The sequence below is a fragment of the Mycobacterium sp. AT1 genome (assembly GCF_002043095.1).
GTDB lineage: Bacteria > Actinomycetota > Actinomycetes > Mycobacteriales > Mycobacteriaceae > Mycobacterium.
Genome location: NZ_MVOC01000027.1, coordinates 1 through 56,672, shown reverse-complemented (window position 1 = coordinate 56,672; position 56,672 = coordinate 1). Strand labels below are relative to the sequence as shown.

The 56,672-nt window shown below is 68.6% G+C and carries 54 protein-coding genes and 1 tRNA gene; 29 read left to right on the top strand and 26 right to left on the bottom strand.

The window, feature by feature from the left end:
* The first annotated feature begins 67 nt into the window (after positions 1 to 67).
* Positions 68 to 1,204, top strand: coding sequence for a ferredoxin reductase (locus B1790_RS12640; protein ID WP_079923554.1), 1,137 nt, complete (start codon positions 68 to 70; stop codon positions 1,202 to 1,204).
* A gap of 69 nt (positions 1,205 to 1,273) precedes the next feature.
* The gene (locus tag B1790_RS12635) at positions 1,274 to 2,500 is read left to right on the top strand and encodes a fatty acid desaturase (protein ID WP_079923553.1); all 1,227 of its coding nucleotides are present in this window, start codon (positions 1,274 to 1,276) and stop codon (positions 2,498 to 2,500) included.
* Positions 2,501 to 2,565: 65 nt separating this feature from the next.
* Here the strand turns inward: B1790_RS12635 and B1790_RS12630 are convergent, their stop codons facing one another.
* The 5 genes from B1790_RS12630 to aroA form a co-directional block, all read right to left on the bottom strand.
* Positions 2,566 to 3,414, bottom strand: a complete 849-nt coding sequence (locus B1790_RS12630; protein WP_079923552.1) for an aldo/keto reductase — start codon at positions 3,412 to 3,414, stop codon at positions 2,566 to 2,568.
* Positions 3,415 to 3,556: 142 nt separating this feature from the next.
* The gene (locus B1790_RS12625; protein ID WP_079923551.1) at positions 3,557 to 4,405 is read right to left on the bottom strand and encodes an aldo/keto reductase; all 849 of its coding nucleotides are present in this window, start codon (positions 4,403 to 4,405) and stop codon (positions 3,557 to 3,559) included.
* Positions 4,406 to 4,417: 12 nt separating this feature from the next.
* Complete coding sequence (locus B1790_RS12620; RefSeq protein WP_079923550.1) at positions 4,418 to 5,068, bottom strand: class I SAM-dependent methyltransferase; 651 nt, start codon at positions 5,066 to 5,068, stop codon at positions 4,418 to 4,420.
* Positions 5,069 to 5,070: 2 nt separating this feature from the next.
* Entirely contained in the window at positions 5,071 to 6,051 is a 981-nt protein-coding gene (rsgA, locus tag B1790_RS12615; RefSeq protein WP_079923549.1) for a ribosome small subunit-dependent GTPase A, read from the bottom strand.
* A gap of 16 nt (positions 6,052 to 6,067) precedes the next feature.
* Positions 6,068 to 7,372 carry a 3-phosphoshikimate 1-carboxyvinyltransferase gene (gene aroA / locus B1790_RS12610; RefSeq protein ID WP_142271273.1) on the bottom strand — a complete coding sequence of 435 codons (1,305 nt, stop codon included), beginning with the start codon at positions 7,370 to 7,372 and terminating at the stop codon, positions 6,068 to 6,070.
* A 45-nt stretch (positions 7,373 to 7,417) separates the two neighbouring features.
* Here aroA and B1790_RS12605 point away from each other — a divergent pair, with 45 nt between their 5' ends.
* A complete protein-coding gene (locus B1790_RS12605) occupies positions 7,418 to 8,188 on the top strand; it encodes an SOS response-associated peptidase (protein ID WP_079923730.1) in 771 nt (256 codons plus the stop codon).
* Here B1790_RS12605 and B1790_RS12600 read toward each other — a convergent pair.
* The 3 genes from B1790_RS12600 to B1790_RS12590 are packed head-to-tail and all read right to left on the bottom strand — an operon-like array spanning position 8,185 to position 10,309.
* Positions 8,185 to 8,952 carry a class I SAM-dependent methyltransferase gene (locus B1790_RS12600; RefSeq protein WP_079923729.1) on the bottom strand — a complete coding sequence of 256 codons (768 nt, stop codon included), beginning with the start codon at positions 8,950 to 8,952 and terminating at the stop codon, positions 8,185 to 8,187. The two genes, B1790_RS12605 and B1790_RS12600, sit on opposite strands and share 4 nt — an antisense overlap.
* Complete coding sequence (locus tag B1790_RS12595; RefSeq protein WP_079923547.1) at positions 8,952 to 9,797, bottom strand: NAD(P)-dependent oxidoreductase; 846 nt, start codon at positions 9,795 to 9,797, stop codon at positions 8,952 to 8,954. Before B1790_RS12595 ends, B1790_RS12600 begins: the two co-directional genes overlap by 1 nt.
* A gap of 17 nt (positions 9,798 to 9,814) precedes the next feature.
* Positions 9,815 to 10,309: an aminoacyl-tRNA deacylase gene (locus B1790_RS12590; RefSeq protein WP_142271272.1), complete on the bottom strand. Its 495-nt coding sequence runs from the start codon at positions 10,307 to 10,309 to the stop codon at positions 9,815 to 9,817.
* A gap of 213 nt (positions 10,310 to 10,522) precedes the next feature.
* Between B1790_RS12590 and B1790_RS12585 the strand changes: the two genes are divergently transcribed.
* Together B1790_RS12585 and rsrA are read left to right on the top strand one after the other, a co-directional pair.
* A complete protein-coding gene (locus tag B1790_RS12585; RefSeq protein ID WP_142551193.1) occupies positions 10,523 to 11,170 on the top strand; it encodes a sigma-70 family RNA polymerase sigma factor in 648 nt (215 codons plus the stop codon).
* A 44-nt stretch (positions 11,171 to 11,214) separates the two neighbouring features.
* On the top strand, positions 11,215 to 11,478 hold the full coding sequence (rsrA, locus tag B1790_RS12580; RefSeq protein WP_198951995.1) for a mycothiol system anti-sigma-R factor: 264 nt from the start codon (positions 11,215 to 11,217) through the stop codon (positions 11,476 to 11,478).
* Here rsrA and B1790_RS35855 read toward each other — a convergent pair.
* On the bottom strand, positions 11,475 to 11,567 hold the full coding sequence (locus B1790_RS35855; RefSeq protein WP_142271271.1) for a 50S ribosomal protein bL37: 93 nt from the start codon (positions 11,565 to 11,567) through the stop codon (positions 11,475 to 11,477). The genes rsrA and B1790_RS35855 overlap by 4 nt on opposite strands.
* Before the next feature lie 123 nt (positions 11,568 to 11,690).
* Here B1790_RS35855 and B1790_RS12575 point away from each other — a divergent pair, with 123 nt between their 5' ends.
* Both B1790_RS12575 and B1790_RS12570 read left to right on the top strand, forming a co-directional pair.
* Positions 11,691 to 11,906 (top strand): biotin/lipoyl-binding carrier protein, encoded by a 216-nt coding sequence (locus tag B1790_RS12575; protein WP_079923728.1) that lies wholly within the window; start codon positions 11,691 to 11,693, stop codon positions 11,904 to 11,906.
* A 26-nt stretch (positions 11,907 to 11,932) separates the two neighbouring features.
* Complete coding sequence (locus B1790_RS12570; protein WP_079923543.1) at positions 11,933 to 13,432, top strand: sensor histidine kinase; 1,500 nt, start codon at positions 11,933 to 11,935, stop codon at positions 13,430 to 13,432.
* Between the two features lie 102 nt (positions 13,433 to 13,534).
* Here B1790_RS12570 and whiB1 read toward each other — a convergent pair whose 3' ends face one another.
* Together whiB1 and B1790_RS12560 are read right to left on the bottom strand one after the other, a co-directional pair.
* Positions 13,535 to 13,789: a transcriptional regulator WhiB1 gene (whiB1, locus tag B1790_RS12565; protein WP_079923542.1), complete on the bottom strand. Its 255-nt coding sequence runs from the start codon at positions 13,787 to 13,789 to the stop codon at positions 13,535 to 13,537.
* A gap of 257 nt (positions 13,790 to 14,046) precedes the next feature.
* Positions 14,047 to 15,006 (bottom strand): diacylglycerol kinase family protein, encoded by a 960-nt coding sequence (locus B1790_RS12560; RefSeq protein ID WP_079923727.1) that lies wholly within the window; start codon positions 15,004 to 15,006, stop codon positions 14,047 to 14,049.
* Between the two features lie 51 nt (positions 15,007 to 15,057).
* Between B1790_RS12560 and B1790_RS12555 the strand changes: the two genes are divergently transcribed.
* Complete coding sequence (locus tag B1790_RS12555) at positions 15,058 to 15,450, top strand: hypothetical protein (RefSeq protein ID WP_079923541.1); 393 nt, start codon at positions 15,058 to 15,060, stop codon at positions 15,448 to 15,450.
* Here the strand turns inward: B1790_RS12555 and B1790_RS12550 are convergent.
* Genes B1790_RS12550 through B1790_RS12540 form a run of 3 tightly spaced genes read right to left on the bottom strand, consistent with a single transcriptional unit; the run spans position 15,432 to position 17,646 of the window.
* A complete protein-coding gene (locus B1790_RS12550) occupies positions 15,432 to 15,944 on the bottom strand; it encodes a GNAT family N-acetyltransferase (protein ID WP_079923540.1) in 513 nt (170 codons plus the stop codon). The genes B1790_RS12555 and B1790_RS12550 overlap by 19 nt on opposite strands.
* Complete coding sequence (locus B1790_RS12545; RefSeq protein ID WP_079923726.1) at positions 15,941 to 17,035, bottom strand: isochorismate synthase MenF; 1,095 nt, start codon at positions 17,033 to 17,035, stop codon at positions 15,941 to 15,943. Before B1790_RS12545 ends, B1790_RS12550 begins: the two co-directional genes overlap by 4 nt.
* Positions 17,032 to 17,646: an acid phosphatase gene (locus B1790_RS12540; protein ID WP_079923539.1), complete on the bottom strand. Its 615-nt coding sequence runs from the start codon at positions 17,644 to 17,646 to the stop codon at positions 17,032 to 17,034. Before B1790_RS12540 ends, B1790_RS12545 begins: the two co-directional genes overlap by 4 nt.
* Before the next feature lie 87 nt (positions 17,647 to 17,733).
* Between B1790_RS12540 and B1790_RS12535 the strand changes: the two genes are divergently transcribed.
* Positions 17,734 to 18,537 (top strand): ParA family protein, encoded by an 804-nt coding sequence (locus B1790_RS12535; RefSeq protein WP_079923538.1) that lies wholly within the window; start codon positions 17,734 to 17,736, stop codon positions 18,535 to 18,537.
* On the opposite strand, the gene B1790_RS12530 is transcribed toward B1790_RS12535, so the two are convergent.
* Complete coding sequence (locus tag B1790_RS12530) at positions 18,538 to 19,749, bottom strand: PQQ-binding-like beta-propeller repeat protein (protein WP_079923537.1); 1,212 nt, start codon at positions 19,747 to 19,749, stop codon at positions 18,538 to 18,540.
* A gap of 19 nt (positions 19,750 to 19,768) precedes the next feature.
* Positions 19,769 to 21,370 carry a DEAD/DEAH box helicase gene (locus tag B1790_RS12525; RefSeq protein WP_079923536.1) on the bottom strand — a complete coding sequence of 534 codons (1,602 nt, stop codon included), beginning with the start codon at positions 21,368 to 21,370 and terminating at the stop codon, positions 19,769 to 19,771.
* A gap of 237 nt (positions 21,371 to 21,607) precedes the next feature.
* On the opposite strand from B1790_RS12525, the gene B1790_RS12520 reads away from it, so the two are divergent.
* Complete coding sequence (locus B1790_RS12520) at positions 21,608 to 22,300, top strand: ferritin-like fold-containing protein (protein ID WP_079923535.1); 693 nt, start codon at positions 21,608 to 21,610, stop codon at positions 22,298 to 22,300.
* A gap of 18 nt (positions 22,301 to 22,318) precedes the next feature.
* On the opposite strand, the gene B1790_RS12515 is transcribed toward B1790_RS12520, so the two are convergent.
* Entirely contained in the window at positions 22,319 to 23,236 is a 918-nt protein-coding gene (locus B1790_RS12515) for a hypothetical protein (protein ID WP_079923534.1), read from the bottom strand.
* 243 nt (positions 23,237 to 23,479) lie between these two features.
* Between B1790_RS12515 and B1790_RS12510 the strand changes: the two genes are divergently transcribed.
* Positions 23,480 to 23,740, top strand: a complete 261-nt coding sequence (locus tag B1790_RS12510; RefSeq protein ID WP_079923533.1) for a DUF3107 domain-containing protein — start codon at positions 23,480 to 23,482, stop codon at positions 23,738 to 23,740.
* Here B1790_RS12510 and B1790_RS12505 read toward each other — a convergent pair.
* Positions 23,737 to 24,414, bottom strand: coding sequence for a TetR/AcrR family transcriptional regulator (locus B1790_RS12505; RefSeq protein WP_079923532.1), 678 nt, complete (start codon positions 24,412 to 24,414; stop codon positions 23,737 to 23,739). The genes B1790_RS12510 and B1790_RS12505 overlap by 4 nt on opposite strands.
* Before the next feature lie 179 nt (positions 24,415 to 24,593).
* On the opposite strand from B1790_RS12505, the gene B1790_RS12500 reads away from it, so the two are divergent.
* The 3 genes from B1790_RS12500 (at position 24,594) to B1790_RS12490 (ending at position 27,886) form a co-directional block, all read left to right on the top strand.
* Complete coding sequence (locus B1790_RS12500; protein WP_079923531.1) at positions 24,594 to 25,655, top strand: DUF3152 domain-containing protein; 1,062 nt, start codon at positions 24,594 to 24,596, stop codon at positions 25,653 to 25,655.
* Between the two features lie 161 nt (positions 25,656 to 25,816).
* Complete coding sequence (gene moeZ, locus B1790_RS12495) at positions 25,817 to 26,995, top strand: adenylyltransferase/sulfurtransferase MoeZ (RefSeq protein WP_079923725.1); 1,179 nt, start codon at positions 25,817 to 25,819, stop codon at positions 26,993 to 26,995.
* A gap of 36 nt (positions 26,996 to 27,031) precedes the next feature.
* The gene (locus B1790_RS12490) at positions 27,032 to 27,886 is read left to right on the top strand and encodes a TIGR02569 family protein (protein WP_079923530.1); all 855 of its coding nucleotides are present in this window, start codon (positions 27,032 to 27,034) and stop codon (positions 27,884 to 27,886) included.
* 10 nt (positions 27,887 to 27,896) lie between these two features.
* On the opposite strand, the gene B1790_RS12485 is transcribed toward B1790_RS12490, so the two are convergent.
* Together B1790_RS12485 and B1790_RS12480 are read right to left on the bottom strand one after the other, a co-directional pair.
* The gene (locus B1790_RS12485; protein WP_056555920.1) at positions 27,897 to 28,193 is read right to left on the bottom strand and encodes an MGMT family protein; all 297 of its coding nucleotides are present in this window, start codon (positions 28,191 to 28,193) and stop codon (positions 27,897 to 27,899) included.
* A gap of 3 nt (positions 28,194 to 28,196) precedes the next feature.
* A complete protein-coding gene (locus B1790_RS12480) occupies positions 28,197 to 28,979 on the bottom strand; it encodes an alpha/beta fold hydrolase (RefSeq protein WP_079923529.1) in 783 nt (260 codons plus the stop codon).
* A 63-nt stretch (positions 28,980 to 29,042) separates the two neighbouring features.
* On the opposite strand from B1790_RS12480, the gene B1790_RS12475 reads away from it, so the two are divergent.
* Positions 29,043 to 32,153, top strand: coding sequence for an ATP-dependent DNA helicase (locus B1790_RS12475; RefSeq protein WP_079923528.1), 3,111 nt, complete (start codon positions 29,043 to 29,045; stop codon positions 32,151 to 32,153).
* Positions 32,150 to 35,437: an ATP-dependent helicase gene (locus B1790_RS12470; RefSeq protein ID WP_079923724.1), complete on the top strand. Its 3,288-nt coding sequence runs from the start codon at positions 32,150 to 32,152 to the stop codon at positions 35,435 to 35,437. Before B1790_RS12475 ends, B1790_RS12470 begins: the two co-directional genes overlap by 4 nt.
* Here the strand turns inward: B1790_RS12470 and B1790_RS12465 are convergent.
* Positions 35,409 to 35,810 carry a hypothetical protein gene (locus tag B1790_RS12465; RefSeq protein ID WP_079923527.1) on the bottom strand — a complete coding sequence of 134 codons (402 nt, stop codon included), beginning with the start codon at positions 35,808 to 35,810 and terminating at the stop codon, positions 35,409 to 35,411. The genes B1790_RS12470 and B1790_RS12465 overlap by 29 nt on opposite strands.
* A gap of 45 nt (positions 35,811 to 35,855) precedes the next feature.
* Here B1790_RS12465 and B1790_RS12460 point away from each other — a divergent pair, with 45 nt between their 5' ends.
* Together B1790_RS12460 and nudC are read left to right on the top strand one after the other, a co-directional pair.
* Complete coding sequence (locus B1790_RS12460; protein ID WP_079923526.1) at positions 35,856 to 36,935, top strand: TrkA family potassium uptake protein; 1,080 nt, start codon at positions 35,856 to 35,858, stop codon at positions 36,933 to 36,935.
* Positions 36,932 to 37,876, top strand: a complete 945-nt coding sequence (nudC, locus tag B1790_RS12455) for an NAD(+) diphosphatase (RefSeq protein WP_079923525.1) — start codon at positions 36,932 to 36,934, stop codon at positions 37,874 to 37,876. The genes B1790_RS12460 and nudC overlap by 4 nt, the downstream gene beginning before the upstream one ends.
* Before the next feature lie 31 nt (positions 37,877 to 37,907).
* Here the strand turns inward: nudC and B1790_RS12450 are convergent, their stop codons facing one another.
* Entirely contained in the window at positions 37,908 to 38,159 is a 252-nt protein-coding gene (locus B1790_RS12450) for a mycoredoxin (protein ID WP_079923524.1), read from the bottom strand.
* A 123-nt stretch (positions 38,160 to 38,282) separates the two neighbouring features.
* Between B1790_RS12450 and B1790_RS12445 the strand changes: the two genes are divergently transcribed.
* From B1790_RS12445 to B1790_RS12435, 3 genes are all read left to right on the top strand, one after another.
* The gene (locus B1790_RS12445; protein WP_198951994.1) at positions 38,283 to 40,415 is read left to right on the top strand and encodes an ATP-dependent DNA helicase UvrD2; all 2,133 of its coding nucleotides are present in this window, start codon (positions 38,283 to 38,285) and stop codon (positions 40,413 to 40,415) included.
* 101 nt (positions 40,416 to 40,516) lie between these two features.
* Positions 40,517 to 40,705 (top strand): hypothetical protein, encoded by a 189-nt coding sequence (locus tag B1790_RS12440; RefSeq protein ID WP_079923522.1) that lies wholly within the window; start codon positions 40,517 to 40,519, stop codon positions 40,703 to 40,705.
* Between the two features lie 142 nt (positions 40,706 to 40,847).
* On the top strand, positions 40,848 to 41,138 hold the full coding sequence (locus tag B1790_RS12435) for a WhiB family transcriptional regulator (RefSeq protein ID WP_079923521.1): 291 nt from the start codon (positions 40,848 to 40,850) through the stop codon (positions 41,136 to 41,138).
* A gap of 37 nt (positions 41,139 to 41,175) precedes the next feature.
* Here the strand turns inward: B1790_RS12435 and B1790_RS12430 are convergent, their stop codons facing one another.
* Positions 41,176 to 42,516 (bottom strand): AarF/ABC1/UbiB kinase family protein, encoded by a 1,341-nt coding sequence (locus B1790_RS12430; RefSeq protein WP_079923520.1) that lies wholly within the window; start codon positions 42,514 to 42,516, stop codon positions 41,176 to 41,178.
* 39 nt (positions 42,517 to 42,555) lie between these two features.
* Positions 42,556 to 43,752: a ribosome hibernation factor-recruiting GTPase MRF gene (gene mrf, locus B1790_RS12425; RefSeq protein ID WP_079923723.1), complete on the bottom strand. Its 1,197-nt coding sequence runs from the start codon at positions 43,750 to 43,752 to the stop codon at positions 42,556 to 42,558.
* A gap of 116 nt (positions 43,753 to 43,868) precedes the next feature.
* Between mrf and rpmB the strand changes: the two genes are divergently transcribed.
* From rpmB to B1790_RS12410, 3 genes are read left to right on the top strand one after another with little or no spacing between them, the layout of a single operon-like run.
* A complete protein-coding gene (rpmB, locus tag B1790_RS12420) occupies positions 43,869 to 44,105 on the top strand; it encodes a 50S ribosomal protein L28 (RefSeq protein ID WP_079923722.1) in 237 nt (78 codons plus the stop codon).
* Between the two features lie 26 nt (positions 44,106 to 44,131).
* The gene (locus tag B1790_RS12415; RefSeq protein ID WP_142271270.1) at positions 44,132 to 44,491 is read left to right on the top strand and encodes a hypothetical protein; all 360 of its coding nucleotides are present in this window, start codon (positions 44,132 to 44,134) and stop codon (positions 44,489 to 44,491) included.
* A complete protein-coding gene (locus B1790_RS12410; protein ID WP_142271269.1) occupies positions 44,472 to 44,879 on the top strand; it encodes a hypothetical protein in 408 nt (135 codons plus the stop codon). Before B1790_RS12415 ends, B1790_RS12410 begins: the two co-directional genes overlap by 20 nt.
* On the opposite strand, the gene B1790_RS12405 is transcribed toward B1790_RS12410, so the two are convergent.
* Entirely contained in the window at positions 44,858 to 45,700 is an 843-nt protein-coding gene (locus B1790_RS12405) for a cyclodehydratase (RefSeq protein ID WP_079923518.1), read from the bottom strand. The two genes, B1790_RS12410 and B1790_RS12405, sit on opposite strands and share 22 nt — an antisense overlap.
* A 35-nt stretch (positions 45,701 to 45,735) precedes the next feature.
* Entirely contained in the window at positions 45,736 to 47,112 is a 1,377-nt protein-coding gene (locus B1790_RS12400) for a zinc-dependent metalloprotease (RefSeq protein ID WP_079923720.1), read from the bottom strand.
* 103 nt (positions 47,113 to 47,215) lie between these two features.
* On the opposite strand from B1790_RS12400, the gene B1790_RS12395 reads away from it, so the two are divergent.
* From B1790_RS12395 to B1790_RS12375, 5 genes are all read left to right on the top strand, one after another.
* The gene (locus B1790_RS12395; protein ID WP_079923719.1) at positions 47,216 to 48,238 is read left to right on the top strand and encodes a PDZ domain-containing protein; all 1,023 of its coding nucleotides are present in this window, start codon (positions 47,216 to 47,218) and stop codon (positions 48,236 to 48,238) included.
* Between the two features lie 74 nt (positions 48,239 to 48,312).
* On the top strand, positions 48,313 to 51,324 hold the full coding sequence (locus tag B1790_RS12390) for a UPF0182 family protein (protein ID WP_079923517.1): 3,012 nt from the start codon (positions 48,313 to 48,315) through the stop codon (positions 51,322 to 51,324).
* A gap of 17 nt (positions 51,325 to 51,341) precedes the next feature.
* Positions 51,342 to 54,779: a BTAD domain-containing putative transcriptional regulator gene (locus B1790_RS12385; RefSeq protein WP_233165081.1), complete on the top strand. Its 3,438-nt coding sequence runs from the start codon at positions 51,342 to 51,344 to the stop codon at positions 54,777 to 54,779.
* A 100-nt stretch (positions 54,780 to 54,879) separates the two neighbouring features.
* Positions 54,880 to 56,238 (top strand): FAD-binding oxidoreductase, encoded by a 1,359-nt coding sequence (locus B1790_RS12380; protein WP_079923516.1) that lies wholly within the window; start codon positions 54,880 to 54,882, stop codon positions 56,236 to 56,238.
* Between the two features lie 51 nt (positions 56,239 to 56,289).
* Positions 56,290 to 56,363: transfer RNA gene (locus tag B1790_RS12375), tRNA-Met, on the top strand.
* Positions 56,364 to 56,672: the final 309 nt, after the last annotated feature.

The following is a 56,672-nucleotide window of genomic DNA, read 5'->3' as shown; positions in this document are numbered from 1 at the left end:
CGGTACCGTAGGTTGCTGTCCGCGAGCCGGCTCGCGGACATACAGGCGAAGGTGAGCAGGAGCCGTCATGGCCAAGAACGAGATCAAGATTGCGGCCAATGTGGCCGACACCATTCGCCCAATTCCCAAGGGCGCCAACAAGCATCCTGGTTTGCAGGCACTGCGTTCGGTCGTCGGGCGCATCACCACGCCCCTGTTGCCCGACGACTATCTGAAGCTGGCCAACCCGCTGTGGTCGGCGCGTGAACTCCGCGGCCGCGTGGTCGAGGTGCGCCGCGAGACGGTCGACTCCGCGACGCTGGTGATCAAGCCGGGCTGGGGTTTTCACTTCGGCTACGAGCCCGGTCAGTACGTCGGCATCGGCGTGCTGATGGACGGTCGGTGGCGCTGGCGGTCGTACTCGCTGACCTCGACTCCCGTCACCCGGGACCGGACCATCACCATCACCGTCAAGGCGATGCCCGAGGGCTTCCTGTCCAGTCATCTGGTGGGAGGCGTGACGCCGGGGACCATCGTGCGGCTGGCGGCACCGCAGGGCAATTTCGTCCTGCCGGACCCCGCACCGGCGTCGGTGCTGTTCTTGACCGCGGGGTCGGGCATCACGCCGGTGATGTCGATGCTGCGGACGCTCGCACGCCGCGACCAGATCACCGACGTCGTCCACGTGCACTCGGCGCCGACCGAGTCCGACGTGATGTTCGCCGATGAACTGGCCCGGCTCCACGACGCGCATGACGGCTACCGGTTGACGGTGCGGTCGACTCGCACGGAGGGCCGGCTCGACCTGGCCAAGCTGGCCGAGGTCGTACCCGACTGGCACGAGCGTCAGACGTGGGCGTGCGGTCCCGGTGCGATGCTCGACGACGCGCACCGCGTCTGGTCGGCTGCGGGCGCCGGCGACAGGCTGCACCTGGAGCGGTTCGCGGCCACGCGCGCCCCCGTGCACGGCACGGGCGGAACCGTCACGTTCGAGCGCAGCGGCAAGTCCGTCGAGGTCGACGCCGCCACCTCGCTGATGGATGCGGGGGAGGCCGCGGGCATCCGGATGCCGTTCGGGTGCCGGATGGGCATCTGCCAGTCCTGCGTCGTCGGGCTCGTCGACGGGCACGTTCGGGACCTGAGAACCGGCGTCGAGCACGAGCCCGGCAACCGGGTGCAGACGTGTGTTTCCGCAGCTTCTGGCGATTGCGTGCTGGATGTCTGAGCTTTACCGGCTAGTAACCTACGGGATCGTAGGTTACGCTAGCGTAGGCAGTTGACAGGAGGCTGAACGATGGCAATTACCGACGTACCCGCATTCACGCATCTGACTGAAGCGGACATCGAAAATTTGGGCAACGAGCTGGACGCGATCCGGCAGGACATCGAAGACTCCCGCGGTGAACTCGACTCCCGCTACATCCGCCGCACCATCGCCGCGCAGCGCGCACTCGAGGTCGCCGGCCGTCTGATGCTGGCCGCAGGCTCGAAGCGCTCGGCGTGGTGGGCAGGCACCGTGACCCTCGGCGTGGCCAAGATCGTCGAGAACATGGAAATCGGCCACAACGTCATGCATGGCCAGTGGGACTGGATGAACGATCCCGAGATTCACTCCTCGACGTGGGAGTGGGACATGAGCGGGGCGTCCAAGCACTGGCGGTTCACTCACAACTTCATGCATCACAAGTACACCAACATCCTCGGGATGGACGACGACGTCGGCTACGGCGTCATCCGCGTGACCCGGGACGCGAAGTGGACGCCTTTCAACCTGTACGGCAACTTGCTGTTCAACACGCTCCTGGCGATCGGCTTCGAGTGGGGCGTCGGACTGCAGCACCTCGAACTCGGAAAGATCTCCAAGGGCCGCGACGACCGTGCGGCCACGATGGAGCGCATCCGTGAATTCGGCGTCAAGGCCGGTCATCAGGTGCTCAAGGACTACGTCGCCTACCCGGCCCTGACGGCGATGTCGCCTGGCGCCACGTACAAGTCGACGCTGAAGGCCAACGCGGTGGCCAACGTCATCCGCAACGTCTGGGCCAACGCCGTGATCTTCTGCGGCCACTTCCCCGACGGCGCAGAGAAGTTCACCAAGACCGACATGGTGGGCGAGAGCAGGGGCCAGTGGTACCTGCGACAGATGTTGGGAAGCGCCAACTTCGAGGCCGGACCCACGTTACGGTTCATGAGCGGCAACCTGTGCCACCAGATCGAGCACCACTTGTTCCCGGATCTGCCGAGCAACCGGTACGCCGAGATCGCCGTCCGCGTCAGGCAGATCTGCGACAAGTACGATCTGCCGTACACGACGGGCAACTTCGCCGTGCAGTACGGCAAGACGTGGCGCACCATCGCCAAGCTGTCGCTGCCGGACAAGTTCCTGCGCGACACCGCTGACGACGCCCCGGAGACCCGCAGCGAGCGCATGTTCGCCGAACTCGAGCCCAGCGAGCGTCGTGGACTCAAGTCGGCGATCGCCGCGGTGCGGGCCCGTCGGCGCGCCAAGGTCAACGCCTAGACCCAGCCAAAGACGGCGGGGAGATCGCAATCGTGCGATCTCCCCGCCGTTTTGGCGTGAGTAGGTCAGTCGGGGATGTAGTCGAACGTGTCCGGGTTGGGACCCGTGCGACCTTCCTCACCCTTGTCGAGTGCCGTCAACGCGTCGACGTCGTGATCGCTGAGCTCGAAGTCGAACAGCGCGAAGTTCTCTTCGATCCGCTTGGGCGTCACCGACTTCGGGAAGACGATGTCACCGCGCTGGATGTGCCAGCGCAGCACCACCTGCGCGGGGGACTTGCCCGACGCCTCGGCGATCTGCGTGACGACCGGGTCGTCGAGTACCTGGCCCTGGGCGATGGGGGACCAGGCCTCCACGGCGATGCCGTGCTCGATGCAGTACTGACGCACCTCGTCGTTGACGAAGTAGGGATGCACCTCGATCTGGTTCACCGAGGGCACGGTGTCGGTCTCGTTGGCCAGGCGCTCGAGGTGCGCGACCTGAAAGTTCGACACGCCGATGCTGCGGGCCCGGCCGTCACGCCGGAACTCCTCGAGCGTCCGCCACGTCGAGATGAAGTCGTTGTTGTAGCGCGTCGGCAGCGGCCAGTGGATGAGGAAGAGATCCACGTAGTCGAAGCCAAGCTTGCTCAGCGTCTCGTCGAATGCCCTGCGCGCATCGTCGGGCTCGTGAAATCCGTTGTTGAGCTTGCTGGTGACGAACACGTCCGCGCGGTCCAGCCCCGAATCGCGCACGCCTTGGCCGACGCCGGCCTCGTTCTGATACATCTCGGCGGTGTCGATGTGTCGGTAGCCGATGTCCAGTGCCGTCTTGACCGCCTCTGCGGTCTTGTCGGGATCGATCTGGTAGACGCCGAATCCGAGCTGCGGAATGTGCGCACCGGTGCTGAGTTCGATCGTGGGTACGTTCGTCATGAATGAGCCTCCTTTGGCAATTTGCCCTAGTGTGCGTGCCCGTTTCGGCCGGAACACAAACCGTGGTCAGACGCGTTCAGCGTCGCATTCGGTCACCGGAACGGATATCGCGCGACGGGTTGATCCTTACGTGCTGCGGGTCTCACCGCGTGATGACGTCGAACGTATCGGGGTTGGAGCCGACGCGGCCCACGGCGCCCCGGTCCAGCCCGTCGATCGCCGCCACGTCGTCGGCACCGAGGTCGAAGTCGAACACCGCGAAGTTCTGGGCGATGCGACTGCGCGACACCGACTTCGGAAACACGACGTCGCCGCGTTGCAGGTGCCAGCGCAGCACCACCTGAGCCGGTGACCTGCCCACCGCGGCGGCCACCCGCTGGACCACCGGGTCGTCGAGCAGCGTGCCGCGGCCCAGCGGCGACCAGGCCTGGAAGGCCATCCCGCTCTGCTTGCAGTAGTCCCGGACCGAGGCGTTGGTGAAGTAGGGGTGCGCCTCCACCTGGTTGACGGCGGGCACGGTGTCGGTCTCGGCCGCGAGCCGCTGAAGGTGCGGGACGTGGAAGTTGGACACCCCGATGCTGCGCGCGCGACCGTCGGCCGCGAACTCCTCGAGGGTGCGCCACGTCGAGACGAAGTCACCGCCGTAGCGCGTCGGGAGGGGCCAGTGAATCAAGTACAGGTCGACGTAATCCGACCCGATCGCGGCAAGTGTGTCGTCGAATGCCCTACGCGCAGCGTCGGGTTCGTGAAATCCGTTGTCGAGCTTGCTGGTGACGAAGACGTCGGCTCGGTCGACCCCCGCCTCACGGATTCCGCGGCCGACGCCCGCCTCGTTGTGGTACATCGCCGCCGTGTCGAGGTGGCGGTATCCGACGTCGAGCGCGGTCCGGACCGCCGCCGCGGTCTCGTCGGGGGCGACCTTGTAGACGCCGAACCCAAGCTGGGGGATGCGTGCGCCGTCGTTGAGCGTGATCTCGGGTACCGGTGTCATGTCCGTCTCAGGTTATCGAGCCGAGCGCTTGCGCGCGACGAGGAAGGCCTGCGGGGTGGTCTGGACGCCGTCGTCGTCGGGCTCGCGCACGGTGGTCGAGTAGACGGGCAGCCCGGCCGCCTCCAGCGTGGCGGCGACGGCCCCTGGTTCGCGCCGGACGAACTCCAAGTCGAGCGGCGTGCCGAACGCCTCGGTCAACCGGCGAGGCCGATCGCCGACCTGGAAGGCCAGCAGTGCGACACCGCCGTCGACGAGCACGCGGTGAAATTCGGAGAACGCCTGCGGCAGATGTGAATCCGGGACGTGAATGGTGGAGTACCACGCACAGACTCCGCCGACGCTTGCATCGTCGAGCTCGAGCGAGGTCATCGACCCCACGTCGAATCGAAGTTCGGGGGCACGCGCCCGGGCTTCGGCGATCATGTTGGGGGACAAGTCGATTCCCGTGGGATCTACGCCAAGGTCGGCCAGAATCCTGGTGGTGACGCCGGTGCCGCAGCCGACGTCGGCGACCGAGGTGTTCCCGGTGGCGCGTACCAGCTCTGCGAATGCCGCCAGCAGCGCCTTCTCGATCGGCTTGTCGTCGAGGTAGTTCTCGAACATCGCGGCGAAGTCCGTTGCGGCTGCGTCGTATCCGTCGCGCGTGCGGTCGAGGAAGTCCATCCCTAGTCGGCGGCCATCGCGGTCAGCAGTCGGCGGGTGGCGGCGACGCGGTCGGCGGTGTGGCCCGTCAGCTCGTCGAGTGCGCAGTCGGGATCCGACGGCGGCCCGAGGTGCCCACAGCCGCGAGGACACTTCTCGATGGCTTCGGCGAGGTCGGAGAACGCCATCATGACGTCGGCGGGCGCGATGTGGGCAAGCCCGAAGGACCGGATTCCCGGCGTGTCGACCACCCACCCCGAGTCGTGCAGCGGCAGAGCCACCGACTGAGTCGACGTATGCCTGCCCTTGCCGACGCCGGACACCACCCCGACCGCGCGGCCGGCCTCGGGCACCAGCCGGTTGACCATCGTGGACTTGCCGACGCCGGAATGGCCCACCAGCACCGTCAACTTCCCGACCAGCAGGTCGTCGACGACGGCGAGGTCGTCGCTGCGGCCGGCGGTGACGACGGTCAGGTCCAACCCGGCGAACTGCGCCGCGAACGGTTCCGGAGGCGCCAGGTCGGTCTTGGTCAGGCACAGAATGGGCTCGAGTCCGCCGACGTAGGCGGCAATCAGGGACCGCTCGACGAAGCCGGTGCGCGGCGGCGGGTCGGCCAGCGCGACCACCATCAGCAGTTGGTCGGCGTTGGCGACCAGGACGCGTTCGGTCGGATCTGTGTCATCGGCGGTGCGCCGCAACACCGTTCGCCGTTCACCGCGACGGACGATCCTGGCGAGCGTGTCGGGCAGGCCGGACAGGTCGCCGACGACGTCGACCTCGTCGCCGACCACGATCGGGGTGCGGCCGAGCTCCCTGGCCCGCATGGCGGTCACGACGCGTTGCGGGTCGCCACCGAGCGCGCAGCCCCACCGACCACGGTCGACGGTGACGACCATCGCCGCCTGGGCATCCAGGTGTTCGGGGCGGGTCTTGGTACGCGGGCGTGAACCGCGGCCGGGGCGTACCCGGACGTCGGATTCGTCGTAGTCGTTCTCGTTCAAGAGACGTCGTGCTCTCTCAAGGGATTTCGGGTACCTGCCCGGCCAGCATGTCGGCCCACATCCCAGGGAAGTCGGGCAGGGTCTTGGCGGTGGTGCCGATGTCCTCGACCTCGACTCCCGGTGTCCGCAGTCCGACGATGGCGCCCGCGGTCGCCATGCGGTGGTCGGCGTAGGAGTGCCACACCCCGCCGTGAAGGGGCGTGGCCGTAATCGTCAGCCCGTCTGTGGTCTCCTCGCAGTGTCCACCGAGGCCGTTGATCTCGGCCGTCAGCGCCGCCAGCCGGTCGGTTTCGTGGCCACGCAGGTGGGCGATGCCGCTGAGGTGCGACACCGAACCCGTCTCGGCCAGAGCTGCCAGCGCCGCGAACGACGGTGCCAGCTCGCCGACCTCGTGCAGGTCGACGTCAAAACCCGGGTAGCCGTCGATCGAGCCCTTCACGTCGAGGTGGGAATCACCCTGGTGCACAGTCGCACCCGCCTTGGTGAGCAAGTCGAGGATGTTCTCCGACGGTTGCACGCTGACCTGCGGCCACCCGGTGATGCGCACCGTGCCCGCAGTGACGATGGCGGCGGCCAGGAACGGGACCGCGTTCGACAGGTCGGGTTCGACGTCCCAGTGCCTGGCGGCGACGGGGCCCGGTTTGACCACCCAGCGATTGGGTGTCGAGTCGTCCACCGAGACGCCGGCCTCGCGCAGCATCGTCACCGTCATCGCCACGTGTGGCGCCGACGGCACGGACTCGCCGGTGTGCACGACGGTCAGGCCGTCCCGAAACGTGGCCCCCGACAGCAGCAGCCCCGAGACGAACTGCGACGACGACGAGGCGTCGATGTGTACCGTGCCCCCGGCCACGGCACCCTCGCCGCGGACGTGAAACGGCATCGCGTCGCCGTCAACGGGCACGCCGAGACCGCGCAGGCCGTCGAGCAGGGGAGCGATCGGACGCGACCGGGCCTGCTCGTCGCCGTCGAACGTCACGACCTCGCTGCCGAGTGCCGCGAGCGGCGGGACGAACCGCAGGACGGTCCCCGCGAGGCCGCAGTCGATCCTGGCGTCCGAGGCGGGCGAGATCGCGCCGCTGATCGCCAGCTCGGTTCCCGCGCCGTCGAGCAAGAGTCCAAGCGTTCGCAGCGCACCGATCATCAGGTCGGTGTCGCGGCTGCGCAGCGCACCGCTGACGGTCGACGTTCCCTGCGGGCTCGCCAGCGCGGCGAGGATCAGCGCGCGGTTGGTCTGGGACTTGGAGCCCGGCACCTCGACGGTCGCGTGGATGGGCGTCGTGGTCGACGGCGCCTGCCACCCACCTCCGTACTCAGTCATGGCGTCCATCCTGCCTTGTCGCCCACTTCTGCCACCATGGGATACATGTGTGGGCGATTCGCGGTGACGACCGATCCGGCGCTGCTGGCCGAGAAGATCAAGGCGATCGACGAGACCATCGCGGCGACGGAGGCCAAGGGGCCGTCGGAGCCGAACTTCAACGTCGCGCCGACGACGACCATCAGCTCGGTGGTCAAGAGGCACGCCGAACCCGACGACGAGTCGACCCGGCGGGTGCGCTCGATGCGGTGGGGTCTGGTGCCGCCGTGGGTGAAGGCCAAGGACGACGGCACACCCGAGACCAAGGGACCGCTGCTGATCAACGCCCGCGCCGAGACGGTCACCACCTCTGCGGCGTTTCGCGCCTCCGCCAAGACCAAGCGGTGCCTGGTTCCGATGGACGGCTGGTACGAATGGCGTCCTGGCGCGGAGTGCGCCGGCGGCAAGAAGGCCGCCAAGACGCCGTTCTTCATGCACGGCGCGGACGGCGAGCCCCTGTTCATGGGCGGCCTCTGGTCCACGTGGCGGCCCGCCAAGGACGCCCCTCCGCTGTTGACCTGCACCATCATCACCACCGAGTCGGCAGGCCAACTGGCCGAGATTCACGACCGCATGCCGCTGAGCATCAGCGAGCGCGACTGGGACCGGTGGCTGGATCCCGACGCGTCGATGGACGAGGGCCTGCTGCGCGGCCACGGCGACCTGGACCGCATCGCGGTCCGCGAGGTCTCCCGGCTGGTCAACAGCGTCCGCAACAACGGACCCGAGCTGATCGAACCCGCGGAGCCGCAGGCCGAGCAGGGCACGCTGCTCTAGCGGCGGCTGGCCGTGATGATCGCGTAGGGCGCGTCGAAGCGGACGCCGCCGTCGTCGTCGACGTAGGGGGTGAGCGCGTCGGTGAACGCGGCCAGGAGGCGATCCTGCTGGTCACCGCCCAGGCGACCGAAGAGGTCGACGTGCATCGGTGACTCGTGCCGCACGAAGTGTCGTGCGGCATCCAGCGAGTCGAAGGCCCATACGAGAGTTCCGTCGTCGATCTCGACGTCGGTGAAGTCGGCGGCCAACCGTTCGGTCGCGATCGCGGGATCGCCCCACTGGTCGGGGGTGAAACCCCGGTCGGGCGGGGGCCCGAGCGCTTCGACGATCGGATCGAACAGCGGGTTGCCTGCGGTGCGCACCCAGGATGAGAAGGCAAGCACGCCAGCCGGTTTCAGTACGCGGGCGATCTCGGCCACCTGTCGCCCCGGCTCGACGAAGATGACGCCCATGTTGGACACCGCGGTGTCGAACGCGGCGTCGGGCAGCGTCGTCTCCGTCGCGTCGGCGACCACCCACGTGATGTCATGGCCGGCGTTCGCGGCCTTGCGCTCGGCAATGGCGACCAATTCGGGCGTCAGGTCGACGCCGGTGACCACCGCGCCGCGTGCGGCCGCCGCCAACGCGGCGCTGCCGGTGCCGCAGGCGAGGTCGACCAATGCGGTGCCGTCAAGCGGTCGGCGGCGCTCCGCGGCCGCGACGGTCTCGCCGGCGACGACGGCGATGCGTTCGGCCACCGACTCGTAGCGGCCCCCGGCCCACATCAGGAGCCGTAGCCGGGCGGGTTGGGCGTCTCGACCCACAGGTCGACGCCGAGTTCGGATCCTGGGACGCAGTCGTACACCGAGAGGTCGGTGACGCCCGAGTCGACCAGGACGTCCTCGCACAGCACGCTGTTGCCGGTGTACTCGCGGGCCGGCTTGTTGAAGACGACGTAGGCGGCGTCGGCGTAGACGTCGGGCTTGCGTGCGCGGCTCATCGCCTCCTCGCCGCCAAGGAGGTTCTGGACGGCCGCGGTGGCCACCAGCGTCCGCGGCCACAACGTGTTGGAGGCGATGCCGTCGGCCCGCATCTCCTCGGCGATGCCGAGCGCGCACAACGTCATGCCGTACTTGGCCATCATGTAGGCCGTCGGCTTGAGCCACTTGGACTCCAGCAGGATCGGCGGCGACAGCGTGAGGATGTGGGGGTTGTCCCGGCCCACCATGTGCGGAATGCAGGCCTGTGACACGGCGTAGGTGCCCCGGACGTTGATCCCGTTCATCAGGTCGAACCGCTTGAGCGGCACTTCGGTAATCGACCCCAGGTTGATCGCCGACGCGTTGTTCACGCAAACGTCGATCCCGCCGAACTGTGAAACCGCTTGCGCGACCGCGGATTCCACGGATTCACCGTCGCGGACGTCGCCGAGGATCGGCAGTGCGTGACCACCGGCGTCCTCGATCTCCTTGGCGGCGGTGTAGATCGTGCCCTCGAGCTTGGGATGGGGTTCTGCGGTCTTGGCGACCAGGGCGACGTTGGCTCCGTCGGCGGCGACGCGCTTGGCGATCGCCAGCCCGATGCCTCGGCTCGCGCCGGAGATGAACATGGTCTTTCCCGCTAGCGACATGGCTTCACCCTAGAACGTCACGCCGCGAGGACGTCGCGGGTCACCGCGTTGGTCAGTCGCACCAGATCGGCAGGGGCGACGGCCACCTGCAGCCCGCGCTTGCCTGCGCTGCACAGCACTCGGTCCCAGGCGTACACCGAGTCGTCGACGACGGTCGGCAGCGGCTTGCGTTGGCCCAAGGGGGAGATGCCCCCGATCACGTAACCGGTGGACCGCTCGGCGGCGGCGCGGTCGGCCATCTCGGCGCGCGGGGCGCCGAGGGCTGCGGCGGCGGCCTTGAGCGACAGCTTGTACGGAACCGGGAGAACGGCGACCGCGAGCCCCGACGGCAGCGTGATCACCAACGTCTTGAACACCTGCTCGGCGGACACCTCGACCCCGGCGGCGGCCAACGCGGCGACGGCCTCGTCGCCGAAGGCGTCGTTGCGGGGATCGTGGTGGTAACTCAGCACTTCGTGGGGGACGTTCGCCGCGACGAGCGCGGCGATCGCGGGGGTTGCTGCGCGGGCCACGGCCTCACGATAGTGCGAATTTTCCTGGGAACATTCACGGCCACTCCCGCTGTTGTTCTGCATCGATGGGCGCTGTGAGGCGACTCCGTCGGTACGAGCCACTAGGATCGGAAGTTAGGAGACACCTCGGTGCCAACGCTTTGCCTGGAACGGCCGGTCTACGAGCTGGTTCTGTTCGACGGTGCCGCGAGAGAAGGGACGGTGTCCACCCAGATGACCGATCTCGACGGAGCAGCGCCAGCCGCGGCCGAAGAGCCTGCAATCGAGACCGACGCCGAACTGACGGCGCGTTTCGAGCGGGATGCCATTCCGCTGCTGGATCAGCTGTACGGCGGCGCGTTGCGAATGACCCGCAATCCAGCGGATGCCGAGGATCTCCTTCAGGAGACCATGGTCAAGGCGTACGCCGGCTTTCGTTCGTTCCGCGCCGGAACGAATCTGAAGGCGTGGCTGTACCGAATCCTGACCAACACCTACATCAACAGCTACCGCAAGAAGCAGCGGCAGCCGGCGGAGTACCCGACGGACGAGATCACCGACTGGCAGCTCGCGGCCAACGCGCAGCACACGTCGACTGGTCTGAGGTCCGCCGAGGTCGAGGCGATGGAGGCGTTGCCGGACACCGAGATCAAGGCGGCGCTGCAGGCGCTGCCCGAAGAATTTCGGATGGCCGTGTACTACGCCGACGTCGAGGGTTTTCCCTACAAGGAGATCGCCCAGATCATGGACACGCCCATCGGCACGGTGATGTCTCGACTGCACCGTGGCCGGAAGCAACTCCGTGAACTACTGGCCGACGTCGCGAGGGATCGCGGCTTCATCAGAGGACAGATCGACGAGCCCGAGGAGGTTTCTTCGTGAGCGACGACCTTTCACGCCCCGAAGAGCACACGTTCCGCCCACCGGTGGGTCCCGTCGACCCCAATCACCCGGAATGCGCGTCGGTGATCGCCGAGGTGTGGACTCTGCTCGACGGCGAGTGCACGACGGAAACGCGTGACAAGCTGCGCCATCACCTCGAGGAATGCCCGACCTGCCTGCGGCAATACGGCATCGAGGAACGCGTGAAGCGCCTCATCGCCACCAAGTGCAGTGGCGATAAGGCGCCGGATTCACTGCGGGCGCGGCTGCGAGTGGAGATCAGCCGCACCACCATCATTCGTGGTTAGGTAACTGCCTTCGAACCGCAGTTGGGGCGCTTGCCGTGGTTGGCCTTGGTGTGCTTACGGTCACGCTTCTTACGGCCACGCTTGGCCATGGCATCCTCCAATGAGTCAATTGCTTGCCCGTTAGTGTCTCACGCTCGCGCCGCTGCATTCCAATCCCGTGCGTGTGGTTCGATAGACACCGCAGGGGCGGCTCTAGAGACGAGTGGGTGAAGATGGCCGAGGACGTTCGCGCTGAGATCGTGGCCAGTGTGCTCGAGGTCGTGGTCAGCGAAGGCGACGACATCAACGAGGGCGACACCGTCGTCCTCCTGGAATCCATGAAGATGGAGATTCCGGTGCTCGCCGAGGTTGCCGGAAAGGTGACCACGGTCAACGTCGCCGTGGGCGACGTCATCCAGGCCGGCGATCTCATCGCCGTCATCAGCTAGGTCCCCGACACCGAGAGGCAACACCCGTGTCGACCCTCGGTGACCTGCTCGCCGAGCACACGATGTTGCCCGGCAGTGCCGTCGACCACTTGCACGCCGTGGTGGGCGAGTGGCAACTCTTGGCGGATCTGTCCTTCGCCGACTACCTCATGTGGGTGAACCACGACGACGGCTCCCTGGTGTGCGTCGCGCAGGTACGACCGAACACGGCGCCGACCGCTCTGTTGGCCGACGCCGTGGGCACGGTCAACACCGCCGCCGACATGCCGGTGGTGGTCACCGCGTTCGCCTCCGGCCTGATCGGCCGCGAAAGCGATGCGGGACAAGCGGATTCGCCGGAAGGTCGGTGGCTCGACGTCGAGGCGGTGCCCGTCCGACACGGCGATCAAGTGGTCGCGGTGCTCACACACCAAACCGCATTGGCCGACCGGCGCAAGGCCAGCCCGCTGGAGCGTGCCTATCTGGACTGCGCCGCCGACATCCTGCACATGCTCTCGGAGGGAACCTTCCCCAACGTCGGCGACCTCGCGATGTCCCGGTCGAGTCCACGGGTCGGCGACGGCTTCATCCGGCTCGACGAGGTGGGCCAGGTCAGCTTCGCCAGTCCGAACGCGATCTCGGCGTATCACCGCATGGGGCTGAATGCAGAACTCGAGGGGCACAACCTCGTCACCGTCACCCGGCCGCTGATTTCCGACCCGTTCGAAGCCCAGGAATTGGCCAACCACGTCCGGGACTCGCTCTCTGGCGGGTCCAGCATGCGCATGGAGGTCGACGCCGGGGGAGCAGCGGTGTTGCTCCGGACGATCCCCATGGTGGTCGACGGCAAGGCGGCGGGTGCCGCCGTGCTGATCCGCGACGTGACGGAGGTCAAACGGCGTGATCGCGCGTTGCTGTCCAAGGACGCGACGATCCGTGAGATTCACCACCGCGTGAAGAACAACCTTCAGACCGTCGCCGCGCTGCTGCGCCTGCAGGCCAGGCGGACCAACAACGCCGAGGGGCGAGACGCGCTCATCGAATCGGTGCGCCGGGTCTCGTCCATCGCCCTGGTGCACGACGCCCTGTCGATGTCGGTCGACGAGGAAGTCAACCTCGACGAGGTCGTGGACCGCATCGTGCCGATCATGAACGACGTGGCGTCGGTGGGCAGACCCGTCAGGATCAACCGTGTAGGCGATCTGGGCGTCCTCGACGCCGACCGGGCCACCGCCCTGGTCATGGTGATCACGGAGCTCGTCCAGAACGCCATCGAGCATGCGTATGACTCGACCTCGGAGAACGGCAGCGTGACGATCAGGGCGGAGCGCTCTGCTCGGTGGCTCGACGTCGTGGTCCACGACGACGGTCGCGGGCTGCCCGACGGGTTCAGTTTGGAGAAGTCGGACAGTCTGGGCCTGCAGATCGTGCGCACGCTGGTGGCCGCCGAATTGGACGGATCGCTGGGCATGCACGCCGTGCCGACCGGCGGAACCGACGTCGTCCTGCGGGTCCCCGTCGGCCGCCGCGGCAGGTTGGCGCAGTAACGCACTCGAAATTTCCCGGAAACAATCCTGGAAACACCCGTCCGGACAAAAATTTACGGCCCCGGCGAAAGCCGGGGCCGTAAACAAAGGGAATCGAGTGGGCTAGACGCCCGTGCGAGCCTTGGTCCGTGCATTGCGGCGCTTGAGCGCGCGACGCTCGTCCTCGCTCATGCCGCCCCAGACGCCGGCGTCCTGTCCGGACTCCAAAGCCCAGCTCAGGCACTCCGTGGTGACCGGGCACCGGTTGCAGACGATCTTTGCATCAGCAATCTGGGCGAGTGCCGGGCCACTGTTTCCCACCGGGAAGAACAGTTCCGGATCCTCGTCACGACAGACTGCCTTATGCCGCCAATCCATTTCTATTACTCCTATTCCGGTGCGCAGCAAGGCGCACGAGCTTTTCTTCGGCTGTTAACGCGTGCACACCAAATGTTTCTGCACTGTTGCAAACGATGCTTCCACAGGCTGGACAGATGTCAATAGAGGCGCGTTCACACGTGGGCAATCTCACTGGCATCGTTAGAGGGGGCCGGGTTGCCGGACCCCCCTCACGTTTGTACTACACTCACATCACTTGCGCCCTAATTCGCGGCACTTCACAGCGGATTACCAGGTCAGGGCTTTTTGGCCAGTGGCGCTACCACTCCAAGCGCATCCCGAACCGACGTGAACGTCATCCTTTCGCGCTGGCCGACGTAGTCTCCGTCAATCTGACAGCCAACGGGCGTGTCTGCGGTCACTCGCACCCACGGCACGTCGTCGTCGCGCACCAGATGCTTGGCGTCGAGGCGCGGATTCTTCGCCAACATCTGGCGCACCAGCCCGAGATTCGCCCAGACGTTCATGCTCGTGGTCGCGAAGACGCCGAGGCCCGTCTCGAAGCTGGTGTCGGGGTTGGTCCACACCGGCCTGGTGTTGGCGTAGGTCCACGGGCTCGAGTTCGACACGAAGGCGAAGTGCACCCCGGTCACGGGGGCACGGCCGGCCAGCTCCAACGTCATCGACGGTTCACGGCGGGCGCTGGCCAGCACCTCGCGGGTGGCCACCTTGATGTAGCGCGACGCGGTGACCTTGCGGCCCTTTGCCCGCTGCGCCTCTACGGCGGCCACAACGTCGCCGTCGACCCCCATGCCCGCGGTGAAGACGCCCCATCGGTCGCCGCAGTCCATCAGCCCGATGCGGCGCCACTTCACGCCGCGACGGTAGGCGCCGAGCAGGTCGACGAGTTGGTTGGTCGCCTCGACGGGATCGGGGCTGATGCCGAGGGCGCGGGCGAACACGTTGGCCGACCCGCCGGGCACCACCGAGATCGCGGGACCCTTCTTGGGCGGGGTCTGACCGCAGTCGCCGAGGATGCCGTTGACCACCTCGTTGACCGTCCCGTCGCCACCGTGGACGATCACCACGTCGGTTCCGTCTCGCGCTGCGTCCCTTGCGATTTCGATCGCGTGGCCGCGGTGATTGGTGTGGACGACGGTCAGCTTCACGCGGCTCTCGAGTGCGTGCGCCAGCAGATCACGCCCCGCCGGAGTGGTCGACGTGGCGTTGGGGTTCACGATCAGGACGGCACGCACGGGGCTCAACCCTATCGGCATGCCGCACCGTCGCGCTCTACGCTCTTCGATGTGATCGTGCCTTCGCCGTCAACCATTCGTCTGGCGGCCGCCCTCGTGGCGTTGGAGGGCCTCGCACTGGTGGTCGTGGCGGTGGTGTTCGTCGTCCGCGCGCTCGAAGGTGCCCACGAGGTGTCGATCAGCGGCTACGGCACCGCGCTCTGGTACGTGGTGATGGGCGCGGCGGTGCTCACCGCGGCGTGGGCGCTGTGGACGGGGCGGCGGTGGGGTCGCGGCATTGCGGTCTTCGCGCAGCTCCTGCTGCTGCCGGTGGCGTGGTACATCGCCGTGGGCTCGCAGCAATGGTCCTACGGCATTCCCGTCGCGCTCGTCGCCGCGGCCGGGTTGGCGCTGCTGTTCAGCCCATCTGCAGTGCAGTGGCTGGCTCAGTCCGATGAGGACTGAGGAGTCGCCCCGTTGGGGCCCGCGGCGAGCGCCGTCAACTCGTCACCGGTCACCCGGTAGGTGATCCACTCGGTTTGTGGCCGGCCGCCGACGGAGTCGTAGAGGGCGATGGCGTTGGAGTTCCAGTCGAGCACGGCCCAGGTCAGCCGGGAATAGCCCTTGTCGACGCATTCACGGGCCAACGTCGACAGTAGGGCGCGGGCGAGGCCGTGACGGCGGAAGCCGGGCCTGACGAAGAGGTCCTCCAGGTAGACGCCTGCGACGCCGTCCCAGGTGGAGAAGTTGTAGAACCACAGCGCCATGGCGGCCGGCTCTCCGTCGACCTCGGCCACGTATGCCTGGACCGTGGCTGGATCGCCGAACAGCGCCGCGTGCAACTGACTCTCGGTGACGGTGCACTCTTCGGCGGCGTGCTCGAACTCGGCCAGTTCTCGCACCATGGCGACCAGTTCGACCTCGTCACCGGGTCGGGCCCGACGAATGGTCACGCTCATGTCCTCACTCCCAACGCGGTCAGAATGGTGCGGAACTTCGTATTGGTTTCGGCGACTTCGTCATCCGGATCTGATTCGGCGACGATGCCGCCGCCGGATCGGGCGACGGCGACGCGGCGGTCGGCCGACAACTCGGCGCAGCGGATGGACACCACCCACGTGCCGTCGCCCCGCTCGTCGCACCATCCGACGGCGCCTGCGTAGAAGCCACGATCACCTTCGAGTTCGGAGATCAGGTCGACGGCCTCGGCGGTGGGCACTCCGCCGACGGCTGCGGTGGGGTGTAGTGCGATCGCGAGATCCAGTGCGGTGACCGACGAATCGCGCAACCGGGCGGTGATCGGGGTGTTCAGGTGCCAGACGGCGGATGTGCTGCTGAGCTCGGGGATGGGGGCGACGTCGAGGTCGACGCACAGCGGCTGCAACGCCCCCCGAATCTGGTCGACCACCAGTCGGTGCTCGTGCAGGTTCTTCGCGGAGTCGGCCAGTGCGGCGCCGTTGGCCCGATCCGTCTCGGGGTCGGCCGAGCGTGGCGCCGACCCGGCGAACGGCCTGCAGGTCACCACGTCGCCGTGCCGGGCCACCAGAAGTTCGGGGCTGGCTCCGACGAGTGCGGTGCCGACGAAGCTTCCGCCCGCCGTACTCAGGTCGACGAAATACGTTGTTGCCGAAGCATCTTCGGCAAGACGGCGAATGATCGCACCGGGGTCGATGGGGTCGTCGGCGACGAGGTGCAGCGCGCGGGCGAGCACCACCTTGTGCAGCGGAGAGCCGGGGTCCCGCAGATGCTCGAGTGCCGTGGCGATGCGGGCGCGGTGTTCCTCGGGGGCGGGCACGGTCTCGGTGATGCGGACCGCGGGCATCGTCGGGGTGGTCCGGTCGGGCAACGTGTCGGTGCGGCGAATCTGGGTCGGGCTCATCAGCGCCGCCGGACGGGTGACGTCGAAGGGCAAGGCACCCAGAATCATTGGGCATTCGCCAGCGGCCAGTGCCGCGCGCGCGTCGTCGAGGGCGGGATACGACCCGGCCACGCCGTCGGCGACGAGGACGCCGTCGCGGCCGGCCATGACGAACGTCGGTTCGACGGTCAACGGGGCAGGCACGGATTGACGTGGCCAGCCAGGCCCAGCGCGGTGATCTGCCGGACCCCGTGTTCGTAACCGCAGATCCCGACTGACGCGGCGGCCATCGAGAATCGAATGCCCTCGTACAGCGGCTGCTCTATCCAGCGGGTCAGTACCGAGCGGGAGAAGTGACCGTGCCCGACGAACACCACGTCGCGGTGGCGCATGTGCCCCAGGGCCATCGCGATGGCCTCATCGGCACGGCGGGACACCTGCGCGACCGTTTCGCCACCAGGGCAGCCGTGCGTCCATACCAGCCAGTCGGGCACTGCTTTGCGGATGTCCTCGGTGGTCGTGCCCTCGTAATCGCCGTAGTCCCATTCGGCAAGGAGGTCGGACACCTCGTCGACCTTTAGTCCGGCAAGTTCGGCCGTCACCAGCGCGCGGCGTCGTGGGCTGCTGATCACCAGTGGATCGCGCAACTGCAGGTCCGCGAGTGCCCCTGCGGCCAGCCTGGCCTGTTCTCGGCCCTCGTCGGTGAGGTCTAGTTCGGTTCGGCTCGTGTGTTGACCGGTCTTCGACCATTCGGTCTCGCCGTGTCGGAGCAGTATCAAGCGGTGCCGTTCGGAGGAACCCACCTCGGCGATTCTGCCTCGTGCCGGACGCGATGGTCCGCAGGCATGCCAGGATGAACGGGGTTAGGGCGAGCGAAGCGACGGGACTATATGACGCGAGTACTGGCAGTCGCCAATCAAAAGGGCGGGGTTGCCAAGACGACGACGGTGGCGTCGTTGGGTGCGGCGATGGCCGAGCAGGGCCGGCGCGTGCTGCTCGTCGACCTCGACCCACAGGGATCGCTGACGTTCTCCCTTGGTCACGACCCCGACAAGCTGGCGGTGTCCATCCACGAGGTGCTGCTTGGCGACGTGGAGCCCGACACCGCGCTGCTCGAGACACCGGAGGGCATGACGCTGCTGCCCGCCAACATCGACCTGGCCGGTGCCGAGGCGATGCTGTTGATGCGGGCCGGGCGGGAGTACGCGTTGAAGCGGGCGCTGGCGAAACTGGCGACCAGTACCGATCCCTTCGACGTCGTCATCGTCGACTGCCCGCCGTCTCTCGGCGTGCTGACCCTCAACGGTTTGACCGCCGCCGACGACGTCATCGTGCCGCTGCAGTGCGAGACGCTCGCACACCGAGGCGTCGGGCAGTTCCTGCGGACCGTCGACGACGTCCAGCAGATCACCAACGCCGACCTGGTTCTGCTGGGCGCGCTACCCACTCTGTACGACTCGCGGACCACGCACAGTCGCGACGTGATCCTCGACGTCGTCGACCGCTACCAGCTGCCGGTGCTCGCGCCGCCGATCCCGAGGACGGTGCGCTTCGCCGAGGCGAGCGCGTCGGGTGCCTCGGTGCTGGCAGGTCGAAAGAACAAGGGCGCCATGGCTTATCGCGAGCTCGCCGCCGCGCTGCTGAAGCACTGGAAGTCGGGCAAGGCGCTGCCGACGTTCACCCCAGAGGTGTAGTCAGGCCAGTGCGACGAGGGTGTCGCCGCGCTGCTCGAGCACGGTGGTGCCCGCAACGTTGGGGATGACCGCAGTCTGACTCGGCGGGCGCTGCACGGCGATGTGCGATTCGCCGGCGCCGGTCTCGGGGTTGAACACGTCGTAGCCGGAGGTGACGGGAACCAGCAGTCGGCCCGCCATCAGGGTCGCGGGTCCGACCGGCGCCTGCCCGTTGACCGGTGTCACGGTGTACTTGTACTTCAGGCCGTTGGCCTCGAAGACCATCACCGCGTCGCCGGTCCACCACGTCACCAGGTCACCGGCGCGAGACGCGACGGCGTGAGACGACACCGGCCCCGGCAGCGCGGTACTGGAGATGGTCGTGCCCGTGTCGTCGACGACGTTGACGACGGGCGTCGGCGTCGGAAGGTAGACCGCCGTCGTGGTGTCGGAGACGGCGATCACGCGGGCGTCGGAGTCGGCGGGCACGCCGGGTAGCTGGACGATCTTGGTGGTGGGTTCGTCTTCCTGGTCGGCGGGGACGAGGAGGGTGAGGCGCAGGTCCGCCTGGCCGGGGCACTTCTGCAGCACCGACACCGCGGTCGAACTCGCCGCCGCGGACACCATGCCGCAGAGCGGTTGGGCGGGCACGTCGGGCTTGATCCTGGCGTCGAGCGTGCCGTACCCGATCATCCGGACCATGTCGGAGCGCCACAATTCGATCCGGCTGTCACCGGCCGACAACACGGTGGAGCCGTCCGAGGACAGGGTCACGGCCGGATCGGCGTAGGCGGTGCGGGAGTAGTGCCGGCGCCCGGTCTGCCCGTCGATGGTCGTCACCTGGCCGCAGCCCCGGTCGTCGGGGTAGACCGCGACGGCGTCGTTGTAGACGTAGGTGACACCGCACAGCGGCACCCCGCGGGCATAGCTCCAGAGCACGTTTCCGGTGGCCGGGTCTCGCCCGTCGACCTCGGTCCCGTCGCCGGTGACGACGGAACCGCCCGCGACGACGGGCCTGCTCGTCTTCGGGCTGGCGGCCGTCCACGCTTCCCGCAGTGACGTCGGGACGTCGCGAGCGGCCTTCAGCGCGGGGACCTGTTCGGCGGCGGGCTTGCTCAGCGTTGCCCTGGCGTCACTGCTCCACCAGATCAACCCCGCGGCGACGGCGAGGACCACCACGATCGCAGCGGCCGCCAGCAAGTCGCCCCTGGTGCGGCGTTCCGGTTGAACCATCGGGAGGTGGGCGCCCCGGTCAGCTGGCGGAGGTCGGGGCGGACGTGCTGGGACGACGGCGCCTGCGGCGACGCTTGGCCGGGCCGGTGGAGTCGCCTGCGGGTGCCGTCTCGGTGTCGCCGGAGGCCGAGGTGGCCTGGCCGGCCTCGGTGGTCTCGACCGTTTCGGTCGTCGACTTGGCGGCGCCGCGGGTGCGCTGTCTGGTGCGGTCGCGATCCCGGTTGCGGGCGGGCCGGTCGCTGCTGCTCTCGCGCGTTTCGCCGTCGCGGGACTCGCGCTTGGGTCGGTCCTTGGACTCGGGGGAGCGCGGTCCGCGGCCGATCGAGCCGGTGGCTTCGGCGGGGATCTTCATCTCCTCGTACAAGTGCGCGGAGCTGGAGTACGTCTCGAGTGGATCGGGGTTGTCAAGGCCGAGGGCCTTGTCGATCATCGTCCAGCGGGGCAGCTCGTCCCAGTCGACGAGGGTGACCGCGATGCCGGTCTTGCCCGCGCGGCCGGTACGGCCGATGCGGTGGACGTAGGCCTGCTCGTCCTCGGGGATCTGGTAGTTGATGACGTGGGTGATGTCGTCGATGTCGATGCCGCGGGCGGCGACGTCGGTGGCGACGAGCACGTCGACGTCACCGTTGCGGAAGCCCTTGAGCGCCTTCTCGCGAGCAGCTTGGCCGAGGTCGCCGTGGACGGCGCCGACCTTGAAGCCGCGTTCGGCGAGTTCGTCGGCGACCTTCTGGGCGGTCCGCTTGGTGCGGGTGAAGATCATCGTCGCGCCGCGGCCGTCGGCCTGGAGGATGCGGGCGACCATTTCGACCTTGTCCAGCGCGTGGGCGCGGTAGGCGAACTGCTCGGTGCTGTCGTGGGTGGCGTTCGAGTGCGGTGCCTCGGCACGGATGTGCGTCGGCTGGTTCATGAACGTGCGCGCCAGCGTGATGATCGGATCGGGCATCGTCGCCGAGAACAGCATGGCCTGGCGGTCGTCCGGGGTCTGCTTGAGGATGCGCTCGATGTCGGGAAGGAAGCCGAGGTCGAGCATCTCGTCGGCCTCGTCGAGCACCAGCACCGAAAGGCCGCCGAGCTGCAGGTGGCCCTGCTGGGCGAGGTCGAGCAGCCGGCCGGGGGTGCCGACGACGACGTCGACTCCGCGCTGGAGGGCCTCGATCTGCGACTCGTAGGGGCGGCCGCCGTAGATGGACGTGACGGCCATCTTGCGGTCGCCGACCCTGAGGTACTTCGCGGCGTTGGCGAGGTCCTCGTAGACCTGGATGCACAGCTCGCGGGTGGGCACCACGATGAGGGCGCGGGGGATGCCGGTGAGCGGCCGCGTCTCGTCGGTGACGATGCGGTGCAGCAGCGGTACGCCGAAGGCGAAGGTCTTGCCCATGCCGGTGCGGGCCTGACCGATGAGGTCGTTGCCGGTCAGCGCGAGGGGGAGGGTCAGTTCCTGGATGGCGAAGGTGTGTTCGATGCCGCCTTCGGCCAGCGCGCGCACGATTTCCTCGCGCACGCCGAGCTCGGCGAAGGTGGTGGTCTTGGGTGCTGCCTCGGGGGCTTCGACCACGACGACGATGTCGGGAGTCGCTGCGTCGGATTCCGGGCCGTTGGGGTTAGTGGTGAGTGAAGTCATGCGTTTGCCGACGTAACCTTTCGTTTGTCAATCTCGCGGCGTCCACACGCGCACACGAGTTCGACTAAGGAACGTTGGGGGCCTCGGCTTCGGTGAGAAGCGGACCGACACGTGCACGCACATTTCTTGGTAGCAGCGGGTAGGAGACGTGCCGCTTCCGTCATCCATGATAGCTGGCCGGGAATCCGATGCGGTCGCCGCGCCGATCGAGGTGCCTTGCCCGTCTAGAGTCGAGCCATGACTCCGACGCAGCCTGGGGCCTCGCCCGAGCAGACGGTGACCCCCACGCCGACGCGGCATGCGGGCGTCGACCAGCTGTTTGCACTCCTGGCCTACGGCGAGGTGGCCGCCTTCTACCGGCTCACCGACGAGGCGCGCATGGCGCCGAACTTGGCGGGCCGGATCAACATGGCCAGCATGGCGGCGGCCGAGATGAACCACTACGAAATCCTTCGTGAGGCGCTGGCCAAGCGCGGCGTCGACATCGTCTCAGCGATGACCAGGTATGCCTCGGCGTTGGAGAACTATCACCGGCTGACCACGCCGAGCACGTGGCTCGAGGCGTTGGTGAAGACCTACATCGGCGACGCCCTGGCCGCCGACTTCTATCTTGAGATCGCCGACGCGCTACCCGATGACGCGGCCGACGTCGTGCGCGCGGTGCTGTCGGAGACGGGGCACTCGCAGTTCGTCGTCGCCGAGGTGAAGGCCGCGGTCACCGCCAGCGACAAGCAGCGCCATCGGCTCGCGCTGTGGTCGCGGCGACTGCTCGGCGAGGCCATCACGCAGGCGCAGTACGTGCTGGCCGAGCACGACGAGTTGGTCGACTTCGTCGTGTCCAGCGGTGAGGGCATCGGTCAGCTGACCGAATTCTTCGACCGCCTGCAGAACACCCACAACGCCAGGATCCGGGAACTCGGTCTCGGCTGACGAGGTGGGGTCCGGTCGCTACTTGGTGCAGGTGGCGATCATCGACCCGCTGTTCTGGGAGACCAGGGTCACGCCGTTCGCATCGGTCACCGAGCAGTTCAGCTTGCCGGTCAGGCTGGTGGCCGTGACCGACGTCAGCTCGACTCCCGGATCCAGCGTCACCGAGCGCACCCACGGCAGCGCGACGTTGAACTGCGTCTGAAGTGCGCCCTGGCCGTCGGTGTAGACCACCGTGACCAAGTCCAGCAGTGACCGGGTGCCGTTCACCTGATAGGTGACGGTGCGTGGCGAGACGGCCGGGACCGGGGCGGCTTCGGCGGGTGCCGGTGCGGCGCCGACGGGCGGGCTGCCGACGGGCGGGGTCGGGGCGACGGTGGTGACGGTCTCCGGTGACAGCGAGGCGACCGGCGGCGGGGGAGGAGCCGACGTGACGACCGACGGGGCCTTCGTGATCGGGCTGGGGACGGCATCCTGGGCTGCCGTGGTGGGGGTCGGCGCGGCGATCGTCTTGGACACCGAGCCGCTGTCGCCGCCGCCGAGGATGACCACGGTGCAGATGATGGCGACGAGCAGGATTGCGGCGGCGACCCCGGCGACCCAGATCCACCGTCGGTCGATGGGTTCTTCGTACTCGTAGACGTCGTCGTCCAGGTAGTCGTCATGGTCGTCGGTGGCGCCATAGGAGTCATAGGCGTCGTAGTCGTGGACCTCGCCACTGCCGCCGGAGGGCTGGCCGTACCCGTAGCCGGATCGGTAGTCGTACCCCGATGACGAGCCGTAACCGGAATCGGCCCGGCGCCGGTACGCCGCGCCGCCGTCGACGATGTCGGTCTCGACGTCGGTGAACCCGCCCGGCCGGGGGCCGCGGGTGCTGGTCGCTCCGGCGTTGCGTGCCGTCGTCGACGTCCTCGAATACGTTCCGTAAGGCCTGTCCATTACCGCAATCCCGTGAGTCGTTTCATGGTTGTCAGGCGATGCTAACGAGGCTCAAGTGACGCACGAGGTTGACGCGCCTGGGGTCAGATCACGGTCCGGCCTCGGTTGGCTCACGGCCCGTGACGTGCGACGCCGAACCGGGCGGCGCTGCGCTGTCCGCGAAGTGCCGCCACCGCCAGCGCGCAGGGCGCAGACCGTCCACTAGCCTTCTCAAGGGAAAGACCATCGAAGGAAAGGGTTCACGTGGAGGTCAAGATCGGCATCACCGACAGTCCGCGCGAGCTGGTGCTCCAAAGCGCGTCCACCCCTGCTGAGGTGGAGGAGCTGGTGACGGCAGCGCTCGGCAAGGACTCGGGCGTGCTCGCACTGACCGACGAAAAGGGTCGTCGCTACCTGATTCAGAACACCAGGATCGCCTACATCGAAATCGGCGCCGCCGACTCGAGGCGAGTCGGCTTCGGCATCGGAGCGACGGCCGCGGCGGTGGCCGACAAGCTCAGCTAGAAGCGGGTCAGCGGCACGTGTGACAGTCCGCCCCAGGCGAACTGCACCGTGCCGTCGACCGCGGCCTCCTTGGAGATCGGTCGGTCTGAGTTGAGCCAGTAGCGCGCGCAGTCCACGCTCGTCGACACCAGGCCGACGGCGATCATCCTGGCCCGGTGCGCTTCGAGCCCGGAATCGCTGCTGATCAACTCGAACACCGCGTCGGTGCACGCCTCGGTGGCCACCTTGACCTGAGCCGACACCTGAGGCTCGGTCACGTAATCGTTCTCGAAGATCAGCCGGTACCCCTGGCCGTCGTGCTCGATGAAGTCGAAGAACGCTCCCACGGCGGCGCGGAGCCGCTGACGGTTGTCGGTGGTGGTGCGCAACGCCTGCTGGACACCGGTCACCAGATTGTCGACGTGACGCTCCAAGACCGCCAGGTACAACTCGAGCTTCGACGAGAAGTGTTGATACAGAACCGGTTTGCTGACGCCTGCCCGGTCGGCGATCTCGTCCATGCCTGCGGCGTGGTAGCCGCGGTCGACGAAGACCTCACTCGCGGCGACCAGAAGCTGCCCACGTCGCTCGTCGCGGGGCAGACGGTTTCCGCGCCGATTTCCGCCGGTGGCCGCTCCGGTCGAACCGTCGCCACCTGCGGACTGGGCACCCTTCCTCTCGGCGATTTCGCTCATCACTCCTCTGTCAGGATTTGGTACTGCGGCCCGCTGCGGGCCGCCCCGGTGGGAGCCGTTTATCCGGCTGGTCATCGATCCGACACTACTACCGGTCGTCGAGGCCGGGTGTCATCTGAGGCAGTGGGCGGGTGGCGCGCCACAGCCTCTCCTCGGCGCGGCTGTGCCATTCTGGTGCGGTGACCTACGACCCGGGGCGTCGCCGGGGCGAGCGCAGCGAGGGGAATTTCGCAGGTGGCGGTCGTCAGCCCGTCCTGCGCAACGAGTTCAGGGAACCGTTGCGCGCTCAGCGCGACCCGTTGGCCGAGGCCGGCGGGCGGGTGCGCTCCAACCGAGACGACCATCAGCGCTGGCGCAAACAGTCCTGGCTGGGACGTTTCGTCTCCACCTACGGGTGGCGCGCCTACGCACTTCCGGTCCTGGCCGTCATCACGGTGTTGGTGGTCTTCCAGGCCGTCACCGGGACCACCGCGCCGAAGCCGGTCGTCGCGGAAGGACCCGTCCAAGGCCCGCCGACCATCGGCGCCACGGGTACGGGGATCATCGGTGCCCCGCCGAAGGGCATGACGCAGTTCGACGCGAATCTGCCGACCGGAATCCTTCCCGAAGGCGGACCGTTCACCGAGGCTGGCGCCAAGACGTGGCACTTGGTCCCCGGATCGACGCCCAAGGTCGGTGTTGGCACCACCAAGTCGTTCACCTACACCGTCGAGGTGGAGGACGGCGTCGACACCACGGCCGTCGGTGGCGACGAGGCGTTCGCACGGATGGTCAGTGAAACCCTGGACAACCCGAAGAGCTGGACGCACAATCCGCAGATCGCCTTCACCCGGATCGACGACCCGACGCTGACGCCGGACTTCCGCGTCTCGCTGACCTCGCCGATGACGGTGCGCGAGGGCTGCGGCTACGACATCCCGCTCGAGGCGTCCTGCTACAACCCGGCCTACCTGGGCGACCAGTCCCGGGTGTTCGTCAACGAGGCCCGCTGGGTGCGCGGTGCCGTCCCGTTCCAGGGCGACATCGGCTCTTACCGTCAATACCTGGTCAACCACGAGGTCGGTCACGCCATCGGGTACCAGAAGCACGAGCCGTGCGCCGAGAACGGTGCGTTGGCCCCGGTCATGATGCAGCAGACGTTCTCGACCAGCAACGACGACGACGCGCGCTTCGATCCGGAGTCGGTCCAGGCCGACGGCAAGACGTGCCGGTTCAACCCGTGGCCCTACCCAATCGCCTGATCCCCGGCCTTCTTCCCCGCGAGTGTGCGCGTCTGCGGGCGACACGCCCAGCGAATTCCGGAGTTGGCGCACGCTCGCGCTCGCTCGGAAGTGATTACCGTTGGGGCGGCGAGCCTGGTGTGATCGTCACGAGGTTCCACGTCGACTCGAGGGGCGGCCCGTTGTCCACTTCGCTACCACCGTTGGTTGAGCCCGCGGCAGAGCTCACCCGCGACGAGGTCGCCCGCTACAGCCGTCACCTGGTGATGCCCGACCTCGGCGTCGACGGGCAGAAGCGGCTGAAGAATGCGCGCGTATTGGTGATCGGCGCAGGCGGGCTGGGCTCACCGACGCTGTTGTACCTGGCCGCCGCCGGCGTCGGGACCATCGGCATCGTGGAGTTCGACGTCGTCGACGAGTCCAACCTGCAACGCCAGATCATTCACGGCCAGTCCGACGTCGGCCGCCCCAAGGCGCACAGCGCCCGCGACTCGATCGCCGAGATCAACCCGTTGGTGAAGGTGCGGCTGCACGAGATCCGGCTCGAAGCCGACAACGCGGTGGACCTGTTCTCCCAGTACGACCTGATCGTCGACGGCACCGACAACTTCGCGACCCGCTACCTGGTCAACGACGCCGCGGTGCTGGCGGGCAAACCGTACGTCTGGGGTTCCATCTACCGCTTCCAGGGCCAGGTGTCGGTGTTCTGGGAGGACGCCCCCGACGGGCGGGGCCTCAACTACCGGGACCTGTACCCCGAACCGCCGCCCCCCGGCACGGTCCCGTCGTGCGCCGAGGGGGGCGTGCTCGGCATCCTGTGCGGCTCGATTGCGTCGGTGATGGGCACCGAGGCGATCAAGCTGATCACCGGCATCGGCGAGACGCTCCTTGGCAGGCTGATGATCTACGACGCCCTGGACATGACCCATCGCACCATCGGCATCCGCAAGGACCCCGAGACGCCGAAGATCACCGAGCTGGTCGACTACGACGAATTCTGCGGCGTGGTGTCCGAGGCCGCCGTCGACGCGTCCGTCGACTCCACCGTCACGCCTCGCGAACTGCGCGACATGCTGGACTCCGGTCGACGGATCGCGCTGATCGACGTCCGCGAGCCCGTGGAGTGGGCCATCAACCACATCGACGGCGCCGAGCTGATCCCGAAGTCGACGATCGACGCGGGCGACGGGTTGGCGAGGCTGCCGCACGACCGAACGCCGGTGCTGTACTGCAAGACCGGTGTCCGCTCGGCCGAGGCGTTGGCTGCCGTGAAGGGGGCGGGTTTCGCCGATGCGGTGCACCTTCAGGGCGGAATCGTGGCGTGGGCGCGACAACTCGAACCCGACATGGTGATGTACTGACGGCTCGTTGGCCGGACCACGCCTTAGGCTGACCCTGTGAGTGCCGACATGCCGCCCGACCACGTCCTGGCGGCGTTTGGCCTGACGGGTGTTCGCCCCGTACCGCTCGGCTCGAGCTGGGAGGGCGGCTGGCGCTGCGGCGAAGTCGTGCTGTCGATGGTCGCCGAGCACGCCCGCGCGGGGTGGTCGGCAAAGGTGCGCGAAACGTTGTTCGTCGACGGTGTCCGCCTTGCCCGCCCCGTCCGCTCGACCGACGGTCGCTACGTCGTCGCCGGGTGGCGCGCCGACACGTTCGTCACCGGAACGCCGGAACCCCGCCACGACGAGGTCGTCTCGGCCGCGGTCCGCCTCCACGAAGCGACGGCCAAGCTGGAGCGCCCGCGGTTCCTGACCCAGCCGCCGTCGGTGCCGTGGTCCGACGTCGACGTGTTCGTCGCCGCCGACCGCGCCGCGTGGGAGGACCGTCCGTTGCACGGCCTGCCGCCCGGTGCCCGCGTCGCCCCCGGTGGGTCCGACGGGCAACGCTCCGTCGAGCTGATCGCCCAGCTGGCCACGTTGCGGCGGCCGACGCGCAGCCCCAGCCAACTCGTCCACGGCGACCTGTACGGCACGGTGCTGTTCGCGGGGACCGCCGCTCCTGGCATCACCGACATCACGCCCTACTGGCGGCCGGCGTCCTGGGCGGCCGGGGTCGTCGTGGTCGACGCGTTGGCGTGGGGCGAGGCCGACGACGGTCTCGTCGAGCGGTGGGCCCCCCTGCCCGAGTGGCCGCAGATGTTGTTGCGCGCGTTGATGTTCCGGTTGGCCGTCCATGCGCTGCATCCGCGCTCGACCGCGGCGGCGTTCCCCGGGTTGGCGCGCACGGCGGCACTGGTGCGCCTGATCCTTTAGGGGTCGTCGGTCAGAACGCGTGCCGTACCTCGGCAAGCGGGACCCGGCCGTCCTTGGCGAGCACGCCCTCCGCCCGCAGCAACTCGAGTTGCCGCGTTTCCAGGTGTGGCGCGGGCCGCCCCGACGCCCGGATCACCCGGTGCCACGGCAGATCCGACGAATCGGTCCGCATGATCCACGCGACGATTCGGGGACTGGGAAGCTCTGCGGCAGCGGCGATGTCGCCGTAGGTCGAGACCTTCCCGGCCGGTATCGAGGCCACCAGCGCGCGGACGGTCTCCACCTGCTCGTCGGTGATGGCGGCGATCGCTCAGCCCACCAGGTCGCGGATCAGCTGCGCCGTTTCGGCCGGCCTGGCGAGCGGCACCATGTGATCGCAGTCGAGGTCGACGAGGGTGAAGTTGGACCCCAGTTGGGCGCGCAACGTCGCGATGAGTCGATCGGTGACATACGGGGGCTGGGTTCTCAGCGCCCGGACCACCGTCGTCGGCGTGCCTTCGGCGGGAACGGCGACCGGTCGCGCCAGCTCGCTCCAGTAGGACATGACCGCCGGGATGCCGATGCGCCAGCCGACCCGACCGTTGGGCAACGTGACGAGGTGTTCGTCGAGTTCGCGCTCCAACTCGGCTGCGTCGACCTCTCCCCACGACCCCGAGGTCTTGTCCGCTCGCGCCTCGTCGCGGTCGGCGAAGTCCGGGGAATCCAGCATGGCGTCGGCGATCTCGCGCATCCACTCGCCGTCGAGGCCCACCGCGGGATCCAGCAGGACGAGCCCCTCGACGAGGTCGGGTCTGGTCGCGGCGAGGCGCAGCGCGACGGCTCCGCCGAAGGAGTGGGCGACCACCAACACCGGACCGTCGGCGTCTTTCTCGAGGAGCTTTGCGAGTGCGTCGACGTTGGCGTCGATCGTCCACGGCGCCGCCCACGTCGACCGGCCGTGGCCGATCAGGTCGGGCGCCAGAATCGCGTACTCCGGGAGGTGCTGCACCGCCAGGTGCTCCCAGCGCTGACCGTGCCCGGTCAAGCCGTGGAGCGCCAGGATCCGGGGCGGTTCCTGCGGGCCGAAGCGGCGCACGCTCAAGACGTCGTTCACGGCGTCGATGCTGCCAGCAGCCGGTCAGCGGGTGTTGTCGTACCCCCGTGATGACATGTCCCCATGCCCGCTTCCCGCATCGCACCGACTTCCACCGTGCTGACCGATCCCGGTCTGCGGGGCACCGTGCGGCTGGTCGGTGGGCCGGGGACGGGCAAGACGTCGCTTCTCGTCGACGCGGCGGCGACGCGCATCGCGGCGGGCGTCGCACCGGAATCCGTTCTGCTGTTGACGGGTTCGGCGCGGCTCAGCGCCCGGGCTCGCGCCCTGGTCACGGCCCAACTGCTCGAGAACGGCCCGGCTGCGGTGCGGGAACCGATGGTGCGCACCATCCACTCCTATGCCTTCGCGGTGCTGCGGCTCGCGGCCCAGCGCAACGGCGACCCGCCACCACGGTTGGTCACCAGCGCCGAGCAGGACGGCATCATCCGGGAATTGCTCGCCGGTGACCTCGAGGATGGTCCCAACGCATCGGTGACGTGGCCACGGCATCTGCTGCCCGCCCTCGCCACGGTGGGGTTCGCCAACGAACTGCGTGACCTGTTGGCGCGCTGTACCGAACGGGGCGTGGAACCGGCTGTGCTGCAACGCATCGGCCGGCACGCGGGTCGCCCGGAGTGGGTGGCGGCGGGACGGTTCGCGCAGGTGTACGAGCAGGTGATGCTGCTGCGATCCGCGGTCGGCATGGCGGCACCGCAGGCCACGGTCCCGGCGCTTGGCGCCGCCGAACTGGTGGGCGCCGCGCTCGACGCCTTCGCCGCCGACCCCGACCTGCTCGCCGCCGAACGTGCCAGGATCCGTCTGCTCCTGGTCGACGACGCACAGAACCTGGACCCGCAGGCCGCCCTGCTGGTCCGGCTGCTGGCCGCCGGCGCCGAGCTCGCCGTCCTCGCGGGCGATCCGAACGAGTCGGTGTTCGGTTACCGCGGCGCGGACCCGGCCCTGCTCGGCGCCGGTGATCACCCGACGATCGTCCTCGGAGAGTCACATCGGTGCGCCGCCGCCGTGGCCCGCGCCGTCACCGGCATCGCAAGCCGGCTCCCCGGCGTCGACGACGCCAGGCACCTGATCTCGGCTGGCGAGAGGGCGGGATCGGTGGCGGTCCGGATCGCCGCCTCCGAGCGCGCCGAAGCGGCGGTCATCGCCGACGCGCTTCGCCGCGCGCATCTGGTCGACGGCGTGCCCTGGTCGCAGATGGCGATCGTCGTCCGATCGGTGCCGCGGGTCGGTGCGGGGTTGGCGCGGGCCTTGACGGTGGCGGGCGTTCCCGTCGCACAGCAGGGCTCGATCGGTCCGCTGGCCGAACAACCCGCCGTGGCAGCATTGTTGACGGTGCTCGACGTGGTCGTCGCCGGTCTGGACGGGGACCGGGCCTTGGCGCTGCTGACCGGCCCGATCGGCAGGGTGGACCCGGTGTCGCTGCGACAGCTTCGTCGCACGTTGCGCCGCGTCGACGCGAGCAGCCCACCGCGGGAGTTCGCCGATCTGCTGGTCGACGCCCTCGACTCGCGCCGGCCCGTCGCCGGTGACGTGCCTGACCAGTTGGCCAGGGCGCTGAAGCTGGTCCGCAAGGTGCTGGCCGCCGCGACCCGCAGCGAGGCCGAGGGGCTCGATCCGCGGTTCACCCTGTGGCAGGCATGGCATCAGACCGGTCTGCAGCGGCGGTGGCTCGCCGCCGCCGAGCGTGGCGGCACGTCGGGGATCCAGGCCGGCCGTGACCTCGACGGCGTGACCGCGCTGTTCGACGTGGCGGAGCAGTACGTCACCCACACGACCGGGGCGTCGTCGACGGGTTTCCTCGACCACGTCCGGTCGATGGTGCTGCCGGTCGGCGGTGACGATTCGGCCGGTGACGGTGAGGCGGTCGCGCTGCTGTCGGCCCACGCGTCGCTGGGCCGGGAGTGGGACTTCGTCGTCGTCGCCGGGCTGCAGGAAGGGTTGTGGCCCAACGTCGTTCCGCGCGGCGGAGTGCTGGGCACCCAGCAGCTCGTCGACGTCCTCGACGGGATCGCCGACGGCACGTCCACCAGGGCCCCGTTGCTCGCAGAGGAGCGCAGGCTGTTGATCGCCGCACTCGGAAGGGCGCGCTCGCGGGTCCTGGTGACGGCAGTCGACGGTGACGAAGGCGACGACGCGATGATGCCGTCCCCGTTCTGCGACGAGCTCGCCGCCTTGGCGACCGAGCCGCCCGACGCCGACGCCGAGCCGCTGCGCGCACCACGCGTCTTGGCCCCCGCCGCGGTGGTCGGCAGGTTGCGGGCGGTGGTCTGCGCACCGGACGGCGTCGTGGCAGACGGCGTGCGTTTCTGTGCGGCACGGCAATTGGCGCGGTTGGCAGAGGCCGGAGTGCCAGGGTCGGCTCCGGCGCAGTGGTACGCCACCACGGCGATGTCGACCGAGCAGCCGCTGTGGTCGGGCGACGAACACGTCGTGACGCTGTCGCCGTCGACGCTGCAGACGCTGTCGGACTGTCCGCTGCGGTGGCTGCTGGAACGGCACGGGGGCGACGACGGTCGCGACGTCCGGTCGGCCCTCGGCACGCTGGTTCACGCGCTGGTGTCGGACGGGGAGAAGTCGGAGGGCCAGATGCTGGCCGAACTCGAATCGGTGTGGGACGAGCTTCCGTTCGACGCCGCGTGGTTCGCGGCCAACGAGCTGGATCGCCACCGGGCCATGTTGACGGCGTTCCTCGAATGGCGTGCCCAGACCCGTCACGAACTCACCGAGGTGGGCACCGAGGTGGACGTGGAGGGCCTCGTCGCGCCGGGCGTGCGGGTCCGTGGCCGGGTCGACAGGTTGGAGCGCGACGCCGAGGACCGGCTCGTCGTGGTGGACGTCAAGACGGGCAAGAGCCCGGTCAGCAAGGACGACGCCCAGCAGCACGCGCAGCTCGCCATGTATCAGTTGGCCATCGCGGAAGGTGTTCTGCCGCAAGGTGACCAGGCCGGGGGTGGTCGACTGGTCTACCTCGGCAAGATCGGGGTGGCTGGCGCTGCCGAACGCGACCAGAACCCGATGACCACCGAGGGGCGTGACGAGTGGCAGGAGCGGGTCCGGCAGGCCGCGGACGCGACGCAGGGCCCAGAGTTCGTGGCGCGCGTGAACGACGGTTGTGCGCACTGCCCCGTGCGGGCGACGTGCCCGGCCCAGGCGGCGTTGGGGGGACGGTCGTGACCGATCGCTACAGCCCGGCCGAACTGGCCGACGCGCTCGGTATCTTCGCCCCCACCGAGGAACAAGCCGCGGTGATATCGGCGCCTCCCGGTCCGCTGGTGGTGATCGCGGGCGCGGGGGCGGGCAAGACCGAGACGATGGCCGCCCGCGTGGTGTGGCTGGTCGCCAACGGGTACGCCCGCCCCGGCGAAGTCCTCGGACTGACGTTCACCCGCAAGGCGGCGGGTCAGCTTCTCCGTCGCGTCCGCACCCGACTTGCCCGCCTCGCAGGTGCGGGTCTGGTGCCCGGCGAGCGGGCGGAGGTCGACGAGCATCCGTCGATCGGCACCTATCACGCCTTCGCGGGAACGCTTCTGCGTGAGCACGGACTTCTGCTGCCGGTGGAGCCGTCGACCCGCCTGATCGGTGCAACCGAACTGTGGCAGTTGGCATTTCGCGTGGTGTGCGACCATCCCGAGCTCGACACCGAGAAGTCGCCTGCCACGATCACCGGCATGGTGCTGCGGCTGGCCGGCCAGCTGGCCGAGCACCTCGTCGACACCGACCAGTTGCGGGACACCCACGTGGAGCTTGAGCGGTTGGTGCACACCCTGCCAGCCGGGCCCCGGCAGCGCGACACGGGTCCCAACCAGTCGCTGTTGAAGCTGCTGACCGTGCAGTCCGAACGCACCCAACTGGTGCCCATGATCGACGCGCTGCACGAGCGGATGCGCGCGGAGAACGTCATGGACTTCGGCATGCAGATGGCCGCAGCTGCCAGACTCGCCGCAACGGTCCCTCAGGTCGGCGAGCAGCTGCGGCAGCGCTACCGGGTGGTGCTGCTCGACGAATATCAGGACACGGGCCATGCCCAGCGCGTGGCACTGTCGGCGTTGTTCGGCGGCGGCGTCGACGACGATCTCGCCCTGACCGCGGTCGGTGACCCGATCCAGTCGATCTACGGCTGGCGCGGCGCGTCGGCGACCAACCTCCCTCGGTTCACCACCGACTTCTGCCACTCGGACGGCAGGCCCGCACCGACGCTGGAGCTGCGCACCAGCTGGCGCAATCCACCGAGCGCCCTGCACCTGGCGAACGCGGTCTCGATGGAGGCGCGGCGCCGATCGGTGGCCGTCCGAGAACTGCTGCCCCGCCCCGGCGCCCAGCCGGGCACGGTCCGGTGCGCGCTGCAGAGCGACGTGAGCGTCGAAAGGGATTGGCTCGCCGACCAACTCGCCGAGGTGTACCACGGGGCGGTCGACGCAGGCACCGACGTTCCCACGACGGCGGTGCTGGTGCGCCGCAACGCCGACGCCGCGCCGATCGCCGAGGCGTTGACTGCCCGCGGCGTTCCGGTCGAGGTGGTCGGAGTGTCGGGCTTGCTGTCGGTGCCCGAGGTGGCCGACGTGGTCGCGATGCTGCGGCTGACCGCCGACCCCACGGCGGGCTCGGCCGCGGTCCGCGTGGTCACCGGGCCGCGCTGGCGGTTGGGAGCCGCCGACGTCACCGCGCTCTGGCGCCGGGCGGTGGAGCTGGACTCCGCGAGCAAGGTCACCGGTGACCGGTCGTCGACGACGCACATCGTCGCGTCCGCCAATCCCGACGCGGACAGCGCGTGTCTGGCCGACGCGATCTGCGATCCGGGTCACCCGGACCGCTATTCACCGGTGGGGTACGGCCGCATCGTGGCGCTGTGCCGCGAGCTCACCGCGTTGCGCGCGCAACTTCACCACCCGCTGCCCGACCTGATCGCCGAGATTCGATGGATGCTGGGCGTGGACGCCGAAGTTCGCGCCACGCAGACGGTTTCGGCCGGCTGGTGTGGCACCGAGCACCTCGACGCGTTCGCCGACGTCGTCGCCGAGTTCGCGGCACGGCCCTCGGCGTCGGTCGCCGGACTGCTCGCGTTTCTCGACGCGGCGATGGAGGTGGAGAACGGACTGGCCCCGGCGGAGATCACGGTGTCCAAGGACCGCGTCCAGATCCTGACCGTGCACGCCGCCAAGGGGCTGGAATGGCAGGTCGTCGCCGTTCCGCACCTGAGCGCCCGCGTGTTCCCGTCGACCGGCACGGCGCGGACCTGGCTCACCGACGCCGGTGACCTGCCGCCACTGCTGCGCGGTGACCGCGCCGAGGTCTCCGAGCACGGCGTGCCCGTGCTGGACACCTCCGACGTCAACGATCGAAAGGCGTTGTCGGACAAGATCACCGCGCACCGCAAGACGCTCGATCAGCGTCGGATCGACGAGGAGCGCCGACTGTTGTACGTGGCGCTCACCCGTGCCGAGGACACCCTGCTGCTGTCGGGTCATCACTGGGGCGCGACGGAGTCCAAGCCGCGCGGACCGTCGGACTTCCTTCTCGAGATCAAGGACGTGATCGACCAGGCCGCCGCCGCAGGGGATCCGTGCGGGGACGTCGAGCACTGGGCTCCTGCGCCCGCCGAGGGGGAGTCGAACCCGTTGCGCGACAACGTCATCGAACGCGTCTGGCCGGTCGACCCAGCCGGTGCCGACCGGGGCTTCGTCGACCGTGGCGTCGAGCTCGTCGGACGGGCCATGTCGGAGGGGCCGACGGAGGCCCCGTCGGGCGGTGTCGAGGAGGGCGATCTGGACGGCTGGGCGGCCGACGTCGACGCACTTATCGCGGAACGCGAGCAGGCGCTGGTGCGGCCCGCGCCGGTGCTGCCCGTGCAGTTGTCGGTGAGCGCGTTGGTGGACGTCGCCCGCGATCCCGACGGTGCGCTGCGCCGGTTACAGCGGCGGGTGCCGATTCGTCCGGACCCGCATGCGTTGCTCGGCACGGCCTTCCACGACTGGGTTCAACGGTTCTTCCACGCCGAGCGGCTGTTCGACCTTGAAGACCTGCCGGGTGCGGTCGACGGCGAGCTGGGGCTGGCGGAGGCGGAGCGTCTCGCCGAATTGCAGGCGGCCTTCGCGGTCTCTCCGTGGGCGGCCAGGACGCCGGTCGACGTCGAGGTGCCGTTCGACATGGTGATCGGCGGCACGGTCGTCCGCGGCAGGATCGACGCGGTGTTCGCCGACGACGACGGTGGGGTCACCGTGGTGGACTGGAAGACCGGCGATCCGCCGGCGACCGAGGAGGCGTTGCAGCAGAACGCCATTCAGCTGGCGGTCTACCGGCTGGCGTGGGCGGCGACGGCCGGGGTGTCACCCGACTTGGTGCGTACGGCATTCCACTACGTGCGCAGCGGTCGCACGGTGGCGCCCGACACCCTGCCCGACGCCGACGAGCTGGCCGGGCTGCTCGGCGCCGCTACCGAGGAGCGGTGCGGTACACCTTGAGCGCCTGGGTGATCATCGGGATCTGCAGCGGCAGCCGGGCGATGGTCCCGATCCGGGCGGGCCACCCCTTGTGCCACAACACCCGCACGGAGTTGATGTTCGCCGGGAACACCCCGATGTACAGAGCGATGGCGGCGAGCGCGCCGACGCGGCGGGTGCGGGGGGCGATGAGCATGACCCCCGTCGCGGCCTCGGCTACGCCGGAGGCCAGCGTGTAGAACCGCGCGTTGCCCGGGCATTCCTTGGGCACGATGGTGTCGAAGGGCTTCGGAGCGACGAAGTGCAGCACCCCCATGCCGACGAGCATCGCGCCCATCCGCTGGGCCGTGACCTGGCTTGGTGCGTTCTCGGATGATGCGGTGAGGGTCGTCATGGTTACATTGTGCTGTGCGGCGAGTTGGGCAGATGATGGGCCCTCGTGGCCAAGGGTAGATTGCGTCGCCGGATGGAGGCGCTCGACCAGACGCTGACCACCCAGCCCGACCACGCTCTGGTCGGAACGCTGCGCATCCCTGAGACGCCGGTCAGCCCGGCGCGCAAGATCGCGATGCGGGTGTTCTACGCGCTGCTGGCCCTGTTCTCGGCGGTGCTGATCGTCTATCTGGACCGCGACGGCTACCGCGACGTGCAGGACAACGAGCTCTCGTTCCTGGACTGTCTCTATTACGCCACCGTGTCGCTGTCGACCACCGGATACGGCGACATCACCCCGTTCACGCCGTCGGCCCGCTTGATCAACGTCCTGGTGATCACGCCGCTGCGCGTCGCCTTCCTGATCGTGTTGATCGGTACGACCGTGGAAACCCTGACGGAGGCGTCGCGTCAGACCCTCAAGATTCAGCAGTGGAGGAAGAAAGTGCGCGACCACATCGTCGTCATCGGGTACGGCACGAAGGGCAAGACAGCCGTCTCGGCCATGATCGGCGACGGCGCCAAGAGCGGTGAGATCGTGGTCGTCGACACCGATCGCGCCGCGTTGGACCGGGCCGACCGCGCCGGGTTGGTGACGGTGCACGGCGACGCCAACCGCGCCGACGTCCTTCGGCTCGCCGGCGCGCAGCACGCCAAGGCGATCGTCGTCGCCACCAACAGCGACCCGACCGCCGTTCTCGTCACGCTAACCGCGCGTGAGCTCGCGCCGAAGGCGAAGATCATCGCGTCGATCCGGGAGTCGGAGAATCAGCACCTGCTGCTGCAGTCGGGTGCGAACTCCGTCGTGGTGTCCTCGGAGACGGCGGGTCGACTGCTCGGCATGGCCGCGAACACCCCGACCGTCGTCGAACTCATCGAGGATCTGCTCACCCCCGACGCTGGATTCGCCATATCCGAGCGCGACGTGACCAACAAGGAGGTTGGCGGGTCGGCCCGTCACTTGCCCGAGATCGTGCTCGGGGTGGTCCGCGGGGGCAGTCTGTTGCGGGTCGACGCCCCGGAGGCCGACGCCATGGAGCTTGGCGACCGACTGCTGTACATCCGCAACGCGGACGCTGACCGATGACCGGCGGGCAGGAGCGCGGTGGGTTCACCCTGCGCAACGTCCCCCTGCTGTCGCGGGTCGGTGCCGACCGCGCCGACGAACTGCGCACCGACGTCGACGCCGCACTGGCCGGGTGGAGTGACGCCATGCTGCTGAAGGTCGACCAACGCAACCAGGTGCTGATCTCCGGCGGCCGGGTGGTTCTGGGACGGGCCGCGAAGCATTCCGCGGCGCCGGACGAACACGCGGTGTTCCTTGGCCGGATGCCGGACGGGGTTCACGTCTGGGCGGTCCGCGGTGCGCTGGAACCGCCAGAGGATCCGCACGCCGAAACCGAGGTCCTCGACCTGCGCCGCGCGGGCTTGGTGTTCGACGACACCAGCTCTCAGCTCGTCGCCACCGCCACAGCGCTGCTGAATTGGCACGAGAGCGCGCGTTTCAGCGCCGTCGACGGCTCACCCACCAAGAGTTCGAAGGCGGGCTGGGCGCGTGTCGACCCGGTGACCGGTCGCGAGGAGTTCCCTCGGATGGACCCCGCGGTGATCTGCCTGATTCACGACGGGCACGACCGTGCGGTGCTGGCGCGTCAGACCGCGTGGCCCGAGCGACTCTTCTCACTCATCGCGGGGTTCGTGGAGGCCGGCGAATCGTTCGAGTCGTGCGTAGTGCGCGAGGTGGCCGAGGAGATCGGCTTGAGCGTGACCGACGTGACGTACCTGGGAAGTCAGCCGTGGCCGTTCCCGCGGTCGCTGATGGTCGGCTTCCATGCGATCGGCGATCCGGAGCAGGAGTTCGTCTTCAGCGACGGCGAGATCGCCGAGGCGGGCTGGTTCACCCGGTCCGAGGTCCGCGAGGCGCTGACCGAGGGCGACTGGAGCAGCGACTCGACGTCGCGGCTGCTGCTGCCGGGATCGATCTCGATAGCCCGGGAAATCATCGAATCGTGGGCGTTCAGCCCCTAGATGGAGCCGTTCGCCGACTGACCAGGCTGACTCAGCCGGCGAGCTTGGCCTGAACCTGCTTGAGACTGGGGTTGGTCAGCGTCGACCCGTCGGCGAACTTCACCGTGGGTACGACGTGATTGCCGCCGTTGACCGACCCGACGAACTCGGCGGCGCTTGGCTCGGCCTCGATGTCGATCTCGGTGTACCCAATGCCCGCCGACTTCAGGGCGGTCTTGAGTCGTGCGCAGTAGCCGCACCACGTCGTCGAGTACATGGTCAGCTGCGTGTCTTTACCAGTCATAGCGCAGTCAACGTTACGGAAGCCCGCCGTATTGCACCAACCTGGGCATTGCACCAACCTGGGCCGTGGCGCCCGAGCATGGCGGAGCGGCGCGTGTCACCCATGCCTGACAGGATGGACGCCATGCCGTCCCAGGCTCCCGAGGCCGCCTCCACATTGCTCGACCGTCTGATCAAGGACCTCGACGACGAGCAACGCGAGGCCGTTCAGGCCCCGCGCGGGCCGGTCTGCGTGCTCGCGGGCGCGGGCACAGGCAAGACGCGCACGATCACCCGGCGCATCGCGTACCTGGTCGCCGCCGGTCACGTGGCGCCCAGCCAGGTGCTGGCGGTGACGTTCACGTCGCGGGCCGCTGGGGAGATGCGGGGCAGGCTGCGGTCGCTCGACGAGCAGGGTGCCGACGGCGTCGGCACGGGTGCGGTGCAGGCCATGACGTTTCACGCGGCGGCCCGGCGGCAGCTGCAGTACTTCTGGCCGCGGGTGGTCGGTGACACCGGGTGGGAGCTGCTCGACAGCAAGTTTGGTGTGGTCGCACAGGCGGCGAATCGGGCGTCGATTCAGGCCAGCACCGACGACGTGCGCGATCTCGCCGGTGAGATCGAGTGGGCCAAGTCGTCGTTGATCAGTCCCGAGGACTATCCGGCGGCGGTGGCCAAGGTCAGCAGGGACATCCCGTTGGACGCGGCCAAGGTCGCGAAGGTCTACGCCGGATACGAGGCCATGAAGGCCCGCAATAGCGATGTCCTGCTCCTTGATTTTGATGACCTGCTGTTGCACACCGCCGCCGCCATCGAGAGCGACGCGGCCGTGGCGCAGGAGTTCCGCGACCGATATCGCTGCTTCGTCGTCGACGAGTACCAGGACGTCACGCCGTTGCAACAGCGGGTGCTCAACGCTTGGCTCGGTGACCGGGACGATCTCACCGTCGTCGGTGACGCGAACCAGACCATCTACTCGTTCACCGGTGCCACCCCCGGGTATCTGCTCGACTTCTCGCGCCGCTTTCCCGAGGCGGCGGTGGTGCGTCTGGAACGCGACTACCGGTCGACGCCTCAGGTGGTGTCGCTGGCCAATCGGGTCATTTCGATGGCCCGCGGTCGCATGGCGGGCAGCAAGCTCCACCTGATCGGTCAGCGCGATCCCGGGCCTGCGCCGACGTTCAACGAGCACACCGACGAGGTCGCCGAGGCCACCGCCGTCGCGAAGGCCATCAAGAAACTCATCCACGACGGCACCGCCGCCGCCGAGATCGCGGTGCTGTACCGCATCAACGCGCAGTCGGAGGTGTACGAGGAGGCGCTGACCGCGGCCGGGGTGGCGTTCCAGGTGCGCGGCGGTGAGGGCTTCTTCAGTCGCCAGGAGATCCGGCAGGCGCTGGCCGCGCTGCAGCGTGCCGCGGAACGCGTCGACGCGGTGGGTGCCGACCTGCCGCCGGTGATTCGTGAGCTGCTGGAACCGCTGGGGCTCACCGCAGAGGAGCCACAGGGCGTGCGGGCTCGCGAGCGGTGGGAGGCCTTGACCGCGTTGGTCGAACTAGTCGAGGAGGAGGTGGCGCTGCGGCCGTCGCTCGACACGCGGTCGCTGCTGGCCGAGTTGCGGCAGCGTGCCGACGCGCGGCACCCGCCGGTGGTGCAGGGCGTCACGCTGGCGTCCCTGCATGCGGCCAAGGGTTTGGAGTGGGATGCGGTGTTCCTCGTCGGGTTGGCCGACGGCACGCTGCCCATCTCGCATGCGTTGGCCCGCGGGGCCGACAGCGAGCAGGTCGAGGAAGAACGCCGCCTGCTCTACGTCGGAATCACCAGGGCGCGTGTGCATTTGGCGCTGAGCTGGGCGTTGGCGCGGACACCGGGTGGCAGGCAGGGCAGGCGCCCGTCGCGCTTCCTCAACGGCGTCGCCCCGCAGGCCGCCTCCGACGACGGGCCAAGCAAGCCGCGGCGGCAGCGCGGCGCCACGCCTCGATGCCGCGTCTGCAACGGTGCCCTGACCAGCTCCGCCTCGATCATGTTGCGCCGCTGCGAGACGTGTCCGTCCGATCTCGACGAGGAACTGCTGGCCCAGCTGAAGGAGTGGCGCCTCGACACGTCCAAGGAGATGAAGGTGCCCGCCTACGTGGTGTTCACCGACAACACCCTGATCGCGATCGCCGAGACCCTTCCGGTCGACGAGGCCGCGCTGGTCGCGATACCCGGCATCGGCGCCCGCAAGCTCGAACAGTTCGGGCCGGATGTGCTCGCCCTGGTCAAGGCACGCCGATGAGAGAACGAAACCGCAGGTCAGAAAATTGCTTGTCGAATTACGCTCTCAGCGTTTAGTCTCATAACCGTCTAATCCAGTCGATTCGAAGGGAGGGGAGTCACGTGAATTTCACCCAGTACTACTCCGGCGTAGCCATTGCCAACGCTGTCGTCACGTCGTCGCCCCTCACCGTCGCAGGGCCCGCCATGCCGGCCGGGCATCCGTCGGTCGCGATGCATGGCGCCATTCCGGCGTACAAGCGACGCGCCGCCGCCGCGACCGTCGCGTCCGTGAATCGGGGGACCACCTAGGTACCCACGAAAGCCACATTGGCCACGGACCCGACACCACCGGATCCGTGGCCAGATTGCTTTCGGGGACACCCGAACTCCTGGTCTCAGATCCATCAGACGTCAGCTGATCGACTTGGACCAGGAAGAAGGTGATTCGGACATGTCTCCGCAGACATGCCGCGAAAGATCGTTCCCGGCAGTACCTTGCCACCTGAACGACCCAGACCTGTGGTTCGCCGAGAACCCGATGGAGCTCGAGCGGGCCAAGGTGCTGTGCGCCGAGTGCCCGATCCGCCGTCAGTGCCTCGCCGAGGCACTGGAACGTCAAGAGCCATGGGGAGTTTGGGGCGGCGAGATCATCGACCGCGGCACCATCGTGGCGCGCAAGCGGCCGAGGGGTCGGCCGCGCAAGGACGGGAAGGACCCGGTTGCCGACCCGGCAGCCGCGTAGCCGGCGCGAGGTTGCCTAGCTCCACGTGTTGCTGGAGCTAGGCAACCTCTGCAAACCCCGGAATGAGTTCGAGCGCAAGGGCTTTGGTCGGCACGTGGGCGTCGAGCTGACACGAGATCGCGACCACGGATGCGATGACCCGCATGGGGATGGCCAAGTTGGCAGGCAGGTCCATCGCGCGGGCGGTCCTGATCGCGTCGGCCGAGATGTCCATGTTGGCGGCGGCCATCTTCTGCAGCCACTTGCGGGTGTAGTGGAATTCGTCGACCTGCACCGGTTCGACGTACTGGCGCAACATTTCGTCGATTTCGCGGGGTGAGACCTGCTCACCCTTTTGGCCCTTCTGGATGAAGCCGATCTTCTCCATGGTGGGCAGCAGGTTGTCGTAGTCCTTGGCGAGTGCGTAACGCACCATGAGGCCGAGTTCGACGGGGAGGCCACCGGGCATCGGCGCGACGGCGCCGAAGTCGAGGATTCCCATCTTGTCCCCTGGCAGCAGCATGAAATTGCCGGGATGTGCGTCACCGTGCATCATTTCGATGCGACTCGGTGCGCCGTAGGTCAGTTCGAAGAGTCGCGTTCCCATGACGTCGCGCTGTTCGGGTGTGCCGGTGCGGATGATCTGGGCCATCGGGACGCCTTCGATCCACTCCGCGACGACGACCTTCGGCGCGCTCGCCACGACCGCCGGAACCACGAAGTGCGGGTCGTCGCGGTATCCCTTGGCGAAGGCGCGTTGGTTGGCCGCCTCCAGCCGGTAGTCGAGTTCCATCTCGGTGCGTTCGATCAGTTCGTCGACCACGCCTTGGACGTCGGCTCCCGGGGCGAGTTGGCGAAAGACCGAGACCATTCGCTTCATGGTCTTCAGGTCGGCGCGCAGGGCTTCGTCGGCGCCCGGGTATTGGATCTTGACGGCCACCTCGCGGCCGTCGGACCACACCGCCTTGTGGACCTGGCCGATGCTCGCCGAGGCGATGGGGGAGTCGTCGAAGGAGGTGAACCGCTCGCGCCACTTGGTGCCGAGCTGGGCGTCGAGCACGCGGTGCACCTTCGCCGCGGGCAGCGGCGGGGCGTCCTTCTGCAGTTTGGTCAACGCTTCGCGGTAGGGCTCGCCGAACTGCTCGGGTACGGCGGCCTCCATGACGGACAGGGCTTGGCCGACCTTCATCGCTCCGCCCTTGAGTTCGCCGAGGACGGTGAAGAGCTGGTTGGCGGCCTTCTCCATCATCTCGGCGTTGACTTCGTCCTTGGACGAGCCCGTCAGTCGTTTGCCGATTCCCAGCGCCGCGCGGCCTGCGATGCCGACCGGCAAGCTGGCGAGCTTGGCGTTCCTGGCTGCTCGTCCGCGCTTGATGTCTGCCACCCCACCATCATCCATTACGAAGCTGGGGACGGACCATCGAGCGTGGCTACGGAATCATGACTCGGTGGTCCGCCGGTTCGAGGTGGCGTCGTCGGTCGCGGGCTCGGTCGGGTCGTCGCAGGGGTCCTCGTGCCACTCGCCGAACGGGTCGGGGTAGTCGGCCCACTGCGCCGGTATGGCCATCTCGTCGTCGGTCAGCAGTGCCGCCTGGAGTGCGCTGCGGATGTCGTCGGCTGACGCGCCGCAGGCCAGGACCGTCATCGAGATGTGGCGGTCGCCGTGGTCCTCGGACCAGATCAGGTCGGCGAGTGCGCGGCGTTCCGGGTCGACGTAGGCCAGCTCGGAGGCGGTCATCGCAGCGAGCCAGGTGCCTGCGGGGTCGACGCGGAGCCCGCCGCCCGCAGACTGCAGCCACATCGCGTGCCGCGACTGGGTGGCCAGCCAGAGCCTGCCTCTGGTGCGGATCACCCCGTCGAGCAGCAGGTCGACGGCGGCATGTAGGCGCTGCGGGTGGAACGGCCGCCGTGCGGAGAACTCGACGAGCTGGACGGCGCCGTCACCGCCGAGCGGCGGCTGGCCGGCGAGCAGGGGTCCGTGCGGGGAGTCGCTGCGACCGCGGCGGGCGTCGGGTTCCAGGTGCGCGAGCGCCATCTCGACGTGGTCGGTTCCGACGGTGATGCGGGCGCGGGGGGCGAGGCGGCGCAGCACGGCCAACGTGGTGGCTTCGGGGTGGGACGGGACGAGGACGTCGGCGAATTCGGCTTGGCCGACGACGACTTGGGCGACGGTCCGCCCGTCGTCGAGTTCGTCGTCGCCGAGGGCCCGTGGCAGCCAGCGTTCGACGTCCACGCAGGTGATGACGGCGTGGACGTCGACGTCGCGGGCGGCGGGTCCGTCCAGGTACCCGGGGCCGAGGCTGACCTTGACGTGGTTGATCGCCCAGCAGATCGGCTCGGGTTCAAGCCATGGCGCGAGGTGGACCACGATCCGGTCGACGTCGTCGCGGCGGTGCAACCTCCGCAGCAGTACCAGCAGGTCGTTGCGGACGGTGCAGGCGACGCAGCCGTGGGCCAGCTCGAGCGCCGTCTCCGAGGTGTCGAGGACGCCGTGCACGAGCATCGCGAGAGTGCGTCGCACCACGTGTCCGTCGAATCTGTGCGCGACGACGAGGGTCCCCGGCCGCCGCATCAGCGTGGCGGTGACGGCGTCGGTGTCGCCCTGGCCGGCCGTCAGCAGCACGGGTGTGCGCACCAATTCTCCTCCTTGTTGGAAACGATTGTCATTAACTGGTGATGACGGTACAGTCCAAGACGGCGCTTGTCGAAAATCATTGTCGTTAAGGGGTGCCGTCGAAGGAGAGGGTTCCGTTGTCCGCTCATTGTCAGATCACCGGCCGCGCACCAAGTTTCGGCAACGCGGTGTCCCACTCGGGGCGTCGCACCCGCAGGCGTTGGTCGCCCAACATTCAACGCAAGACCTACTACGTGCCATCAGAGGGGCGGCGCGTCACGCTGCGAGTCAGCGCCAAGGGCATCAAGGTGATCGACCGTGACGGAATCGAAGCGGTGATCGGCCGGCTGCGCGCCTCGGGGCAGCGAATCTGATGGCGCGCAACGACATCCGCCGGAACGTGGCGACAACGCGGAATCCCTTCACCGTCGTCGTCTGCACGGCGTGCGCACCTGACGCCGGGTCGGCCGCACTCGACGCCTTGAAGGCGACGGTCCGCAGCTGCCCGCACGGAATGCTCGTCACCACCGGATGCCTGTTGGAGCGGCAGGCCTGCACCGGATCCGCCCCGGGCGGGGTCACCGTAGTGGTGCAACCGTGTGGAACCGATCGTCGACCAGAAGGTCCGGCCCGGTGGCTCGGCCCGGTCGAGGGTGCGAAGGAGGTCCGTGCCGTGTGCCGTTGGATCGAGCGCGGCGACTGGAGCGCCCCGCTCAGCGTGCGGTGGGACACGAGAAGCCATGTCGGAAGCCACAACTGAGACGTTCCCCTCCGACCGTCTCGACGAGATGTCGCTCGGAACGATCGAACTCAGCGTGCCCCTTCTGGACGGGATCATTCAGATCGGCGCGGGCGGTGAGGCCGACGTGGGCCGGATCCGCGTGACGAAGGAGTCGTGCACGGTCACGGTCGTCCGCGTCGACGGCGGACCGATCCAGGTCGACATCGTCGCCGACGCCCAGTCGAGCACCCGTGTCTTCGAAGCCGCGGTGCCCGCACTGCGGCTGGTCCGATTAGAAACCCGATGGCTGGTTGCGGAGAATGCGGTTGCCGCCGAACGCCTTTCGGACGTCAAGCGGTTCGCCGACGTCGTCGGCACCTTCGCCGCCGCAAAGCAGGGGCGAGCTCAGCACTCACACCGCGGGTGACGTGACCATCGCCTGCTGGTCGTCGACCCGGTGCGCACGTCGAATTCCAACGTCGTGTCCAGGGTCGGCGGCGGGTCACCAGCCCGGCTCGGGTCGTCGGATTCGTGGACGGCCTGGATGACGCGGTCCACCTGACTTAGGGCCAGCGCGGCGGTGCCGAGCATCGTGGCCCGGTCGGCGCTGCCGACGGCGTCGCGCAACTGGGCGGCGACCGCCGGCCACGCCGCGTCGCGGTCACTGCGGTAGAGGTCGGCGCATCCGAGGCAGCTGGTCACCCCGGGGATCACCAGGGGGCCGACCAAACCGGTGCCGTCCCGCACACACACCGGCAAATGCGGGATCCGGGCCTGATGTAGTTCACGCAGCAGGTGCGGGTCGGCGACCAGGAAGTCCGACAGCACCACCAGATCCGTCGTCCCCGGTCTGACACCCGCGTGGTTCAGCTTGCTCTGCCGCACGCGCGCCCCCGAACAGCGCAACGCGCTCGCGAGCAGATCCGACAGTGGGCCGCGGCCGTGGATGCGGATGGAGGCCGACCGTGTGCGCGGCGGGGTCGTCGTCGCGAGACCCTCGTCGACCAGCGAGCTGACCAGATCGGTCATCGCCGTGACGTCGCTGATGCCCCGGTTCACCGCCAGCGCGCACAGTTCCCCAGTGGTCACCCCGGCCTGCATCGCGCGCAACAGGTCCGCCAGCGCGCCGGCCGACAACCCGTCGGGTGGCTCGACGAGCATCGCGCGCCGCGGATCCCAGCCCACCTGCACGGCGCCGTCGGGCCTGACGAGCACCGGCATCACCGGATTGAGCGTGTGGCTCGACATGCGCCGACTCTGCCATGCGGGCGGGATGTGGCGCTTTAGTTATCCACAGGCCCCGCGTCGGGGCCCTTGTCCTCGTTGAAGTCCTTCTCGAGGTCGGCGATCGCCTGGTCGATGCCGCTGGTGTCGCCGCCGACGATTCGGTCGATGAAGCCCGCCGGTTCGTCGAGGTCGTCGGCGCCCGGCAGCAGGTCGGGGTGCTGCCACACCGCGTCGCGGGCGTCGGCGCCGACAGCCTGGGTCAGCCGCTCCCACAGCACCGCGGCCTCCCGCAGCTTGCGGGGCCGCAGTTCCAGACCGACCAGCGTCGCGAACGTCTGTTCGGCGGGCCCGCCGGTGGCGCGCCGTCGACGCAGCGTCTCGCTGAGCGCCACGGTCCCCGGAATGCGGTCGCCGAGGGCGTCGGTCACCACGGTCTGCACCCAGCCCTCGATGAGGGCAAGCAGCGTCTCGAGACGTTCCAGCGCCGCGATCTGCTCAGGTGTCGACTTCGGCTCGAAGATGCCCTGGTTGAGAAGCTGTTCCATCGCGGTCGGGTCGGCGAGCGAGGCGGGGTTGAAACCCTGCGCGAAGTCCTCGATGCCGCTCATGTCGACCTTCATGCCGCGGGCGAACGCCTCGACGGCGTTGAGGAGCTGCGTCGAGAGCCACGGCACGTGGCTGAACAGGCGATGGTGCGCCGCCTCCCGTGCCGCGAGGAACATCATGATCTCGCTGCGGGGCTGCTCGAGACCCTCGGCGAGCGACTCGATGGCCTCCGGCATCAGCGCCGCCACGCCCTTCGGGCCAAGCGGCAGGCCAATGTCGGTGGAGGTCAGCACCTCTCGCGACAGGGTGCCGAGGGCCTGGCCAAGCTGAGACCCGAAGGCCATGCCGCCCATCTGCGTCATCATCGCCAGCAGCGGGCCGGCCATTGCCTTGGCCTCCTCGGGCAGGGCCGACGCCCACACCGTCGACATCTGCTCGGCGACCGGGTCGCACAACCGCTTCCAGGTGGCGAGGGTGTTGTCGACCCAGTCGCTGGGCGTCCACGCGACCGAGCTCGTCGTGCCCGCGGGAAGGGGAGTGACGCCGTCAAGCCATGTGTCGGCGAGTCGCACCGCGTCGGCCACCGCCGCGCTGGTCTGCTCGGGCACCGGCTTGACGAACCCGATCGAACTGGACGCGAGCTGACGCGCCAAGTCGTAGTTGACCGGTCCCGCCCCCGCGCCGCCAGCCATCGGGTTGCCTGCGCCGCTGAACATCTCGCCGAGCTTGGAGAAGATCTGCCCGAGGTTGTTCATGTCGAAGTCGCCGCCACCGAATCCGAACGGATCCTGCGGCGACCCGGGGTTCGGGTCCTTCTTGCGGTCGTCGCGGTCGGGGTCGTCACCCTTACCGTCGGAGGCAGAGAAGCCGAAAGGCTGGTCAGGCATGGCGTCCACGGTACTCACCGGACGAGCTCGGCGTGGGGTCGCGGTCACGCCGAGAGTGAACAGGACAGGACGGACCCCTACTGTGGGCTCCGTGATGGGTGGATTGAACCGGCGCATGATGACGCTGGTGGTGGCGTTGGTGCCGATCGTCGCATTCGGTCTGCTGCTGTCGGCGGTGACGGTGCCGTTCGTGAGTCTCGGGCCGGGGCCGACGTTCAACACCCTCGGCGAGGTCGAAGGCAAAGAGGTCGTCGACATCAAGGGCACCGAGGTGAAGCCCACGTCGGGCAACCTGAACATGACGACGGTCAGCCAGAGTGACGGCCTCACCCTCGGGCAGGCGTTGCGCCTGTGGATGTCGGGCACCGAGCAGCTGGTGCCCCGCGATCTGGTCTATCCGCCGGACAAGAGCAAGGACGACATCGACAAGGAGAACACGACCGACTTCAAGCAGTCGGAGGACAGCGCGGAGTACGCGGCGCTGGGATACCTCAAGTACCCCAGGGCCGTCACCGTGCAGGGCGTCACCGACGGCGGTCCGTCGGCAGGGAAGTTGGAGGACGGCGACGCCATCGACCTCGTAAACGACAAGCCGGTGGCCAACCTCGACGAGTTCACGGCCCTCCTCAAGGCGACCAAGCCCGGCGACCAGCTGGTGGTCGACTACCGCCGCAAGAACGGCGACCTCGGCACGGCGACCATCACGTTGGGCAAGAACCCCGACCGCGACTACGGATTCCTCGGCGTCGGCGTGGTCGACGCGCCGTGGGCGCCGTTCACCATCGACTTCAACCTGGCCAACATCGGCGGCCCGTCGGCGGGACTGATGTTCAGCCTCGCGGTCATCGACAAGCTGACGACCGGCGATCTCAACGGCGGCAAGTTCGTCGCGGGCACCGGAACCATCACCGGCGACGGCAAGGTGGGTCCGATCGGCGGCATCACCCACAAGATCTACGCGGCGAAGGAAGCCGGGGCGACGGTGTTCATGGTGCCCGCCGAGAACTGCGACGAGGCGAACTCGGCCCACGAGGACGGTCTGCAGCTGATCAAGGTGGAGAACCTGACCGGTGCCGTCGATGCATTGAAGACCTATTCCTCCGGTGGCGAACCACCCCATTGCTGAGAGGACGCTTTGGGACGGATGCGTAGAGTTGGGGCACGCCGAATCGCGGCGTGACGACCGTTTGGAGTTGACGAGTGGGGATGCGGCCTGCGGCGCGAATGCCGAAGCTGACGCGGCGTAGCCGGTTTCTGATCGGGATCGCCCTTGCGGCGGTGTTGTTGCTGCTGATCGGCCCGCGTCTGATCGACACCTACGTCGACTGGTTGTGGTTCGGCGAGCTCGGGTACCGGTCGGTGTTCACCACGACCCTGATGACCCGGTTGATCGTGTTCGCGGTGACGGCGCTGCTCATCGGCGGCGTGGTGTTCGCCGGCATGGCGCTCGCCTACCGGAACCGCCCGGTCTTCGTGCCCACCGTGGGCCCCAACGACCCGGTGGCCCGCTACCGCACCTCGGTGATGGCGCGACTGCGGCTCTTCGGCATCGGCGTCCCCATCTTCATCGGTCTGCTCGCGGGCCTGGTGGGTCAGACCTACTGGGTGCAGGTGCAGTTGTTCATGCACGGCGGCGAGTTCGGCGTCACCGACCCCCAGTTCGGCATGGACCTCGGGTTCTACGCATTCGACCTGCCGTTCTATCGGCTGGTGCTGAACTTCCTGTTCGTCGCGACGTTCCTCGCACTGGTGGCGAACCTGCTGGGGCACTACCTGTTCGGTGGCATCCGGCTGTCGGGGCGGACGGGTGCGCTGAGTCGCTCCGCTCGCATCCAACTGGTCACGCTGGTCGGCACGATGGTGCTGCTGAAGGCGTTCGCCTACTGGCTGGACCGCTACGAACTGCTCAGTCACACGCGCGGCGGCAAGCCGTTCACCGGCGCCGGCTACACCGACATCAACGCGGTGCTGCCCGCCAAGCTTATCCTTCTGGCGATCGCCTTGATCTGCGCGGTCGCGGTGTTCTCCGCGGTGGTGCTCCGCGATCTGCGCATCCCCGCCATCGGCGTGGTGCTGCTGCTGCTGAGCTCGTTGATCGTCGGTGCGGGCTGGCCGCTGATCGTCGAGCAGTTCAGCGTCAAACCCAATGCCGCGCAGAAGGAAAGCGAATACATCAGTCGCAGCATCACCGCGACCAGGCAGGCCTACGGCCTCACCGACCAGAACGTCACCTACCGCGACTACAGCGGCGACGCGGCGACCACCGCCCAGCAGGTCGCCTCGGACCGGGCGACGACGTCGAACATTCGACTTCTCGACCCGACCATCGTCGGCCCGGCGTTCACCCAGTTCCAGCAGGGCAAGAACTTCTACTCGTTCCCCGACCAACTGGCGATCGACCGTTACGAGTCCAACGGCAACCTCCGTGACTACGTGGTGGCGGCTCGGGAACTCAACCCCGACCGGTTGATCGAGAACCAGCGCGACTGGATCAACCGTCACACCGTCTATACCCACGGCAACGGCTTCATCGCCTCCCCGGCCAACACGGTCCGCGGCGTCGCCAACGACCCGAACCAGAACGGCGGTTACCCGGAGTTCCTGGCCAGCGTCGTCGGCGCCAACGGCAGTGTGGTGTCGCCGGGTCCGGCGCCGCTGGATCAGCCGCGCATCTACTACGGCCCGGTCATCGCCAACACCGCCGAGGACTACGCGATCGTCGGCAGGAACGGCACCGACCGCGAGTACGACTACGAGACCAACACCGACACGAAGAACTACACCTACAACGGCAGTGGTGGAGTCCCGGTCGGCAACTGGCTGGCGCGCAGCGTGTTCGCGGCCAAGTACGCCGAGCGGAACTTCCTGTTCTCCAACGTGATCGGTGAGAACAGCAAGATCCTCTTCAACCGGGATCCGGCGAAGCGCGTCGAGGCGGTCGCGCCGTGGCTGACCACCGACACCAGCGTGTACCCGGCCATCGTGAACAAGAAGATGGTCTGGATCGTCGACGGGTACACCACCCTCGACAACATCCCGTACTCGGAGTTGACGTCGCTGTCCTCGGCGACCGCCGACTCGAACGAAGTGGCGCTCAACCGGCTGGCGCTGGACAAGCAGGTGTCCTACATCCGCAACTCCGTGAAGGCCACCGTCGACGCGTACGACGGCACCGTCACGTTGTACGCGCAGGACGAAGCCGATCCCGTGCTCAAGGCGTGGGAGGCGGTCTTCCCCGGCACGGTCAAGCCGAAGTCCGACATCTCACCGGAGTTGCAGGAGCATCTGCGCTACCCCGAGGACCTGTTCAAGGTGCAGCGGGCGCTTCTGGCGAAGTACCACGTCAACGATCCGGTGACGTTCTTCTCGACGTCGGACTTCTGGGATGTGCCGCTCGACCCGAACCCGACGGCCAGCAGTTTCCAGCCGCCGTACTACATCGTCGCCAAGGACATTGCGTCCAATGACAATTCGGCGTCGTTTCAGCTGACGAGCGCGATGAACAGATTCCGTCGCGACTTCTTGGCGGCCTACATCAGCGCGAGTTCCGATCCGGCGACGTACGGCAAGATCACCGTGTTGACCATTCCGGGTCAGGTGAACGGCCCCAAGCTGGCGTTCAACGCGATCAGCACCGACACCGCGGTGAGCCAGGACCTCGGCGTCATCGGGCGCGACAACCAGAACCGCATCCGCTGGGGCAATCTGTTGACCCTGCCGGTAGCGCAAGGTGGCCTGCTGTACGTGGCGCCGGTCTACGCCTCGCCGGGCGCCAGTGACGCGGCGTCGTCGTACCCCCGCCTGATTCGTGTGGCGATGATGTACAACGACAAGGTCGGCTACGGACCGACGGTCAGCGATGCGCTGGACGAGTTGTTCGGTGCGGGAGCAGGAGCGACGGCCACCGGCCCCGCCCCGACACTGCTGCCCAACGGCCAACCACCCGCCCCCGCGGCGAACCCGCAGCCCGGTCAGCCGCCGGCCCAACCCCCGGCCAACCAACAGGGTCAGGTGCCCGAGGTGTCCATCCCGGCGGCGGCGGTACCCAGCGGGCCGACGCAGCTGTCGGCGGCGAAGGCCGCTGCCCTGCAGGGGGTTCAGACGGCTTTGGACGCCATGCAAAGCGCGCAGCAGGGTGGCAACTTCGCGGAGTACGGCCAGGCGCTGCAAAATCTGGACGACGCCATGGCCAAGTACCGCGAGGCGAAGTAGACCCCTAGGTTCCTCCGGTGCGGTATCGGTTGCTCGGGCCACTACAGGTGGTGCGCGAGGAGTCCGAGGTCCAGGTCGACGTGGGCTCGCCGAAGCAGCGTGCCGTGCTGGCGGTGCTGCTGCTGGCGCGGGGTCGGGTCGTCTCGGTCGACCGGCTGACCGACGCGGTGTGGGGTGACGACGCCCCGGGCAGCGCGACGGCCAGCCTGCAGGCGTACGTGTCGAATCTGCGTCGAGCCCTTCGCGGCGGCGCCTCGACGGGGCGGCTGGCCTCGCCGATCGTTCGGCAGTCGCCGGGGTACTACCTCGCCGTCGGGCAGGACGACGTCGACCTGACGGTCTTCGGCTCGACGGTGGGTCGCGCGGCCGCGGCGGTGGAGGCGCACGACTGGACCGTGGCGCTCGAGCATGCCGACGTCGCAATGTCGTTGTGGCGCGGTCCCTTTCTGGAGGATCTCCGGGATCAGCCATGGGTGGGTCCGGAGGCGGCGGCGGCCGACGAGATGCGACGGGACTGCCTCGACTACCGCATCAGTGCGCTGTTGGCATTGGGTCGGGTGCCGCTCGCGCTGGCGTCCGCCGCACAGTTGAGTGCGGCTGACCCGCTCTCCGACCGGGCCTGCTGGTTGCACGTCCTGGCGCTGTATCGGGCTGGCCGTACCTCCGATGCACTGGAGGCCTACACGCGCCACGCCAGAACCCTCGATGCCGAACTCGGGCTGCAACCAGGGCCCGAGCTCCGCGAGCTGCAGACTGCCATTCTGCGGCAGGCGCCCGAGCTCGCCGCGTGGCCGCGGCACCCCGAGTGGACCGGAGCCGCCGAGGTGGCCACGCCGGCGGTGGCCGCCGTCGCGACGACGGAATCCACCGAGCCGCCGCGACGGGCCCTTCTCGTCGGCAGGCAGCGCGAGTTGGGCACGGTAACAGACCTTCTCGCCGACGTGGCCGGGGGAGCCACCCGGTGGCTGGTGCTGTCCGGGCCGCCAGGGATCGGCAAGACCCGGCTGGCCGAGGAGGTGGCGGGTGGGGTCGCCGAGGCTGGTGGTCGGGTCGTGTGGATCAGCTGTCCCGACGAGTCGGCGACTCCGCCGTGGTGGCCGATGCGTCAGCTGGTGCGCGCGCTCGGCGCCGATGCCGACGAGGTACTGCAGGTGCCGGAGGACGCGGATCCCGACACAGCGAGATTCCGTGTCTACGAACGGGTTCAGGGCCTTCTCGAGTCGGCGCCGGACGTGGGGGCCGTCGTCGTCGACGACGTGCAGTGGGCGGATTCGGCGTCGACGGGCTGCCTCGCGTACGTCGCCGGTGCGCTGCGCGACCATCCCGTCGCCATGGTGCTGACCGTCCGCGACGGCGAGCACACCCCTGAGCTGAGACGCCTGCTGGGCACGGTGGCCCGCGGCGCGCACAACCGTCACGTCGAGGTGCCCGCGCTGTCGTCGCACGACGTCGCCACCCTGGCCGCCCAGGTCGCCGACGAGGTGGTCACCGCGGCCGAGGCGGCCACCCTCGCCGAGCGGACCGGCGGGAATCCATTCTTCGTGTGCGAGTACGCGCGGTTGCCTCGAGACGAGCGGCAGGGCAACGAGATTCCCGTGGCCGTGAAGTCGGTGCTGGACCGGCGCTTCGCCGGATTGGACCCGGACGTCCTGCAGATGCTGCGCACCGCGGCGGTCATCGGGGACGACGTGGACGTGGCGGTGCTCGCGAAGGCGACCCGGCTGGACGTCGACGTCCTCGCGGACCACCTCGACGAGGCGGCCGACGAACGCATCGTCGTGCCGTCGCACGCCGGCGACGGGTACGCCTTCGCGCACGGTCTGCTGCGAGAGCAGCTCGTCGCGAGCATGCCGGCGCTTCGCCGACAACGCCTGCACGCCACGGTCGCCGAGGTGCTGGCCGACGGGGTCGGGGCCGACGCGTTGACGCGACGGGCACTGCACCTGGTGGCGGCGCAGCCGTTGGTGGAACCCGACGTCGTGGTCGAGGCCTGTCGCCGCGCGGCCGAGGACGCGACCGAGCGGTGGAGCTCCGACATCGCGGCGACGTGGTGGCAAGCGGCGCTGGACGCCTACGACCGGCTACCCGCCTCAGCCCGCGACGAGGCCGAGCAGGACGCGCTGACCGTGGCCATGCTGGAGGCCCATTCCCGAGCTGGCAGAGGACGATTGGTCCTGACGACCGTCGAACGGTACCTGACCGAAGCGCTCCGGGCGGGGCGGACGACCACCGCGGGTCTAGTGGCCAGCACGCTGCTGCGGGCCAGCGGAGCGTGGCCGTGGCTAGCACCGGGCGAGGATCCCGGTGACCTCATCGGGGTGCTTGAAGATGCGGCGAGAGTCGCCGATCGGGATGCGGCCGCAGGCGCGCGGGTGCTGGCCGCTCTCGCGGTGGGGCACTGCTACGACCCGCGCCCCGAAGTGGCTGCGGCACACCTGGACAGGGCCGAGCAGCTGGCCGAGTCGATCGGCGATCCCGACGTCCTCGCCGACGTGTTGACGGGACGCTTGATCACCTACTCCGGGGTGGCGACCGCCAGTGAGCGCACACTGGTTTGGGCGGAGCGACTGAATGGCTTGCGGCACAGCCGCTCCCGCGAGGATCGGGTGATCTCGAATTCGGTGTGCACGATGGCCGAGATGAACCTGGGCGACGTCGACGCGGCGGCCCGCCGACTGGCGGTGGGCATCGAGGGCAGCGAGGCGCTCACGCTGCCGGTGCTGCGCGCCCAGTTGCGGTGGATGGAAGCGGTTCTCGCGGTGTGGCGCGGCGACTTCGCCGAAGCCGAGCGGCACCACGGCATCGCCGCCCACGTCCACGAACAGACCGAATTGTACGGTGCGGGTAGCGGTTTGATGGCGGCGGTGTCACTGCTACGGGAGACGGGCGGCCCGATCGACCCGCAGTGGCTGGCGGTGGCGGCCACGCCGGAGACCGGTGGACAGACCATGGTGGACCTGGTCAGGACCGCCCTGCTGACCGTCGCCGACGGGCCGGAGGTCCCGTCCGCCGCGGAATCGCTGCTCTCGGAGTGGCTTGCCACCCGGGCGCGGCCCCACGTGTGGACGACGCTTGGCCACCTCGTGCTACTGGCGCACCTCGCCGCGGACAACGGGATGACGCGCTACGCCGGACCGCTGCTGGACGAACTGCACCCGTTCGGTGACCGGATCGCCGTGCTCGGCCAGATCGGCGTCGTGGGGCCGGTGGCCCTGGCGACGGCCCGACTGCGGCTGTTGGACGGGGACCGCGACCAGGCCTGGACTGAGCTGACGAGGGCCCGCGCCGTCGCCGAACGGACCGGTGCTGCACCGACGTTGGTGCGGTGCGCCCTGTTGGCGGCGGAGTTGAGTGAGTCCGCCGAGCAGCGGCGCGCCATGGCAGCCGAGGTCGCGGCCGACGCCCGGCGCCTCGGCATGCTCGCGGTGGAGGCCGCCGCGCTGAAACTCGCGTGAGCGCGGTTGGGCCCTTCTTGGAGCCGAGACCTCAAGAAAACTCCAAGCGCCCTGCGTGATCCTTCAGCCGACGACAACGTCCCCGTTGAAAGGATCCCCGATGAATTCCGTGACCATGACCGACTCCGACGGCTTGGAGCTGCTGCGCAGCTACGTCAGCGCGCCCGTCGCGCTGCCTGGAGAGCGCGTGTACGACCGGGCGACGCCCTGGAACCTGGCGGTGCCCGTGCGCCCCGCTGCGGTCGTCCTGGCGGCCTCGGCCAGCCATGTGGCCGAGGTGATGCGGTTCGCCGGTGAGCGAGGGCTGAGGGTGGCGGTACAGGCCACCGGTCACGGTGCCGTGCCGATCGGTGCCGACACGGTGCTGGTGCTGACCGCGGGGCTGACGGAATGCGTCGTGGACCACGTCGCGCGGACGGCCCGGGTGGGCGCCGGCGTGCGGTGGCAGACCGTGTTGGACGCGGCCACGCCGCACGGCCTGGCGCCGCTGTGCGGGTCGGCTCCAGGGGTCGGCGTCGTCGGCTTCCTCACCGGCGGGGGCATCGGCCCGCTGGTGCGCACCGTCGGATTGTCCTCCGACCACGTGCGGGCCGTCGAGCTGGTGACCGGTGCGGGCGAGGGCCTGCGCGCGACGCCCGAGGAGCACGCCGATCTGTTCTGGGGTGTGCGGGGCGGCAAGTCGATGCTGGGCGTCGTCACGGCCGTGGAGATCGACCTGCTGCCGATCGGCGAATTCTTCGGTGGCGCACTCTTTTTCGACGGTGTTCACGCCGCGGAGGTGTTGGGGGAGTGGCAGCGGTGGACGGCCGACCTGCCCGACACCGTCAACACGTCGATCTGCATCCAGCAGTTGCCGCCATTGCCGGGGGTTCCCGAGCCGCTGGCGGGCCGGATGACGGTGGCGGTGCGCTACACCGCGGTGGGGGACCTCGCGGAGGCGCAGCGACAGCTGCAGCCGATGCGGGAGGTCGCGCCGGTGCTGCTCGACGCCGTGGGGGTGCTGCCGTATGCGGCGATCGGCGCGGTGCACGCCGATCCGGTGGACCCGATGCCCACCCACGAGGACCACGCCCTGTTGCGCGAGCTGACCGCCGAGACGGTCGAGGCGATCCTCGCCGCGTGCGGGCCGGGGTCGCAGTCGCCGCAGACCCTCGTCGAACTACGACTCCTCGGTGGGGAATTCGCGCGGGAACCGCGGCACCGCAGCGCGTTCTGCCATCGCAACGCCGCGTACGCGCTGTCGGTGATCGGGGTGCTCGCCCCGCCGGTCGCAGACGCCGTCGCCGGGCACGCCGCCGACCTGGTCGCGGCGGTCGCGCCGTGGTCGACGGGAGGGCAGCTGCCGAACTTCGCGGCGTCGAACGACCCCGGCCGCCCCGCACGCTGCTACAACGACGACGCCTTGCACTGGCTGAGGGCACTCGCCGAACGGCACGATCCGGCCTCCGTAATGCGCTGACCACCCGATTTGGAGGTATGGGGCCCGCTCGGTAACCTTGTGTTCACCCGACGCGGGGTGGAGCAGCTCGGTAGCTCGCTGGGCTCATAACCCAGAGGTCGCAGGTTCGAATCCTGTCCCCGCTACTAGGTAAAACGGCTCCCGGAGATTTTTCCGGGAGCCGTTTTCATGCCAGTTGCGAACACTTTTGGGAACATTCGCAAAGCTAACGATTTTTGGGAACGTCTTTGCAGCGATCGGTTCCAGGTCTGGGACTGCACTACTGAGCCCCCGCGGAGATGAGGACTGGGGGCGTCCTTCGCAGTCCGTTAAGACAGGCTGTGGCGACGCCAGCTCTTCACAGCCATGGCCGCGCCATGGCGAGCTCCACAGCCGTATTGGATCCCGCGTACAAACGGGAGCCGTACGAGGTGACTAGCTGTTCTTCATGGGCA

What these genes read in the sequence shown, in the direction of transcription:
- B1790_RS12640 (WP_079923554.1), top strand. Translation starts at nt 68, where the DNA reads ATGGCCAAGAACGAGATCAAGATTGCGGCCAATGTGGCCGACACCATT.
- B1790_RS12635 (WP_079923553.1), top strand. Translation starts at nt 1,274, where the DNA reads ATGGCAATTACCGACGTACCCGCATTCACGCATCTGACTGAAGCGGAC.
- B1790_RS12630 (WP_079923552.1), bottom strand. Translation starts at nt 3,414, where the DNA reads ATGACGAACGTACCCACGATCGAACTCAGCACCGGTGCGCACATTCCG.
- B1790_RS12625 (WP_079923551.1), bottom strand. Translation starts at nt 4,405, where the DNA reads ATGACACCGGTACCCGAGATCACGCTCAACGACGGCGCACGCATCCCC.
- B1790_RS12620 (WP_079923550.1), bottom strand. Translation starts at nt 5,068, where the DNA reads ATGGACTTCCTCGACCGCACGCGCGACGGATACGACGCAGCCGCAACG.
- aroA (WP_142271273.1), bottom strand. Translation starts at nt 7,372, where the DNA reads ATGACTGAGTACGGAGGTGGGTGGCAGGCGCCGTCGACCACGACGCCC.
- B1790_RS12605 (WP_079923730.1), top strand. Translation starts at nt 7,418, where the DNA reads ATGTGTGGGCGATTCGCGGTGACGACCGATCCGGCGCTGCTGGCCGAG.
- B1790_RS12600 (WP_079923729.1), bottom strand. Translation starts at nt 8,952, where the DNA reads ATGTGGGCCGGGGGCCGCTACGAGTCGGTGGCCGAACGCATCGCCGTC.
- B1790_RS12595 (WP_079923547.1), bottom strand. Translation starts at nt 9,797, where the DNA reads ATGTCGCTAGCGGGAAAGACCATGTTCATCTCCGGCGCGAGCCGAGGC.
- B1790_RS12585 (WP_142551193.1), top strand. Translation starts at nt 10,523, where the DNA reads ATGACCGATCTCGACGGAGCAGCGCCAGCCGCGGCCGAAGAGCCTGCA.
- B1790_RS35855 (WP_142271271.1), bottom strand. Translation starts at nt 11,567, where the DNA reads ATGGCCAAGCGTGGCCGTAAGAAGCGTGACCGTAAGCACACCAAGGCC.
- B1790_RS12575 (WP_079923728.1), top strand. Translation starts at nt 11,691, where the DNA reads ATGGCCGAGGACGTTCGCGCTGAGATCGTGGCCAGTGTGCTCGAGGTC.
- whiB1 (WP_079923542.1), bottom strand. Translation starts at nt 13,789, where the DNA reads ATGGATTGGCGGCATAAGGCAGTCTGTCGTGACGAGGATCCGGAACTG.
- B1790_RS12550 (WP_079923540.1), bottom strand. Translation starts at nt 15,944, where the DNA reads ATGAGCGTGACCATTCGTCGGGCCCGACCCGGTGACGAGGTCGAACTG.
- B1790_RS12535 (WP_079923538.1), top strand. Translation starts at nt 17,734, where the DNA reads ATGACGCGAGTACTGGCAGTCGCCAATCAAAAGGGCGGGGTTGCCAAG.
- B1790_RS12530 (WP_079923537.1), bottom strand. Translation starts at nt 19,749, where the DNA reads ATGGTTCAACCGGAACGCCGCACCAGGGGCGACTTGCTGGCGGCCGCT.
- B1790_RS12525 (WP_079923536.1), bottom strand. Translation starts at nt 21,370, where the DNA reads ATGACTTCACTCACCACTAACCCCAACGGCCCGGAATCCGACGCAGCG.
- B1790_RS12520 (WP_079923535.1), top strand. Translation starts at nt 21,608, where the DNA reads ATGACTCCGACGCAGCCTGGGGCCTCGCCCGAGCAGACGGTGACCCCC.
- B1790_RS12515 (WP_079923534.1), bottom strand. Translation starts at nt 23,236, where the DNA reads ATGGACAGGCCTTACGGAACGTATTCGAGGACGTCGACGACGGCACGC.
- B1790_RS12505 (WP_079923532.1), bottom strand. Translation starts at nt 24,414, where the DNA reads ATGAGCGAAATCGCCGAGAGGAAGGGTGCCCAGTCCGCAGGTGGCGAC.
- B1790_RS12475 (WP_079923528.1), top strand. Translation starts at nt 29,043, where the DNA reads ATGCCCGCTTCCCGCATCGCACCGACTTCCACCGTGCTGACCGATCCC.
- B1790_RS12465 (WP_079923527.1), bottom strand. Translation starts at nt 35,810, where the DNA reads ATGACGACCCTCACCGCATCATCCGAGAACGCACCAAGCCAGGTCACG.
- nudC (WP_079923525.1), top strand. Translation starts at nt 36,932, where the DNA reads ATGACCGGCGGGCAGGAGCGCGGTGGGTTCACCCTGCGCAACGTCCCC.
- B1790_RS12450 (WP_079923524.1), bottom strand. Translation starts at nt 38,159, where the DNA reads ATGACTGGTAAAGACACGCAGCTGACCATGTACTCGACGACGTGGTGC.
- B1790_RS12445 (WP_198951994.1), top strand. Translation starts at nt 38,283, where the DNA reads ATGCCGTCCCAGGCTCCCGAGGCCGCCTCCACATTGCTCGACCGTCTG.
- B1790_RS12435 (WP_079923521.1), top strand. Translation starts at nt 40,848, where the DNA reads ATGTCTCCGCAGACATGCCGCGAAAGATCGTTCCCGGCAGTACCTTGC.
- B1790_RS12430 (WP_079923520.1), bottom strand. Translation starts at nt 42,516, where the DNA reads ATGGATGATGGTGGGGTGGCAGACATCAAGCGCGGACGAGCAGCCAGG.
- B1790_RS12410 (WP_142271269.1), top strand. Translation starts at nt 44,472, where the DNA reads ATGTCGGAAGCCACAACTGAGACGTTCCCCTCCGACCGTCTCGACGAG.
- B1790_RS12405 (WP_079923518.1), bottom strand. Translation starts at nt 45,700, where the DNA reads ATGTCGAGCCACACGCTCAATCCGGTGATGCCGGTGCTCGTCAGGCCC.
- B1790_RS12400 (WP_079923720.1), bottom strand. Translation starts at nt 47,112, where the DNA reads ATGCCTGACCAGCCTTTCGGCTTCTCTGCCTCCGACGGTAAGGGTGAC.
- B1790_RS12380 (WP_079923516.1), top strand. Translation starts at nt 54,880, where the DNA reads ATGAATTCCGTGACCATGACCGACTCCGACGGCTTGGAGCTGCTGCGC.